Annotated in this window: 56 protein-coding genes (2 of these 56 only partly in view); 27 read left to right on the top strand and 29 right to left on the bottom strand. The window is 59.2% G+C overall.

Annotation, left to right across the window (positions count from 1 at the left end; translation table 11 throughout):
* The 9 genes from ACTWLJ_RS18415 to ACTWLJ_RS18455 all read left to right on the top strand — a co-directional run.
* Positions 1–1,039 carry the 3' portion of an oxidoreductase gene (locus tag ACTWLJ_RS18415; protein WP_445177884.1) on the top strand. Its footprint begins 137 nt before the window's first position, so the window shows 1,039 of its 1,176 coding nt (coding positions 138–1,176); its start codon lies off the left edge, out of view; its stop codon occupies positions 1,037–1,039.
* Complete coding sequence (locus tag ACTWLJ_RS18420) at positions 1,036–1,809, top strand: SDR family NAD(P)-dependent oxidoreductase (RefSeq protein WP_445177885.1); 774 nt, start codon at positions 1,036–1,038, stop codon at positions 1,807–1,809. Before ACTWLJ_RS18415 ends, ACTWLJ_RS18420 begins: the two co-directional genes overlap by 4 nt.
* Positions 1,809–2,630 (top strand): SDR family oxidoreductase, encoded by an 822-nt coding sequence (locus tag ACTWLJ_RS18425; protein ID WP_445177886.1) that lies wholly within the window; start codon positions 1,809–1,811, stop codon positions 2,628–2,630. Before ACTWLJ_RS18420 ends, ACTWLJ_RS18425 begins: the two co-directional genes overlap by 1 nt.
* Positions 2,631–2,670: 40 nt before the next feature.
* Positions 2,671–3,018 carry a hypothetical protein gene (locus tag ACTWLJ_RS18430; protein ID WP_445177887.1) on the top strand — a complete coding sequence of 116 codons (348 nt, stop codon included), beginning with the start codon at positions 2,671–2,673 and terminating at the stop codon, positions 3,016–3,018.
* Between the two features lie 47 nt (positions 3,019–3,065).
* Positions 3,066–4,424, top strand: a complete 1,359-nt coding sequence (locus ACTWLJ_RS18435) for a class I adenylate-forming enzyme family protein (protein WP_445177888.1) — start codon at positions 3,066–3,068, stop codon at positions 4,422–4,424.
* A gap of 37 nt (positions 4,425–4,461) precedes the next feature.
* On the top strand, positions 4,462–4,704 hold the full coding sequence (locus ACTWLJ_RS18440; protein WP_445177889.1) for an acyl carrier protein: 243 nt from the start codon (positions 4,462–4,464) through the stop codon (positions 4,702–4,704).
* Positions 4,701–5,771 (top strand): 3-oxoacyl-ACP synthase III family protein, encoded by a 1,071-nt coding sequence (locus ACTWLJ_RS18445; RefSeq protein WP_445177890.1) that lies wholly within the window; start codon positions 4,701–4,703, stop codon positions 5,769–5,771. Before ACTWLJ_RS18440 ends, ACTWLJ_RS18445 begins: the two co-directional genes overlap by 4 nt.
* Before the next feature lie 106 nt (positions 5,772–5,877).
* Complete coding sequence (locus ACTWLJ_RS18450; RefSeq protein WP_445177891.1) at positions 5,878–6,498, top strand: hypothetical protein; 621 nt, start codon at positions 5,878–5,880, stop codon at positions 6,496–6,498.
* Positions 6,499–6,574: 76 nt separating this feature from the next.
* The gene (locus tag ACTWLJ_RS18455) at positions 6,575–7,489 is read left to right on the top strand and encodes a LysR family transcriptional regulator (protein WP_445177892.1); all 915 of its coding nucleotides are present in this window, start codon (positions 6,575–6,577) and stop codon (positions 7,487–7,489) included.
* Here the strand turns inward: ACTWLJ_RS18455 and ACTWLJ_RS18460 are convergent.
* On the bottom strand, positions 7,479–8,246 hold the full coding sequence (locus tag ACTWLJ_RS18460) for a substrate-binding domain-containing protein (protein WP_445177893.1): 768 nt from the start codon (positions 8,244–8,246) through the stop codon (positions 7,479–7,481). The genes ACTWLJ_RS18455 and ACTWLJ_RS18460 overlap by 11 nt on opposite strands.
* 12 nt (positions 8,247–8,258) lie before the next feature.
* A complete protein-coding gene (locus tag ACTWLJ_RS18465; protein ID WP_445177894.1) occupies positions 8,259–9,551 on the bottom strand; it encodes an MFS transporter in 1,293 nt (430 codons plus the stop codon).
* 380 nt (positions 9,552–9,931) lie between these two features.
* On the opposite strand from ACTWLJ_RS18465, the gene ACTWLJ_RS18470 reads away from it, so the two are divergent.
* Both ACTWLJ_RS18470 and ACTWLJ_RS18475 read left to right on the top strand, forming a co-directional pair.
* A complete protein-coding gene (locus tag ACTWLJ_RS18470) occupies positions 9,932–10,240 on the top strand; it encodes an RcnB family protein (protein ID WP_445177895.1) in 309 nt (102 codons plus the stop codon).
* 102 nt (positions 10,241–10,342) lie between these two features.
* Positions 10,343–10,807 carry a hypothetical protein gene (locus ACTWLJ_RS18475; protein WP_401210368.1) on the top strand — a complete coding sequence of 155 codons (465 nt, stop codon included), beginning with the start codon at positions 10,343–10,345 and terminating at the stop codon, positions 10,805–10,807.
* Positions 10,808–10,809: 2 nt separating this feature from the next.
* On the opposite strand, the gene ACTWLJ_RS18480 is transcribed toward ACTWLJ_RS18475, so the two are convergent.
* On the bottom strand, positions 10,810–11,886 hold the full coding sequence (locus ACTWLJ_RS18480) for a diguanylate cyclase domain-containing protein (protein WP_445177896.1): 1,077 nt from the start codon (positions 11,884–11,886) through the stop codon (positions 10,810–10,812).
* Between the two features lie 178 nt (positions 11,887–12,064).
* Between ACTWLJ_RS18480 and ACTWLJ_RS18485 the strand changes: the two genes are divergently transcribed.
* Positions 12,065–12,403, top strand: a complete 339-nt coding sequence (locus tag ACTWLJ_RS18485; protein WP_445177897.1) for an FKBP-type peptidyl-prolyl cis-trans isomerase — start codon at positions 12,065–12,067, stop codon at positions 12,401–12,403.
* A 139-nt stretch (positions 12,404–12,542) separates the two neighbouring features.
* Complete coding sequence (locus tag ACTWLJ_RS18490; RefSeq protein WP_445177898.1) at positions 12,543–12,923, top strand: hypothetical protein; 381 nt, start codon at positions 12,543–12,545, stop codon at positions 12,921–12,923.
* 219 nt (positions 12,924–13,142) lie between these two features.
* Here the strand turns inward: ACTWLJ_RS18490 and ACTWLJ_RS18495 are convergent, their stop codons facing one another.
* Positions 13,143–13,523: a DUF6124 family protein gene (locus ACTWLJ_RS18495; protein ID WP_445177899.1), complete on the bottom strand. Its 381-nt coding sequence runs from the start codon at positions 13,521–13,523 to the stop codon at positions 13,143–13,145.
* 453 nt (positions 13,524–13,976) lie between these two features.
* Entirely contained in the window at positions 13,977–15,080 is a 1,104-nt protein-coding gene (locus tag ACTWLJ_RS18500; protein ID WP_445177900.1) for a cytochrome P450, read from the bottom strand.
* A gap of 79 nt (positions 15,081–15,159) precedes the next feature.
* On the opposite strand from ACTWLJ_RS18500, the gene ACTWLJ_RS18505 reads away from it, so the two are divergent.
* The 3 genes from ACTWLJ_RS18505 to ACTWLJ_RS18515 all read left to right on the top strand — a co-directional run bounded on the left by ACTWLJ_RS18505 (position 15,160) and on the right by ACTWLJ_RS18515 (position 18,117).
* On the top strand, positions 15,160–15,936 hold the full coding sequence (locus ACTWLJ_RS18505) for an ArsR/SmtB family transcription factor (protein ID WP_445177901.1): 777 nt from the start codon (positions 15,160–15,162) through the stop codon (positions 15,934–15,936).
* Between the two features lie 70 nt (positions 15,937–16,006).
* Positions 16,007–17,227 carry a putative DNA modification/repair radical SAM protein gene (locus ACTWLJ_RS18510; protein ID WP_445177902.1) on the top strand — a complete coding sequence of 407 codons (1,221 nt, stop codon included), beginning with the start codon at positions 16,007–16,009 and terminating at the stop codon, positions 17,225–17,227.
* A complete protein-coding gene (locus tag ACTWLJ_RS18515; protein WP_445177903.1) occupies positions 17,224–18,117 on the top strand; it encodes a TIGR03915 family putative DNA repair protein in 894 nt (297 codons plus the stop codon). Before ACTWLJ_RS18510 ends, ACTWLJ_RS18515 begins: the two co-directional genes overlap by 4 nt.
* On the opposite strand, the gene ACTWLJ_RS18520 is transcribed toward ACTWLJ_RS18515, so the two are convergent.
* Entirely contained in the window at positions 18,077–18,685 is a 609-nt protein-coding gene (locus tag ACTWLJ_RS18520) for a LysE family translocator (RefSeq protein WP_445177904.1), read from the bottom strand. The genes ACTWLJ_RS18515 and ACTWLJ_RS18520 overlap by 41 nt on opposite strands.
* A gap of 105 nt (positions 18,686–18,790) precedes the next feature.
* Between ACTWLJ_RS18520 and ACTWLJ_RS18525 the strand changes: the two genes are divergently transcribed.
* Complete coding sequence (locus ACTWLJ_RS18525) at positions 18,791–19,669, top strand: LysR substrate-binding domain-containing protein (RefSeq protein ID WP_445177905.1); 879 nt, start codon at positions 18,791–18,793, stop codon at positions 19,667–19,669.
* A 52-nt stretch (positions 19,670–19,721) separates the two neighbouring features.
* On the opposite strand, the gene ACTWLJ_RS18530 is transcribed toward ACTWLJ_RS18525, so the two are convergent.
* From ACTWLJ_RS18530 to ACTWLJ_RS18550, 5 genes are all read right to left on the bottom strand, one after another.
* Positions 19,722–20,741, bottom strand: coding sequence for a branched-chain amino acid aminotransferase (locus ACTWLJ_RS18530; protein WP_401210399.1), 1,020 nt, complete (start codon positions 20,739–20,741; stop codon positions 19,722–19,724).
* A gap of 233 nt (positions 20,742–20,974) precedes the next feature.
* On the bottom strand, positions 20,975–22,348 hold the full coding sequence (gene lpdA / locus ACTWLJ_RS18535) for a dihydrolipoyl dehydrogenase (RefSeq protein ID WP_445177906.1): 1,374 nt from the start codon (positions 22,346–22,348) through the stop codon (positions 20,975–20,977).
* A 4-nt stretch (positions 22,349–22,352) separates the two neighbouring features.
* Positions 22,353–23,621 carry a dihydrolipoamide acetyltransferase family protein gene (locus tag ACTWLJ_RS18540; protein ID WP_445177907.1) on the bottom strand — a complete coding sequence of 423 codons (1,269 nt, stop codon included), beginning with the start codon at positions 23,619–23,621 and terminating at the stop codon, positions 22,353–22,355.
* Positions 23,622–24,680 carry an alpha-ketoacid dehydrogenase subunit beta gene (locus ACTWLJ_RS18545; RefSeq protein ID WP_401210407.1) on the bottom strand — a complete coding sequence of 353 codons (1,059 nt, stop codon included), beginning with the start codon at positions 24,678–24,680 and terminating at the stop codon, positions 23,622–23,624.
* A 1-nt stretch (position 24,681) separates the two neighbouring features.
* Positions 24,682–25,917, bottom strand: a complete 1,236-nt coding sequence (locus ACTWLJ_RS18550; protein ID WP_445177908.1) for a 3-methyl-2-oxobutanoate dehydrogenase (2-methylpropanoyl-transferring) subunit alpha — start codon at positions 25,915–25,917, stop codon at positions 24,682–24,684.
* 185 nt (positions 25,918–26,102) lie between these two features.
* Here ACTWLJ_RS18550 and bkdR point away from each other — a divergent pair, with 185 nt between their 5' ends.
* On the top strand, positions 26,103–26,591 hold the full coding sequence (gene bkdR, locus ACTWLJ_RS18555; protein WP_016985245.1) for a Bkd operon transcriptional regulator BkdR: 489 nt from the start codon (positions 26,103–26,105) through the stop codon (positions 26,589–26,591).
* A 117-nt stretch (positions 26,592–26,708) separates the two neighbouring features.
* Here the strand turns inward: bkdR and ACTWLJ_RS18560 are convergent, their stop codons facing one another.
* The gene (locus ACTWLJ_RS18560; protein ID WP_401219184.1) at positions 26,709–27,572 is read right to left on the bottom strand and encodes an MBL fold metallo-hydrolase; all 864 of its coding nucleotides are present in this window, start codon (positions 27,570–27,572) and stop codon (positions 26,709–26,711) included.
* A 91-nt stretch (positions 27,573–27,663) separates the two neighbouring features.
* Here ACTWLJ_RS18560 and ACTWLJ_RS18565 point away from each other — a divergent pair, with 91 nt between their 5' ends.
* The 3 genes from ACTWLJ_RS18565 to ACTWLJ_RS18575 all read left to right on the top strand — a co-directional run bounded on the left by ACTWLJ_RS18565 (position 27,664) and on the right by ACTWLJ_RS18575 (position 30,229).
* On the top strand, positions 27,664–28,005 hold the full coding sequence (locus tag ACTWLJ_RS18565) for an ArsR/SmtB family transcription factor (protein WP_401219181.1): 342 nt from the start codon (positions 27,664–27,666) through the stop codon (positions 28,003–28,005).
* A 169-nt stretch (positions 28,006–28,174) separates the two neighbouring features.
* Complete coding sequence (locus ACTWLJ_RS18570) at positions 28,175–29,419, top strand: FAD-dependent oxidoreductase (protein WP_445177909.1); 1,245 nt, start codon at positions 28,175–28,177, stop codon at positions 29,417–29,419.
* A gap of 9 nt (positions 29,420–29,428) precedes the next feature.
* Entirely contained in the window at positions 29,429–30,229 is an 801-nt protein-coding gene (locus ACTWLJ_RS18575) for a sulfite exporter TauE/SafE family protein (RefSeq protein ID WP_445177910.1), read from the top strand.
* A 43-nt stretch (positions 30,230–30,272) separates the two neighbouring features.
* Here the strand turns inward: ACTWLJ_RS18575 and ACTWLJ_RS18580 are convergent, their stop codons facing one another.
* The 6 genes from ACTWLJ_RS18580 to ACTWLJ_RS18605 all read right to left on the bottom strand — a co-directional run bounded on the left by ACTWLJ_RS18580 (position 30,273) and on the right by ACTWLJ_RS18605 (position 36,411).
* Positions 30,273–31,553, bottom strand: coding sequence for a TRAP transporter large permease (locus tag ACTWLJ_RS18580; protein WP_401219173.1), 1,281 nt, complete (start codon positions 31,551–31,553; stop codon positions 30,273–30,275).
* The gene (locus ACTWLJ_RS18585) at positions 31,553–32,080 is read right to left on the bottom strand and encodes a TRAP transporter small permease (RefSeq protein WP_445177911.1); all 528 of its coding nucleotides are present in this window, start codon (positions 32,078–32,080) and stop codon (positions 31,553–31,555) included. The genes ACTWLJ_RS18580 and ACTWLJ_RS18585 overlap by 1 nt, the downstream gene beginning before the upstream one ends.
* A 66-nt stretch (positions 32,081–32,146) precedes the next feature.
* On the bottom strand, positions 32,147–33,118 hold the full coding sequence (locus ACTWLJ_RS18590; protein WP_445177912.1) for a TRAP transporter substrate-binding protein: 972 nt from the start codon (positions 33,116–33,118) through the stop codon (positions 32,147–32,149).
* Between the two features lie 55 nt (positions 33,119–33,173).
* Positions 33,174–34,067 carry an SMP-30/gluconolactonase/LRE family protein gene (locus ACTWLJ_RS18595; RefSeq protein WP_445177913.1) on the bottom strand — a complete coding sequence of 298 codons (894 nt, stop codon included), beginning with the start codon at positions 34,065–34,067 and terminating at the stop codon, positions 33,174–33,176.
* A 30-nt stretch (positions 34,068–34,097) separates the two neighbouring features.
* Positions 34,098–34,922: an NAD-dependent epimerase/dehydratase family protein gene (locus tag ACTWLJ_RS18600; RefSeq protein ID WP_401219163.1), complete on the bottom strand. Its 825-nt coding sequence runs from the start codon at positions 34,920–34,922 to the stop codon at positions 34,098–34,100.
* A gap of 205 nt (positions 34,923–35,127) precedes the next feature.
* The gene (locus tag ACTWLJ_RS18605) at positions 35,128–36,411 is read right to left on the bottom strand and encodes an OprD family porin (RefSeq protein ID WP_445177914.1); all 1,284 of its coding nucleotides are present in this window, start codon (positions 36,409–36,411) and stop codon (positions 35,128–35,130) included.
* Positions 36,412–36,616: 205 nt separating this feature from the next.
* On the opposite strand from ACTWLJ_RS18605, the gene ACTWLJ_RS18610 reads away from it, so the two are divergent.
* Together ACTWLJ_RS18610 and ACTWLJ_RS18615 are read left to right on the top strand one after the other, a co-directional pair.
* Complete coding sequence (locus tag ACTWLJ_RS18610; protein ID WP_445177915.1) at positions 36,617–38,272, top strand: MFS transporter; 1,656 nt, start codon at positions 36,617–36,619, stop codon at positions 38,270–38,272.
* A complete protein-coding gene (locus ACTWLJ_RS18615) occupies positions 38,269–39,411 on the top strand; it encodes an HlyD family secretion protein (RefSeq protein WP_445177916.1) in 1,143 nt (380 codons plus the stop codon). Before ACTWLJ_RS18610 ends, ACTWLJ_RS18615 begins: the two co-directional genes overlap by 4 nt.
* 118 nt (positions 39,412–39,529) lie before the next feature.
* Here ACTWLJ_RS18615 and copD read toward each other — a convergent pair whose 3' ends face one another.
* The 3 genes from copD to ACTWLJ_RS18630 are packed head-to-tail and all read right to left on the bottom strand — an operon-like array spanning position 39,530 to position 41,239.
* Entirely contained in the window at positions 39,530–40,387 is an 858-nt protein-coding gene (copD, locus tag ACTWLJ_RS18620) for a copper homeostasis membrane protein CopD (RefSeq protein WP_445177917.1), read from the bottom strand.
* Between the two features lie 3 nt (positions 40,388–40,390).
* Entirely contained in the window at positions 40,391–40,756 is a 366-nt protein-coding gene (copC, locus tag ACTWLJ_RS18625) for a copper homeostasis periplasmic binding protein CopC (protein ID WP_445177918.1), read from the bottom strand.
* Positions 40,757–40,804: 48 nt separating this feature from the next.
* Entirely contained in the window at positions 40,805–41,239 is a 435-nt protein-coding gene (locus ACTWLJ_RS18630) for a GNAT family N-acetyltransferase (protein ID WP_445177919.1), read from the bottom strand.
* A 146-nt stretch (positions 41,240–41,385) separates the two neighbouring features.
* Between ACTWLJ_RS18630 and ACTWLJ_RS18635 the strand changes: the two genes are divergently transcribed.
* Positions 41,386–42,006 (top strand): TetR/AcrR family transcriptional regulator, encoded by a 621-nt coding sequence (locus ACTWLJ_RS18635; RefSeq protein ID WP_339447173.1) that lies wholly within the window; start codon positions 41,386–41,388, stop codon positions 42,004–42,006.
* Positions 42,007–42,147: 141 nt separating this feature from the next.
* Here ACTWLJ_RS18635 and preA read toward each other — a convergent pair whose 3' ends face one another.
* The 3 genes from preA to hydA form a co-directional block, all read right to left on the bottom strand.
* The gene (gene preA / locus ACTWLJ_RS18640) at positions 42,148–43,422 is read right to left on the bottom strand and encodes an NAD-dependent dihydropyrimidine dehydrogenase subunit PreA (RefSeq protein ID WP_445177920.1); all 1,275 of its coding nucleotides are present in this window, start codon (positions 43,420–43,422) and stop codon (positions 42,148–42,150) included.
* The gene (locus ACTWLJ_RS18645; protein WP_445177921.1) at positions 43,423–44,790 is read right to left on the bottom strand and encodes an NAD(P)-dependent oxidoreductase; all 1,368 of its coding nucleotides are present in this window, start codon (positions 44,788–44,790) and stop codon (positions 43,423–43,425) included. It abuts the gene before it with no gap.
* A 182-nt stretch (positions 44,791–44,972) separates the two neighbouring features.
* Positions 44,973–46,412, bottom strand: coding sequence for a dihydropyrimidinase (gene hydA, locus ACTWLJ_RS18650; RefSeq protein ID WP_445177922.1), 1,440 nt, complete (start codon positions 46,410–46,412; stop codon positions 44,973–44,975).
* A 621-nt stretch (positions 46,413–47,033) separates the two neighbouring features.
* On the opposite strand from hydA, the gene ACTWLJ_RS18655 reads away from it, so the two are divergent.
* The 3 genes from ACTWLJ_RS18655 (at position 47,034) to ACTWLJ_RS18665 (ending at position 51,023) form a co-directional block, all read left to right on the top strand.
* Positions 47,034–48,518 (top strand): NCS1 family nucleobase:cation symporter-1, encoded by a 1,485-nt coding sequence (locus ACTWLJ_RS18655; protein WP_445177923.1) that lies wholly within the window; start codon positions 47,034–47,036, stop codon positions 48,516–48,518.
* 157 nt (positions 48,519–48,675) lie between these two features.
* Positions 48,676–49,959, top strand: a complete 1,284-nt coding sequence (locus ACTWLJ_RS18660) for a Zn-dependent hydrolase (protein WP_445177924.1) — start codon at positions 48,676–48,678, stop codon at positions 49,957–49,959.
* A 128-nt stretch (positions 49,960–50,087) separates the two neighbouring features.
* Positions 50,088–51,023, top strand: coding sequence for a DHH family phosphoesterase (locus ACTWLJ_RS18665; RefSeq protein ID WP_445177925.1), 936 nt, complete (start codon positions 50,088–50,090; stop codon positions 51,021–51,023).
* Here the strand turns inward: ACTWLJ_RS18665 and ACTWLJ_RS18670 are convergent.
* From ACTWLJ_RS18670 to ACTWLJ_RS18690, 5 genes are all read right to left on the bottom strand, one after another.
* Complete coding sequence (locus ACTWLJ_RS18670; protein WP_445177926.1) at positions 50,993–51,190, bottom strand: hypothetical protein; 198 nt, start codon at positions 51,188–51,190, stop codon at positions 50,993–50,995. The two genes, ACTWLJ_RS18665 and ACTWLJ_RS18670, sit on opposite strands and share 31 nt — an antisense overlap.
* Before the next feature lie 251 nt (positions 51,191–51,441).
* Positions 51,442–52,830: an amidohydrolase family protein gene (locus tag ACTWLJ_RS18675; protein ID WP_401219129.1), complete on the bottom strand. Its 1,389-nt coding sequence runs from the start codon at positions 52,828–52,830 to the stop codon at positions 51,442–51,444.
* A 12-nt stretch (positions 52,831–52,842) separates the two neighbouring features.
* Positions 52,843–54,198, bottom strand: a complete 1,356-nt coding sequence (locus ACTWLJ_RS18680; protein WP_445177927.1) for a nucleobase:cation symporter-2 family protein — start codon at positions 54,196–54,198, stop codon at positions 52,843–52,845.
* A 311-nt stretch (positions 54,199–54,509) separates the two neighbouring features.
* Positions 54,510–55,556, bottom strand: a complete 1,047-nt coding sequence (locus tag ACTWLJ_RS18685; RefSeq protein ID WP_445177928.1) for a CobW family GTP-binding protein — start codon at positions 55,554–55,556, stop codon at positions 54,510–54,512.
* Positions 55,557–55,627: 71 nt separating this feature from the next.
* Positions 55,628–55,785 carry the 3' portion of a UbiX family flavin prenyltransferase gene (locus ACTWLJ_RS18690; protein ID WP_445181370.1) on the bottom strand. 457 nt of this gene lie beyond the right edge of the window, so the window shows 158 of its 615 coding nt (coding positions 458–615); its start codon lies off the right edge, out of view; it ends in the stop codon at positions 55,628–55,630.

Consider the following 55,785-nt stretch of genomic DNA (forward strand, 5'->3'; position numbering starts at 1 on the left):
CACGGTTTATGAATCGTTGATGGACGGTGGTTGCGGCTTTGGTTTCCTTGGCAATGCCAGCGTGGATGCAGGCGCGCGTTATAACAGTCGCGGTCTGCGACTGACGTCTGCGGCCCACGCACAAGCCTTGCAGCCGTTGTTTGAGGCGGCCCGGAAGCGCGGTTTTCCATTGGGCGTGCAATTGCAGCACTACGGTCCGCAGGCCCTGCCTTCGGAGCAGGGCATTATTTTGAGCCCGAGCGCAATCGCGTCTTCCACGATCCTCAATGCATTTCCCCTGGCACGTGCGGTGGAGATGTCGAACGAGCAGATTCTGCGCTGCATCGATCAGTTCACGGATGCTGCTTGCCACGCGCAACAGGCCGGTGCCTCGTTGATCCAGATTCAGGCTTCCAATGGATATCTGGTCAGCAGTTTTCTGTCGCCAAAGACCAACCTTCGCGAGGATCAATGGGGCGGTAGTCCTCTCAAACGAGCCAGGTTGTTGCTCTCCATTGTCGAAAGCATTCGCAAAGCCACCGGTGACAATGTGGCGATCACTGTCCGTTTAGGCATGGACGATGGCTTGGGGGAGGAGGGGCAACACGCCGCGCTGTTGGGCGAGGTCATGGTTGCTTTGGAGGCTGGCGGAGTGTCAGCCATCACTTGCTCCGTCGGCATCAGCGAAACGTTTCGGTTTTTTTTCAAAAACAAGGAAAAGGCCCTGGCCATGTCTCGTGAGGGCTGCCGCTATCTGAAAAGTTTCGTACGAATACCGGTCGGTTTTACCGGCTCGGTCGAAGATGTGGCGCAAGCGAATGAAATCATCGGATGTGGCGATGCCGACTTCGTTGGGTTCGGCCGCGCCATGCTGGCTGACAACCACTTCATTGCCAAGGAACTGGCGGGCCGAAAAGATCTGGTCATGCGCTGCAAGGGCGATGCTTTTTGTTTTCGCGACAAAAAAGAGCCCATGGCCGAACGCGTGTATTGCTGCGTCAACCCTGACTACCGGCGGCCAGAAAAACTACAGCTGTACTATGAGGAGAACCTGAAATGAACTTCACCGCAAAAATCGCTCTTGTTGTCGGGGGCACACGTGGAATCGGTTTCGATGTCAGCCAACGGCTCGTCGAAACAGGCTGCATCTGCTACATCACCGGGCGCAACGAGGACGATGGTCTGACGGCGCAAAGTCGCCTCGGCAAAAACTGCACCTTCATCAGGAGCGACGTGACCGACGAAGCCTCGGTCATTGAGCTGTTCCGGATCATCAACGAAAAACACGGGCGGCTCGATCTGGCTGTCAACAATGCCGGCGTCACTTCAAAACATGCACTGATCCGGGACCTGGACTTCGCTGACTGGAAACGCGTGCTGGAGATCAACCTGTTGGGCCCTCTGCTGTTGATGAAGCACGAAACCAACCTGATGTCGAAACACGCTGGCGGTTCGATTGTGAACGTCTCCTCCTGCGCCGGTCTGCTTGGCGTCGCGAAACAAAGCGCCTATTCCACCAGCAAGGCGGCGCTGAATATGCTGACCCAGGTCTGCGCAATCGAATGCGCTGAAGACGCGTTGCCGGAGCGCCATTCGATTCGCGTCAACGCGGTGTGCCCTGGCCCGACACTGGGCGGCATGAATTCGGAAGAACGCCTGAAAGCCAATCCGGAATCGACCAAGCACAAACTTCAGGTCACGGCGATGAAACGGTTCGCCCAACCAGGTGAGATTTCTTCGGCGATCCTGTGGCTGCTGAGTGATTCATCATCGTTTGTCACAGGCACCGTGATGCCGGTAGACGGTGGTTTTTCGGCCGGGAAATTCTAGTGCACACGGTAAAACGCGACCTGCCGCCCGCAGGCTCTCGCGAGAACGTACCGGGTCGGGCATTTATTACCGGTGTGAGCAGCGGCATCGGCGAGGCGCTCGCGCAACTCTATCTGCAAAAAGGCTATCGCGTGTTTGGTACGTCCCGGCGAGAACCTTATCGGTTGATGAGTCATCCGAATTTCCATTTTCGGTCGTTCGATCTCTCCAGACCGAGCGCGATGGGCGAGCTGTTCAAAGACAATTTCGCCGATGTCCTGGAGCTGGGTGTCGATGTGTTTTTTCTCAATGCCGGGATCAGCGGAAATGTGCCGGCGCGTTCCGAGGAGTTCACGCTAGACGACATTCAGCAGGTGCTCAACGTTAACCTGCTGGCCAATAAAGCCATTCTCGATCTGATGCTCTCGTCCGCACATCGCCCCAAGGCATGCGTGCTGTCGGCCTCAATGGCGGGTGTGCGATTTCGTGCGGGTACGCTGCCGTACAGCCTGTCGAAAGCAGCGCTGGCCGCTCTGGGCGGAGTCTACGCGGAAGAAAATCCGCACATCTTCTTTGCCGTACTGGGCCTGTGCAATGTCGATACCGGTTTGTCCAGACAAGTGAGCTTCAGCCAGAGAACAGGCGACTTTCCGGATCTTCAGGCGCTGCAGCAAAGAGCCTTGACCCCCGGTTACATGGTTTCGCCCATGCAGCGCGCAACAGACATCCAGTCGGTGATTGATGCGCCCGCTGCCTATGGAGTGAAAAGTGGCGTTTTCGTCGACATGAGAACCGCTCTGGCTGATTACCGGAAATCCAAAGGCCCATTGTCACAAGCCTAGAGAACGCATGGATCTGCATCACCAATAAAGGAATGTTGGAATGTTGAATAAAGTTAAAACACTGACCGAGTCAGCCATTCGGCAACAGGACCTGTTGTTGAGCGAACCGATCGATTTGTCCCGTGGTGAAGACAGTCGCCTGTATGGCGTCGACGGCACCATCGACTCCTTGACCCTCGTTTCAATCATCGTTGACGTCGAGGAGATGATCCGCACTCAGCTCGGTGTCGAAGTGCACCTTGCCGATACCAGCGATCTATCGGAATCCGCCACGCCATTTGCCACGCTCGGCACGCTTGCCGCCTACGTCATGGACAGGCTGACGCTCGCGTTGAATACGGCGGGTACGGCCACAGCGCAATCTGCTCTGCAGGCTCAAGCGAACTGATTGAACAACCGCAGCGTCTTGGGCGGGATTTTTATCGAGGGGTGGATATGCAAGTTGACGATTTCTTGAGTTATCTGAAAAACGCTGCGAGCAAACCGGCGATTGTCAGCGATGAGGGAAGCTTTTCTTATGACGAGTTGCACAAGCAGATAACCGCGTATGGCGAGGACCTCGCGTCTCGCTCCATCAGCAACGCTTGTGTATTGCTGGTCGATAATTACAGCTTCAACAGTGTTTGCATGCTGTTTGCGTTGTGGATGAGTAACAACGTTGTGGCGCTTTCTGTGCCCAAAAGTGAGGAGCAACTCGCGCATCTGGCCAACGCCGCGGGAGCCAGCTTTTCTGTCGTGGGTGGGACGCCGCAGGGTTTCTCGGTCATCGATCATGAGAGCACTCAGGTGCCGCCGACGGTAGAGGGGCTGCTGTCGCAGCATCAGGCCGGGTTCATTGTGTTTTCTTCCGGTTCGACAGGCCCGGCCAAAGGGGTGGTGCATACCATCGCGCCGTTCTTCGACAGATACCTGAGTGCCGAGCGATGCGGCACCATTCTGGCATTTCTGTTGTTCGATCATATCGGTGGCCTGGTTACGGTTTTACAGGCACTGGCAACGCATGGAACGTTGATTTTGCCCAAGGAGCGTTCACCTCAAGAGGTCGGTCGTTGTATCGAGTCGTTCAAGGTAGAAACGTTGCACGTATCCCCGACTCTGTTGAATCTGGCAACGGTAACAGGGGTGTTTCAGAAGTGGGACGCGAGCAGTCTGCAGCGTATCTATTACGGCTCTGAGCCGAGTTCGGTTGAATCCATACGACGGATCGCGAGCATGCTGCCGCAAGTGAAATTGCGCCAGTTGTACGGGATGTCGGAAATCGGTGTGCTCCCGTGCTGCGGCAAAGACGGCGACAGCGCCTGGATGAAAATCGAGGATCCAGACTACAGCGTGCGGGTGGTTGACGGGATTTTGCAGGTTCGAGGAGCGACCAATATGGTGGGTTACCTTGCGAACGCGGGCGATCTGACGAGCGACGGGTATCTGATCACGCACGATCTGGCTGAAGAAAGCGCAGGGTTTTTCCGCGTCACGGGGCGGGCGGTCGATGTCATTAACGTCGGCGGCAAGAAGGTGTTTCCGTCACACGTGGAGAGCGTTCTCATGAGCATCGAAAACGTCTGCGACGTGGTCGTGTACGCGCAACCCAACCCGCTGCTCGGGCAGATAGTCGCGGCGCGTTTCACCCTGCTAGAGCCGGAAGCGCTGGATGCTTTCAAGGCCCGGATGTATCAGCACATTCGTGGTGTGTTGGCGCAGGAACAACTGCCACGGTTGATCTCCATTGCGGATACGCCGCTGTACACCAGCCGCTTCAAAAAAATGCGCCATCCGGGCGTCGTCATCGAGTCGTAAGACCGGTTTACTGATCCAGTTATAAGGAAATAACAAAATGGTTGATTTGAAAAAAATGCGCGCAAACATCGCTGAAATCCTGCTGATCCCTGTGGACCAGTTGCACGGTGAAACCCGACTTGAGAACAGTGATAACTGGGACTCGATGGCAAGGATCGGGATTGTGGCGCTGGTGTTCGAAACAACCGGGGTGACGGTGTCGGGAGAGGAGATCGAAAGCGTCGTCACTGTGCAGGATCTCTTCGATCTGATCGACCTGAAGATCAAGGACGCCGCATGAGTATGCTGACCATTGCCGGGGTCGCCATCCGGGCTGTTACGGCCGCGTTGCCCGAACGGTCTGTGACGCTGGACGACTTCGCAGAGCTGTTCGGCGCCAAAGAGGTGGCTCGTATTGCGAAAAGCACCGGCATCCAGTCGATCAGGGAAACCAGGTCCTTGCACACTTCCGATTTGATGATCGCAGCGTGCCGCAACCTGATTGATCAAGGGCATTGTTCCGCACAGGAGATTGATGGCCTGATCGTGGTCACTCAGACACCGGATTCCTGGGTGCCGGGTGTCGGTTTCATCGTTCAACAGGCGCTTGGCCTGCCGCAGCATTGCCTGGTCTTGAATGTGGCCGCCGGTTGTTCCGGTTATGTCAGCGCGCTGGTTCAAGCGGGCGCACTGATTTCATCTGGCGCCTGCAAAAAAGTCCTTCTGTGTACCGGGGATGTGACCACCAAAATCCTTGATGAGCGCGACCGCCACGTGAAGATGTTGTTTGGCGACGCCGCTTCAGCCACGTTGCTCGAGCCGGGTGAAGGGACGTTCGAATTCATATGTGGCGCCGATGGCAGCGGTGGTGACGCGCTGCAATCGGACATCACCTACGCCAAAGATGAGAGCAGTCACACCTGTGCGACTATCCAGCGCTTGCAGATGGATGGCACGGCGGTAATGAACTTTGCGCTGAACCGGGTACCACAGACCGTCAAGGCCTTGCTCCAGGCAACGGGGTTGACTCCCGCGTCGCTTGACCTGCTGGTGCTGCATCAAGCCAATGAGTTCATGCTCAATTATTTGCGCAGGATGATTGGTGTCGCCGTGGAGAAAATGCCTGTGGACATCGATGGTGTCGGCAACACTAGCTCCACTTCCATTCCCATCGTACTGTCGCGCCACCCCGCAATGGGTACGCCTCAGGCGGAACACGTTGTGCTGTGTGGATTCGGGGCGGGTCTGTCCTGGGGGGCGTTGAAGGTTGACCTTCGCTACACGCACGCCGTGCCGCCATGTGACGTGCCTGAAAAGACCCGAGACCACAGCAAGTCAGAGGGTGCCGGGGAATGCTTGCGAGCATAAACCGATAATCGCTACACGGTACCTTTGAGGCAATGTCGGTATGAATTCTCAAGGGTGCCGACTTGCCCTTGATTCATATCGTCTGATCACACGAGAACGCTATTTCATGAAGCAAAATTTTTGGAAGGCGCTTGGAATCATCAGAAGCACAGCAAATTTGCAGTGGGCGTCTCCATCGCCTTTTCTTCCGCGGTTCAATTTTTATGAGATTCACGAGTCGGGCGCCATCCGTGCGCGTCCGGAGGACATTATCGCAGCGGTTTACGCGCTGGATATACGCGATGACCGCGTCGTTAATGCGCTGTTATCGATTCGGGAACTGCCATCGAAAATCCTGAGTAAATTCGGTACACGGTCGCAGCAACAACAGACCAGACCGTTTGGCTTTGATTCCTTCACTTTGCTTCAGCGCACTCCCCATGAACTTTCCATGGGGCTGGCGGGACGCTTCTGGCGTCCGGATTTGAGCACTTTGCACATTCCCGGTGCCGAGGAGTTTGGGGTACTGGATCTCTCGCGCATTGCCAAACTGGTGCTGCGCTTTCAGGTCATCGAGCAAGCCCGTGGCGTCTATACACTGCGCACTGAAACCTTCGTGTATTGCGCCAATACGCGGACCAAACTGTTGTTTACGCCTTACTGGCTGGTTATTCGCTTTGCCAGCGGCTGGATACGACGCAGGAACCTGGCATCCATCCAGCGGCAATTCTCGACGGTCGCCCGCTAAGAGGCATGGCGCTGTAACAAGCTGCATCAATTGGTTACATTGATAGTCTCAATGAATCAATCCACCGAGTTCCGCCATGGCCATCAACTTCGACCTCAACGACCTGCAAGCCTTTCGGGCCGTGGTCGAGCAGGGCAGTTTTCGCAAGGCCGCCGACACTGTGCGCCTGTCGCAACCGGCGTTGAGCCGGCGCATAGAGAAGCTCGAAGACGCCCTCGGCGTGAAGTTGTTCGAACGCACCACGCGCAAAGTCAGCCTGACTCAGGCCGGGCGCGGCTTCATGCCCAGCGTCGAGCGACTGCTGGACGATCTCGACGTCGCCTTGCTGGGCATCAGTGAAGTGGCCTCGACCCGGCTCGGCCATGTCACGGTCGCTTGCGTGCCGTCCGCTGCGTACTACTTCATGCCGCGCGTGGTCGCCCGCTATCACCAGCAATTCCCGCGGATCAAGGTCAAGGTTCTCGATTCCAGCGCCCACGATGTGTTGAGCGCTGTAGTCAATGGCGAGGCGGATTTCGGTTTGAGTTTCTTGGGTACGCAGGATGCCAAAGTTGATTTTGAATCGCTTGTGCAGGAGTGCTATGTCGTTGCCTGTCGCCGCGATCATCCGCTGGCCGGGCGCAGCAGTGTGAGCTGGGACGAGTTTTATCAGCAGGATTACATCTCGCTGGACAAGACTTCAGGCAATCGCTTTCTGCTCGATCAGGCCTTGAGCAGCGTGGTGCCGCAACGCCAGAGCATCTGCGAAACCCGGCATGTGACGACAATGATTGGTCTGGTGGAGGCGGGACTGGGCGTGGCGGCGGTGCCGTTGATGGCGATGCCCGGGCCGGATCATCCGATCCTGACGCGGGTGCCGCTGACCGATCCGCAAGTGATGCGCAGCGTCGGCATCATCAAGCGCCGGGGTCGCACGTTGACCCCGGCAGCGTTGGAACTGGAGCGGCTGGTGGTGGAAATGAAGGTACAGACGCCAATCGTCAGCGCTTGACCGAATCCAGCCCGGTGGCTTGCACATCAGCCTGCGCGGCGGGTGCGGCAAGGTAAGCGAGCAGGGCTTTGGCTTCAGCCGGGTGTTGCGCGCCGACCGGAATTCCCGCAGCGAAACGCGTCACCGACTGCACCGATTCCGGAATCTTGCCGACAAAACTCACCCCTGGCACCGGCAGCAATTCACTGACCTGCTGAAAGCCCAACTGATAATCACCGGTCGCAACCACCGAGCCGACCGGGATTTTCGGGATCATTTTCGCCTTAGGTTTCAGTTGATCTTCAACGCCCAGTGTCTTGAACAGTTGCTGCTCGATGTACACGCCGCTGGCGCTGTCGGAGTAGGCCAGCGATTGCGCGTCGAGCAGGGTTTTCTTCAACGCCTCGACGTTGCTGATGTCCGGTTTCGGCGCGCCTTCACGCACCACCAGACCGATTCGCGAATCTGCCAGTTCAACGCGTGAGGCCGGGTCAACCTTGCCTTGCTTGATCAGATCATCAAGAGCGTAGCCGACCATGATCACCACATCAGCGTGCTCACCACGGGCGAGTCGATTGGGAATCGCCTCCGGCGCCTTGCCCATCGACGGGCCGAGGGTGGTGTCGAGAGTATTGCCGGTGGCCGCCGCGAATTTCGGGCCGAGGATTTTATAGGCGGCAGTGAAGCCGCCCGAGGTCATCACCCGTACCTCTTCTGCTTGGGCCAAAGCGCTGAAAGCGAGAAGGGCGAGGGCGCTCAGCTTGATCAGTTTTTTCATGGTGAGCGCTCCTTATGCCGCAACCGGTTGCAGACGACCGCCCGTACGACGATAGAGATACAGCGTCGCGCACAATGCGCAGAGCGCGCCGACACTCATCCAGTACCCCGGCGCGGCTTTGTCGCCGGTGTACTGAATCAGAAAGGTCGACATCGCCGGCGTGAACCCGCCGAAGATTGCCGTCGCCAGGCTGTAAGCGAGGGAGAAACCGGCAACCCGCACCTCGACCGGCATGATCTCGGTCAACGCCGGAATCATCGCGCCGTTGTACATGCCGTAGATAAACGACAGCCACAACAGCGACAGCAGCATGTGACTGAAACTCGGAGCCTGCACCAGATACGATAGCGCCGGATAAGTCGTGGCCAGGGCCAGCAACGACATGGTGATCAACAGCGGACGACGACCGATACGGTCGGACAACATGCCGCCAATCGGCAGCCAGAAGAAGTTCGAAACCCCGACCAGCAATGTCACCAGCAACGCATCGGAAGTGCTCAGGTGCAGCACGGTTTTGCCGAAGGTCGGCGCGTACACGGTGATCAGGTAAAACGCGGTAGTGGTCAGCGCGACCATCAACATCCCGCCCAGCACCACCACCCAGTTCTGGCCAAGAGTGCGGAACACTTCGCCCATGCTTGGACGGTGTTTACGGGCGGCGAACTCTTCGGTTTCCGCCAGATTGCGTCGCAGCAAGAAGATGAATGGCACGATCATGCAACCGACGAAAAACGGAACCCGCCAGCCCCACGCGGCAATCATGTCCGGCGCCATCCAGGCGTTCAGCGCATAACCCAGCGCGGCGGCAACGATGATCGCCACTTGCTGACTGGCCGACTGCCAGGCAGTGAAAAAGCCTTTGCGGCCCGGAGTAGCAATCTCGGACAGATAAACCGAAACACCGCCCAACTCAGCACCAGCGGAGAAGCCTTGCAGCAACCGCCCGAGCAGCACCAGCGCCGGAGCAAACAGACCGATGGTTTCGTATCCGGGCACCAACACAATCAGGATCGTGCCGCTGGCCATGATCGACAACGTTACGATCAAACCTTTGCGACGACCGACGTCATCAATGTACGCGCCGAGCACAATCGCCCCCAACGGACGCATCAAAAAGCCTGCGCCGAACACCGCGAAAGTCATCATCAGGGAGGCGAATTCACTGCTCGCCGGAAAGAACACCGCCGCGATCTGCGTAGCATAGAAGCCGAACAGGAAGAAGTCGAACTGTTCGAGGAAGTTACCCGAGGTCACCCGGAAAATGGCGCCGGCCCGCGAGCCGCCGTGTGGGATTGAGGCTGTCATAGAAAAGAACTCCACCGCTTTTATGACGTGCGCGACGGGGAGGCGGCGCACGGTTTTTATTGAGGCGGATGGTGGCGCAGGTGTAACAGGATGTTAATTGCATTGTTGGCATGGATTGATGTGCAAAGCGGATCAATGGTTTGTCAGCGATTGAACATGTCGTATTTGCGGGCCCCATCGCTGGCAAGCCAGCTCCCACAGTTTTTTGTGGTGAACACACTGATTCTGCAGCCGCCCCCGAACCCTGTGGGAGCTGGCCTGCCAGCGATGGCGGCCTGACAGCCGACTACAATCCCTCAGCCAGTCCAGGCAAAAACAAGGAATGATTCCAACCCCGCGCAGTCGGAGTTCAGGTATCACACATCTCAGGAGGTTCACCGATGAACAGCAAGACCCTAATCGCCAGCCTGGCCCTCGTCGCCGGCATCGCCGGGATCAGCCCACTCGTTCAAGCGGCACAAACCTCACCCGACACCGTCGAACATTCGCCCACCGGCGACCGCGAACTGAAAGTCGGCGACCGCGCCCCGGACGTCTACCAACGCAACGAAAAAGCCCTGAACAACTGGAAGCAGAAAGGCCTCAAGCAGCCGGATGCACAGTCGCAGTGGGTGCAGATGAATGACAAGTACGTGCTGGTGAAGATTACCAACGGGACGATTGTGGATATCAAACCGGTGGAGCGTTAGGCCGTCCGGTAACAATTGACCACGGACGGTCGATTGAAAACGAGCGCCGTTCTGGTAAAACCCGTGGGGCGTTTCGTGTGACTGGATGTCAGGAGCAACAAGTTGGAAAAGAAACCGCTTTATCGCAAGGAAAACACTACCGCCCACAACGTCTGGCGCAACAACCCGGGTGGGCACTATCGGTATGAACGCAACACCAAGGCTGAAAGCAACAGCAAGGCGTTGCGCGGTTCGATGCACGGAATCAAGCATCACGGCTACGATTACACGCCGTTGTTTCGTTTCCTGTTATCTCGTGTCGGAGGCAATTGGGATGAGATTTTCAGTGAGGCAGTTTCTCGCCTTGATCGGCCGGAACCGGTGTTCTGGATGGTTGCACAGCATGAACATGAGCGACGGGAGGTCTTCGGCGTGGGTGAGTCGAGTTGCTTCAGCGGCTTGTACATCGATGAACAAAAACGTCTGCGAATCGTCAATCCCGAGTTGAAGGCCGAGGACATGACGCCGACCTGTACATGCTGCACGCATACCTTTAACGGTGTTGTGATTGGCAAACCTCAGGTTTGATTTCACTCCACCCGGCTATGGCTCAACGTCTGCCCGCCACCCAACCGATACTGATTATTCCCACTCCTTTTCGCCTCATACATCGCCAGATCGGCAATATGGATCAAGCGATCCATGCTCGGCGCATGATCCGGGAACACCGCGACCCCAAGGCTGGTGCCGATGTGGCGCTGGTCGTTGCCGATGCTGATCGGTGGCGACAACTCGATAAAGATTTTCTGACAAATGCTGCGGGCTTCATCCTGCAAGTTGATGCCCGGAGCCAGGCCTTGCAGGATGACCACGAATTCGTCGCCGCCGATGCGTGCGACAGTGTCGGTGGTGCGCAGAATCCGTTTCAGTCGCGTGGCGGTGGTGATCAGCACGCGGTCACCAGCGGCGTGGCCGTAATGATCGTTGATGGCTTTGAACCCGTTGAGATCGACAAACACCAGCGCCACACGGGTGCTGTTCTGTCGTGCCAATTCCAGGGCTTCGGACAGGCGTTCTTCGAGCACCAGTCGATTGGGCAAACCGGTCAGCGGGTCGAAGTGTGCGAGGTGCTTGAGGTAACTGGCCGAGGCTTTTTCCTCAGTGATGTCGCGCACCACGCCCATCATTTTGGTCACCGCATCGTGGTCGTTGCGCACCACATTGCCGGTTTCCCGTAACCAACGAATAGTGCCGTCAGGCCAGACCACGCGGTATTCCTCGTCGTGGTTTTCGCCGGTTTGCAGGCAGCGCAATTCACCGTCGCGCACCCTGGCGCGGTCGTCCGGATGCACGCATGAGCAGAACAGCGCGTAGGAGGGCGTGATCTCACCGATCTTGAAACCGAACATGCCGTAGATCGCGTCCGACCAGTACAGCCGATCTGTATCAACCTCCCAATCCCAGGTGCCGATTCGCGCAAAATACTGACTGCGCTTGAAGCGCTCGGCATCGCCGTCCTGATGGATGTTCTGGCCATCGACGGCGCGAGTGAGTAATTCGCGGTATTCGGTCAGTTGATTTTGCAGCCCACGCACCCGCCAGATCAGCCAAATGATCACGGCAAGCATCCCGGCGCCGATGGCAACGCTGATCCACAGTTGAGTCATTTGGAAACTGCGCGCATGGCAAATCGATCCGTGAGCTGATGGCGGTTGGCTATCTTAATTCTTCACAAGCGTGTTCGGATACAGCGCCGATCTTCGCTTTTTTGTTGCCAATCCCCGGCAATTCTGGGAAAACGGCGGCCATCGAGCCTTCGGGCCACTGAACAATAGAGTGAATGTCATGAATGATGAACTGCAGGTAATCGAACTTCAGGTGGGTGACGGCAAAGCCGCCGTCAAAGGCGCGCTGATCACCGCTCAATACACCGGATGGCTGGAGGACGGCAGCGAGTTCGATTCTTCCTGGAGTCGGGGCAAACCCTTTCAATGCGTGATCGGCACGGGGCGTGTGATCAAGGGTTGGGATCAGGGCCTGATGGGCATGCAGGTGGGCGGCAAACGCAAACTGTTGGTGCCGGCGCACCTGGGGTATGGCGAACGGACGATGGGCAAGATTCCGCCGAATTCGAATCTGGTGTTTGAGATTGAGTTGTTGGAAGTTTTGACTCGGGAGGATTGATGAACGAAATCCTTATAGCTATTAAATCGTTTGCATGAAACCAGTAAGAATAAAGAACTGTAAAAACTGACAGTAGTCACCCATGAAAACCTCTTCCAGACTACGAAAGTGTATTTCGATAGTTTTGAGAGGAATAGCCATGAGTTTGAATCTTACGGATACCCTGTATATTTCGATCGACGGATCAATGTGGGGTCGAATGGAAGCCGTTACCAATTGGTTTGTTATAGGACTGACAGATTTTGCGCTCGGGGAAGTAGGTGACATTAAATATCTGAACTATGCGGCGGAATTCAAACCGGGTATGCAATTGCGCGAGGGTGATGTCGCTTTCGAGTTGGAATCGGTCAAGAGTTCAATCGAGTTTCAAGCAAAAGTCAGCGGTACTGTCAAAGACGTCAATATAGCCTACACAGATCACCCAGAACTGATGGGACAACACGCAGAAAATAATCGTTGGATGTTCAAAGTGGAAGTTTTGAATTCAAAGCTTTCTAGTCAGTGGGTTGGATCAAAATAACACCCTTCATTCTGCCTGATTTGATTCGAACGGATCTATTCGCCAAGTGTTTACCTCAATTTATGCACTTTCCCCTGTGGCGAGGGAGCTTGCTCCCGCTGGGTTGCGTAGCGACCCCAAAACCATTCACCCGGTTGTGTCAGGCAAACCGGCATCGGTCGGGGTTGCGACTGCTTCGCAGCCGAGCGGGAGCAAGCTCCCTCGCCACAGGGATACGGGTCAGTTTCTGGTTGGCGGTTCGAGGTTATCGAGGGCGCGGTTTACGGCGAGTTCGCCGAGCATGACGACTTGCTGGATGCCGAGCAGGGTGTGGCGGTAGGGCGTGTCGAGCAGGGCGGCGAAGTCGCTGAGCATGATGCTGGCCGAGGCCATGGATTCGCAGGCGTGGGCGAGCAGGGATTCGTTGTCTATTTGCGGGGCGACGACGAACATGCCGCTGGGTTTGCGCGGTGGCTGTGGGGTGGTCGGTTTGAGGTAGTGGTCGAGGGCGCGTTCGGCGGCGTCGTTGAGTTTTGTGGGGTCGAGGGTGGAGTAGGGCGACGTGGGATCGGAATCGGTTGGTGCGTCTGTTTCGGGTGGATTCGGTGTAATTTTGAACATTTTTGAGACCTTATATTAAGGCTGCCAACCAATCGCGACTAAACGGTGGGAGGCAGCTATGCGCAGGTTAGTCGACCGGTGGTCCCACAATATCCGGCGCGCCCGAAAGCGCCCTGCGCACAGCCACCATTCAGTGCAGGAATGTGAATTACCTGACTAGATGGACGCTTTACGATTTGTAAGACCACCGAGCGACTAAACCCGATCACTGAACATTCAGTGACCCGAACCAAGTTACCGGCACCCCCCAAACCGCACAAGCCGGCGGATTCTGGCTTGTTTGTAGGCAAAAGCACAAGGCGCTGTAGCCTCTTGGGTGGAGGCAAAATGATGCTGCGTTTTTCCGGGCCTCATCGCGGGCAAGCCACGCTCCCACAGGTTTTTATGTCGATCGCAAAAGGTGCGGGCACTCCAGAACTTGTGGGAGCGTGGCTTGCCCGCGATGGCTGACTATCAGTCACTAATGAAGCTGAACAGTGGAATACGCCCATTCAGAGAAGGCCGATAACGCCAGGCCAGCCGCTCCAGATTCACACCATGATCGAGGATTTCTCCGACAGTGGTGCTCGCAATCCCCATCGCCAACACTTGCCCCGGACACTGATGCCGCCCGCCACCAAAACTGAAACTGCGCCGACTCGGTCGATCCAGCAGAAACCGCTCAGGCGCCTCATTCAGCGCCGGATCACGATTGGCCGAAGCCAACAGCACCAGAATCACCGCGCCAGCCTCGACCCGCACACCATCGATATCACAACTCTGCGCGACAAAACGCCGAGTGTTCTGCACCGACGGATCAAACCGCTGCACCTCGGCCAACAACGATTCAATCGATTCACCGCGCAACTCTGGCTGAGCCCGTAACGCCAACAATGCATTGCCGATCAACCCTGCAGTGGCTTCATAGGTCTGTGAGCAAAGACCAATCAGGTTGGCGATCAGCGTTTCCTGATCGCCTTCAAATCGCTGCTTGATGCCTGAAAGCAAACCGCTCTTCGATTCCGCCAGCAACTCGATGAAATATCCACGCAACTGTTCCGCCGCCGTGTGCGCCGCAGCCAGTTGCAAGTCATTGCTCAACGGCGACAGGCACGCGACGAAATCCGCCGTCAGCTCACTGATCGCTCGAGCCTGCGCCGGGTTGAAGCCGAGTAGCGCTGCAACCACGCAGACCGGGCCGCGAAACATTGCCTTATATAAGCCGTCAGCATCTGCCGTGATCAGCCGCGCCGCCACCCGTGCGCGGACTTCATCCAGATCAACCATCGCAAGCGACGGCTCAATCGCCGAACGCGGGCAGCGTTGACGTTCGCCGTCATTCATCCGCATCAACTGGCCAAACACTTCGCCGGCCATGCCTGAAGCAATCGCTTTGGGCACCGGTTCCTGCGCCGGCCGCACTCGGCAATCAGCATGCGCCAACACTGCGCAGACAGACCGGGCGCTGCTGGCGACCCACATTTTCAGCTCTGGATGAAAAACCAATCCACCCTGAGCCCGCAGTTCAGCGTAATAAGGATAAGGATCGGTGTGAGTCGCAGCGATGATCGGGTCCATGGTCGGCAGCCTTGTCGATGGGGAAAGTGTTGCTACTATCTCCAGTCCGTAGCGGCGACGATTCGTCCGGGAGCGAAATATGCACGCAGAACATCAAGACATCGGCGTTTCGCAGGTGGCCGCCGCTATCGCCGAACCGGCGCGCACCAAAATCCTCTGCTCGCTGATGGACGGCCACGCTCGCACCAGTACCGAGCTGGCGGTTATCGCCGAAGTCAGCGCTTCCACCGCCAGCGCGCACTTGGCCAAACTCAAGGATCTGGCCTTGGTGCGCCTGCATGTGCAGGGCCGCCATCGTTACTACAGCCTCGCCGACCAGCGTGTCGCGCAAGCGCTGGAGGCGTTGATGGTGATCGGCCAGAACGCTGCGCCGACCTTCAAACCGCACACGCCGGATCGTCTGCAATTTGCCCGTACTTGCTACGACCACATGGCCGGCACGTTGGCGGTTCTGCTGCACGACCGCTTGATCGAGGCGGGGTGGCTGATCGAGACCGATGAGCAGGCCTATCGCTTGAGCGACAGCGGCGAGGCCTTGTTCGCCGGGTTGGGCATCGAGGTGCAGGACTTGAATACGTTGCGCCGCAAGTTTGCCTGCCCGTGCCTGGACTGGAGCATGCGTCGGCCACATCTGGGCGGTTCGCTGGGGGCGGCGTTGTTGCAGACGGCGTTGAAGCGCAAGTGGGTGACGCAGGATCTGGACAGCCGAGCGTTGGCGTTGACAGTGCTGGGGCGCAAGGAATTCGGGAAGCGGTTTGGGGTGGAGTTGCCGATTGAAGATAAGGTCAAAAGATCGCAGCGTACCGCAGCTCCCACAGGAGATCGCGTACCCGTTTTAAACGCTGCGATATCTTGATCACGCTTTGCACCTTGTGCCAATCCCATAGACTCGATACTGTACGCATAACCAGTATCGAGCCGCCGCCATGCAAATCATCGACAAGCTCAGCATCCTCGCCGACGCCGCAAAGTACGACGCCTCCTGCGCCAGCAGCGGGGCGCCCAAACGCAGCTCCGAAGGCAAGAGCGGGCTGGGCTCGACCAATGGCATGGGCATTTGTCACAGCTACACGCCGGACGGGCGTTGCGTTTCTTTACTGAAGATTCTGCTGACCAATTTCTGCCTCTACGATTGCCAGTACTGCGTCAACCGTCGCTCAAGCGACGTCCCGCGTGCGCGCTTCACGCCTGAAGAAGTTGTAGCGCTGACCATGGATTTCTACCGGCGCAACTGCGTCAGCGGGCTGTTTCTCAGCTCGGGGATCATCCGTTCGGCGGATTACACCATGGAGCAACTGGTGCGCGTGGCGAAGCTGCTGCGCGAAGAGCACGAATTTCGCGGCTACATCCACCTCAAGACCATTCCCGAAGCTGATCCGGCATTGATTGCAGAGGCCGGGCGCTATGCCGACCGCTTGAGCGTCAATATCGAACTTCCGACCGATGCCAGTTTGCAGATCCTCGCACCCGAGAAACAGATCGGCTCGATCAAACAGGCCATGCAAACCATCTATACCGGCGAGCAAACCGTGCTCAACGAGCCTCGGGCGCCTAAGTTCGCGCCGGCCGGACAGAGTACCCAAATGATTGTCGGCGCCGATGACACCGACGACAGCACAATCCTGCATGGCGCTCAGGCCTTGTACGGCAATTTCCGCCTGCGCCGGGTCTATTACTCGGCGTTCAGTCCGATCCCCGACAGCCCGAAAAGTGTACCGCTGGCCGCGCCGCCGCTGATGCGCGAGCATCGCTTGTATCAGGCCGATTTTCTCTTGCGCAGCTACGGCTACAGCGCTGGGGAGTTGCTCAAGGGGCCGGGTAATCTGGCGCTGGATATCGATCCGAAACTGGCGTGGGCGTTGCAGAATCGCGAGGTGTTCCCACTCGATCTGAACCGCGCCGAAGCCTCATTGATTGCCCGTATTCCCGGCATCGGCCTGCGCACCACCGAGCGCTTGGTAGAGCTGCGCCGGCAACGGCGAATTCGTTACGAAGACCTGGCGCGCATGCGCTGCGTGCTGGCCAAGGCCAAGCCCTTTTTCATCACCAGCGACTACCACCCGCAGCAGGCGGAAGTCACCAGCCATTCGCTGTATCAGCAATTGCGCGACCGACCCGCGCCGCAACAGATGGGGCTGTGGGGATGATCAACCTCGATTGTGATGATCTGTTCGAGACCTGGCGACAGCAGGCGCGCTGGCTGCTCAGTCATGAAATTGATCCGAGTCTGGTGAGTTGGGCGTCGGAAGGTGTCGGTGATCTGTTCGCCAGTGACGTGGCTGTGCCTGAGGGGCAAGGGCCGTTTATGGCACGCATCCCGCGCGCGCTGATCGATACGCTGGAACAAGCCGCACGTTATCGCGGCGATCAACGCTGGAGTCTGCTCTACGAAGTGTTATGGCGAGTCAGTCACGGTGATCGCACCGCAATGATGGCGGGCGACAAACTCGGCAGTGAGTTGCAGCGACGAATCAAGCAAGTGCAGCGCGAAGCTCATCACTTGCACGCGTTCGTGCGTTTCATCGAACGGCCGCAGGATCTGCCGGGCCCTCAATACGTCGCGTGGCACGAACCGGCCCACGACATCCTGCACAGTGCCAGCGAGCACTTCATCGGACGCATGGGCCGCCACCGCTGGTTGATCGCCACGCCGCGTGACGGGGTTTATTACGATGGCGAACAGTTGATTCATCAGCGCCAGTGCCCGGTGGAATGGCAGCAACTGGCGCAGAACGTTGACGACCCGCATGGCGACCTGTGGCTGACCTATTACAGCCACATCTTCAACCCCGCGCGGTTGAATCCGAAAGTCATGCAAGGGCATTTTCCGGTGCGCTTCTGGAAGAACCTGCCGGAGGGCGAGTTGATTCCCGGACTGATTACTCAGGCACGCACCGGCAAGCAACAGAACGGTCAGGCCAGCGGTATTGGCGGGCGGGTGGGCAAGCGAATCACCCTGAAACAGGTCGATGGCGGACAGCGAGAAGTCCGCCCGCTCAACGACTGGCCGATGCCATCAGCAGACCAAAACCGGTGAAGGTCACGCCCGAGATTTTCGCCACCAGCCAGGCGCCTTTCGGGCTCGACAACCAGCCTTTGGCAGCATTGGCCAGCAGCGCATAGCTGCCGTGCACCAGAATCACCAACAGCGCATAAGAAGCCACTAGTTTGAAAAACTGCGGATAAAACGACTGCGAGGTGTCGATGAACTGCGGGAACACCGCCAGAAAAAAGAAGATGGCCTTGGGGTTGAGAAACTGCAGTGACGCGCCCTCCAGAAAACGGTAACCCGGGCGTGAAGGGCGAACTTTTTGCAGGGCACTCGAACGATCCGAGCGCCAGCTCTTGAAGCCCAGATACAACAGATAAGCCGCTCCGGCATATTTCAGTACGGTAAAGGCTGTCGCCGAGGCGCTGAGGATCAGGCCGACACTGGTAGCACTGAGGGCAGCAACCACCAAGGCGCCTGATGCGATCCCGAAAATTCCCGGCAACGCTCCGGTCCAGCCCAGGCGCACGGCGTTGGATAGCGTCAGCGCTACTCCCGGGCCGGGGCTCAGAATTGTCAGGGCGGCGAACAGTACAAAGAGTCCGTAGCTGTGCATGGTGTTGCTCCGTCGAATCGCATGTCTGTGTGGAGGCAGATTGGCGTGACGACAAAGGCGTGACAAACGCTTTAAATGCAACGCATAGGTGACTAAATTAGACGCATGAAAAATCCATTGCCTCCGCTCAATGCTGTTCGTGCCTTCGCCGTGGCTGCTCGTCATCAGAGCTTTAGTCTGGCGGCCGAAGAGCTGCATGTCAGTCACAGTGCCGTCAGCCGCCACGTCAAACTGCTGGAAGAGCACTTGGGTGTTCTGTTATTCGAACGACGAATCCGCCAGTCCTTGCTGACCCCGGCCGGCCAGCGCTTTTACCAGCAGGTCAGCGCCGGTTTGGCGCAGATCGCCGACGCTGCTGCCGAAGCCAAGCAGCAGGCTGCGCGGCCAACGCTGAAAATCAATGTCCGACCGTCCTTCGCCTTGTTGTGGCTGACGCCAAGGCTCGCGGACTTCTCGGCGCAGCATCCGCAGATCGACACGCAGGTGATTACCCAGACCCAATCGCCAGATCCGGCCAGAGATGACTTCGATATCGTCATCCGTCGCGGGCGTGACGACTGGGCACCGGCGCTTGAGGCGCACGCGCTGTTCGAAGACGAGTTGGTGTTGGTCGCGGCACCGACGTTGATCGAGCGCGTACCGTTGGCCGATCTTGCGGGCCTGAGCGCTCATACACTGCTGACCGTCAGGGCTCGTCGCGAAGACTGGCACCATTGGGCCAGGCACTTTGGACAGAACCAGAGCACCACGCAGGTTATCCGGCAGTTTGATTACATGCACCGGGTGCTTGAGGCCACCGTGGCGGGCGAGGGCATCGCGTTGTGTCCGACCACGTTGCTCGGCACGCATTTGTCGAGTGGTCGGCTGATCTGCCCGTTGCCGGATTTACGTATGCCGTTGCCACGTTATTACTACGGCGTTGCGCCGCAGGCGTCGGAGCACACAAACGTATTTGTGGAGTGGCTACAGAAACTGCAGCCATGAAAAAGCCCCCAGCGATTGCTCGATGGGGGCTTTTTTACGTCTGGCCGTCAGATCAAACCTTGACGATCCAGCCCGCTGGCGCTTCAACGTCGCCGGTCTGCACGCCAGTCAGCTCTTTGTAGAGCTTCTGAGTAACAGGACCTACTTCGGTTTCGCTATGGAACACATGCAGATGGTCGTTGTAGCTGATACCACCAATCGGTGTGATCACCGCAGCGGTACCGCAAGCGCCGGCTTCTTTGAAGTCCGACAGCTTGTCGATCAGCACGTCGCCTTCAACCACTTCCAGGCCCAGACGCGATTTCGCCAGTTCGATCAGCGACAGGCGGGTGATGCCTGGCAGAACCGATGGCGAGCTCGGGGTCACGAACTTGTTGTCGTGGGTGATCCCGAAGAAGTTGGCCGAACCGACTTCTTCGATCTTGGTGTGGGTCATCGGGTCCAGGTAGATTGCGTCGGCGAAGTTGGCTTTCTTCGCTTTCGAACCCGGCATCAGGCTGGCTGCGTAGTTGCCGCCGACCTTGGCTGCGCCGGTGCCTTGTGGGGCTGCGCGGTCGTAGCTGGAGATCTGGAAGTTGTGCGGGGTCAGGCCACCTTTGAAGTAAGCGCCGACCGGGATGCAGAAGATCGAGAAGATGAACTCCGGCGCAGTACGCACGCCGATGTTGTCACCCACGCCGATCACGAACGGACGCAGGTACAGCGCGCCGCCGGTGCCGTACGGCGGGATGAAGCGTTCGTTGGCACGAACCACTTCTTTACAGGCTTCGATGAACTGCTCGGTGTCGACTGTCGGCATCAGCAGACGCGCGCAGCTGCGTTGCATACGCAGGGCGTTCTGGTCCGGGCGGAACAGGTTGATCGAGCCGTCCTTGCAACGATAGGCCTTCATGCCTTCGAAGCACTGCTGACCATAGTGAAGGGCAGTCGAGCCTTCGCTGATGTGCAGCACGTTGTCTTCGGTCAGGGTGCCTTTGTCCCACTCGCCATCGCGAAAGTACGACAGATAGCGTTTATCGGTCTTGATGTAATCAAAACCCAGCTTGTCCCAATTGATGCTCTCGTTACCCATGACACCCTCTATCACTGAACAACCGTCGAAACGGTTCAAGGCTTCTGACGTTTTTTGGATGGGCACAACAATACTTCATTCTTGAGCGGTTTCGCAGCCCGGACTATCGGGTGACAGACAGATAAATCGTGGTGACCTCTAGAATTCGCGAGCAAGCTCGCTCCCACAGGGATAGTGCATTTCAAATGTGGGAGCGAGCTTGCTCGCGAAGGGGCCTTCACTGCCACCCTCAATCAGAGGTGCAACGCATGCCCCAAGGCACGCAACGCCGCCTCCTGCACCGCTTCACCCAAGGTCGGATGCGCGTGGATGGTGCCGCCGATGTCTTCTAGCCGCGCACCCATTTCCAGGCTTTGCGCAAACGCGGTCGACAACTCGGAAACCCCGACCCCCACAGCCTGCCAACCGACAATCAGATGATTGTCCCGACGAGCGACCACCCGCACGAAGCCGGTTTTCGACTCCAGGGTCATCGCCCGGCCATTGGCCGCAAACGGGAAGCTCGACACGATGCAATCCAGACCAGCAGTCTTGGCTTCGTCCGGCGTCTTGCCGACCACCACCAGTTCCGGGTCGGTGAAGCACACGGCGGCAATGGCCGTCGGATTGAACTCGCGGGATTTGCCGCTGATCAGCTCGGCGACCATCTCGCCCTGAGCCATGGCCCGGTGAGCCAGCATCGGTTCGCCGCTCAAGTCGCCGATGGCGTAGACGTTGCGCATGCTGGTCTGGCAGCGGCTGTCGATCTTGATCGCCGAACCGTTCATCTCCAGATTCAACGCTTCGAGGTTCCAGCCCTGAGTGTTCGGCTTGCGACCGACGGCGACCAGCACCTGATCGGTCTCCAGATTCAAGGTGTCGCCATTCGGATCACGCACCTGCAAGCTGCCGTCGAAGCCCAGCACGCTGTGCTTCAAATACAGCTTCACGCCCAATTGCTTCAGCGCGTCATGCACCGGTTGCGTCAGTTCGGCGTCGTAGGCGGGCAGAATGCGATCCTGCGCCTCGACCACGCTGACCTCGGCGCCGAGCTTGCGGTAAGCAATGCCCAGTTCCAGACCGATGTAACCGCCACCGACCACGATCAGACGCTTCGGCACGGATTTTGGCGTCAGCGCTTCGGTGGAGGAGATGATCGGCCCGCCAATCGGCAAGATCGGCAAATTGACGCTTTTCGAACCAGTGGCCAGCACCAGGTGCTCGCACTGGATGCGCGTGTCGCCAACGTCGACAGTCTTGCCATCGATGACCTTGGCCCAGCCTTGAATGACTTGGACTTTGTTCTTTTTCAGCAGCGCGGCAACGCCGGTAGTCAGGCGATCAACGATGCCGTCCTTCCACTCGACGCTTTTGCTGATGTCGAGGGTGGGCGCCGCAACGCTGATGCCCAGCGCCGAATGCTGACTGTGGTGTTGCGTCTGATGAAACTGCTCGGCGACGTGGATCAGTGCTTTCGACGGAATGCAGCCGATGTTCAGGCACGTACCGCCGAGGGATTCGCCCTCGACCAGAATCGTCGAAATACCCAGTTGCCCGGCACGGATCGCCGTTATGTAGCCACCGGGGCCGCCGCCAATGATCAGCAGCGTGGTGTTCAAAGTTTGCATGCCATCACTCCACAAACAGGGTGGCGGGTTGTTCGAGCAAGCCGCGAATGGCCTGGATGAAGAGCGCTGCGTCCATGCCATCGACCACGCGGTGATCGAAGGAACTGGAGAGGTTCATCATCTTGCGAATCACCACCTGGCCTTTGACGACCATCGGCCGTTCGACGATTTTGTTCACGCCGACGATCGCTACTTCCGGCAGGTTCAGCACTGGAGTGCTGACGATGCCGCCGAGGGCGCCGAGGCTGGTCAGGGTGATAGTCGAGCCGGACAATTCATCGCGGCTGGCCTTGCCATTCCGCGCGGCGTTGGCCAAGCGCGAGATTTCGCTGGCGCTGTCCCACAGGCTGCGCGCTTCGGCGTGGCGCACCACCGGCACCATCAGGCCGACGTCGCTTTGTGTGGCGACGCCGACATGCACCGCGCCGAGGCGAGTGATGACCTGGGCTTCGTCGTCGTAACGAGCGTTTATCTGCGGGAAGTCGCGCAGGGCGACGACCAGTGCACGCACGAGAAATGGCAACAAGGTCAACTTGCCACGGCTGGCACCGTGTTTTTCATTCAGGTGAGCGCGCAGTTCTTCGATTGCAGTGACGTCGATTTCTTCGACATAACTGAAATGCGCGGCACGCTGAGTGGCGTCCTGCATGCGCTGGGCGATCTTGCGGCGCATGCCGATCACTTGAATCTGTTCTTCATCGTTACGCTGGGCGTAAGCCGCCGCGACCGGAGCCGAGGCGTTCGACTGACCTTGCGCCAGATAGGCGTCGAGGTCTTCATGCAGCACGCGACCGGCCGGGCCGGAACCGCGTACCAGACGCAATTGAATACCCAGATCCAGTGCATGTTTACGCACGGCCGGGGAAGCCAGCGGACGCTCATCGGCCTCGCGGGCAACCATCGGGCCTTGGCAAACAGCCGCCGGACGCGGCGCTGCGGCAGCGGGTTTGTTCTCCACGACAGTTTCGACTTTCGCCGCAACAGGCTCTTTCACGGAAGCAGGCGCAGCCGACTCTTTCAGATTGCCCGCACCTTCGACTTCAATGCTGATCAGCACACTGCCGACCGCCATCACTTCACCCGGCTGACCGCCGAGCGCAATCACCTTGCCGTGTACTGGCGACGGAATATCGACCATCGCCTTGTCGGTCATCACGTCTGCCAGCACCTGATCTTCAACGACCAGGTCGCCGACCTTGACGTGCCACTGCGACAGTTCTACTTCTGCGATGCCTTCGCCGATGTCCGGCATCTTGATAACGTGCGTGCCCATTCAGACCTCCATGACCCGTTTCAGCGCCGCGCCCACTCGGGACGGCCCAGGGAAATACGCCCACTCTTGCGCGTGCGGGTAGGGGGTGTCCCAACCAGTGACGCGTTCGATCGGCGCTTCCAGGTGATGGAAGCAATGCTCTTGCACCAGCGACACCAGTTCGGCGCCGAAACCGCAGGTGCGGGTGGCTTCGTGGACAACTACGCAGCGACCGGTTTTCTTCACCGACTTGACGATGGTTTCCAGATCCAGCGGCCACAGGCTGCGCAGGTCGATGACTTCGGCGTCAACACCGGATTCTTCGGCGGCAACTTGCGAGACATACACGGTGGTGCCGTAAGTCAGCACGGTCACGTCCTTGCCCGGACGAGTGATCGCGGCGACGTCCAGCGGCACGGTGTAATAACCGTCCGGCACTTGTGCGGCGGGATGTTTCGACCACGGGGTTACCGGGCGGTCGTGGTGGCCGTCGAACGGTCCGTTGTACAGGCGCTTTGGCTCAAGGAAGATCACCGGGTCATCGTTCTCGATGGAGGCGATCAGCAGGCCTTTGGCGTCGTACGGGTTGGACGGCATGACGGTGCGCAGACCGCAGACCTGAGTGAACATCGCCTCGATACTCTGGCTGTGGGTCTGGCCGCCGTAGATGCCGCCGCCGCAAGGCATGCGCAGGGTCATCGGTGCGGTGAACTCGCCAGCCGAGCGATAACGCAGACGCGCCGCTTCGGAGATGATCTGGTCGGACGCCGGGTAGACGTAGTCGGCGAACTGAATCTCGGCCACCGGACGCAGGCCATAAGCGCCCATGCCCACGGCGGCGCCGACGATGCCGCTCTCGGAGATCGGCGCGTCGAACACCCGCGAGGTGCCGTACTTGTTCTGCAAGCCTTCGGTGCAACGGAACACACCGCCGAAGTAGCCGACGTCCTGGCCGAACACGACCACGTTGTCATCGCGTTCAAGCATCACGTCCATGGCCGAGCGCAGGGCCTGGATCATGGTCATGGTGGTCGTGGTCATGGCGGTTTCCAGCTGGATTTGGTTGTTGTGATCGTTCATGTCAGATCCCCAACTGCTGACGCTGGCGCTTCAAGTGCTCCGGCATCTCTTTGTAGACGTCTTCGAACATGGTCGCAGCGCTTGGAATCTGGCCGCCGGCGAGGGTGCCGTACTGTTCGGCTTCTTTTTGCGCGGCGATCACTTGGGCTTCGAGTTCGGCGCTGACAGCGGCGTGCTCTTCTTCAGACCAGTGGCCGACCTTGATCAGGTGCTGTTTCAGACGGGCAATCGGGTCGCCGAGCGGGAAGTGGCTCCAGTCATCGGCAGGACGGTATTTCGACGGATCATCAGAGGTTGAGTGCGGGCCGGCGCGGTAGGTGACCCATTCGATCATGGTCGGGCCAAGGTTGCGGCGCGCACGTTCGGCGGCCCAGGCAGATGCAGCGTAGACCGCGTAGAAATCGTTGCCATCAACCCGCAGCGAGGCGATGCCGCAACCCACACCGCGTCCGGCGAAGGTGGTGGCTTCACCACCGGCAATTGCCTGGAAGGTCGAGATTGCCCACTGGTTGTTGACCACGTTGAGGATCACCGGCGCGCGGTAAACGTGGGCGAAGGTGAGGGCGGTGTGGAAGTCCGATTCGGCGGTGGCGCCGTCACCGATCCACGCCGAAGCGATTTTGGTGTCGCCCTTGATCGCCGAAGCCATCGCCCAGCCAACGGCCTGGATGAACTGAGTGGCGAGGTTGCCGGAAATGGTGAAGAAACCGGCGTCCTTGACCGAGTACATGATCGGCAACTGACGGCCCTTGAGCGGATCGCGCTCGTTGGACAACAGTTGGCAGATCAGGTCGACCAATGGCACGTCGCGGGCCATCAGGATGCTTTGCTGGCGGTAGGTCGGAAAGCACATGTCGTCGATGTTCAAGGCCAGAGCCTGTGCACTGCCGATGGCTTCTTCGCCAAGGCTTTGCATGTAGAACGACATTTTCTTCTGACGCTGGGCGACGACCATGCGGTTGTCGTAGATCCGCGTCTTGAGCATGGCGCGCATGCCCTTGCGGAGGATCTCGACCGAAACGTTTTCAGCCCACGGGCCGAGGGCGTTGCCCTGGTCGTCGAGCACACGGATCAGGCCGCGGGCGAGGTCGGCGGTCTCGGCGGGTTCTACGTCGATTGGAGGTTTGCGCACCGTGCCGGCATCGGTCAGATGCAGGTAGGAGAAGTCGGTTTTGCAGCCGGGACGGCCCGAGGGTTCAGGGACGTGCAGGCGCAGCGGTTCATACGCTTGGGTCATGGCTTCTACGCTCGATCTTGTGAATTTCTTGTAGTGAGCTGGCAGTCATTCTTCGGTAGAAGAAATCTTGTCCTACAACAATCATAGGCCCGGGCAAGAAGAATATTTATCTGTGTTTCGTTGCGCTGGAGACCATTTGCAGATAGAAATTCTGCATAAACATAAAAAACAGGTGGTTTTGTCTCATGCGCAAACTGGACCGTACCGATATCGGCATTCTCAACAGCCTTCAGGAGAACGCGCGCATCACCAACGCTGACCTCGCGCGCTCGGTGAACCTGTCGCCGACGCCGTGCTTCAACCGGGTCAAGGCAATGGAAGAATTAGGCCTTATTCGTGAGCAGGTGACCCTGCTGGACGCGGATCTGCTAGGCCTGCACGTCAATGTGTTCATCCACGTCAGCCTGGAGAAGCAGGTGGAGGAGGCGTTGCAGCATTTCGAAGAGGCGATTTCCGATCGGCCCGAGGTGATGGAGTGCTACCTGATGGCCGGCGACCCGGATTATCTGATCCGGGTATTGGTGCCAACGATTCAGTCGCTGGAGCGCTTCATGATGGACTTTCTGACCAAGGTGCCGGGGGTGGCGAATATTCGGTCGAGTTTTGCGTTGAAGCAGGTTCGGTACAAGACCGCGCTGCCGTTGCCGGCGAATGGCTTGACGCTTGGAAGTTGAAGATCAAAAGATCGCAGCGTGCCGCAGCTCCTACGGGATCGCATTCCAATTGCGTCCCGCAGTTTCGACAGGATCGCGATCTCCTGTAGGAGCTGCGGAACGCTGCGATCTTTTGCTTTAAAGCTTGTTAATCGGCACTTTCAGGTACACCACGCCATTATCTTCAGCCGCCGGAAAATTCCCCGCCCGCACATTCACCTGAATCGCCGGCAGCAACAGCGTCGGCATTCCCAACCCGGCATCCCGCGTGGTGCGCATCTCGACGAACGCCGCCGCATCGATCCCGTCATGCACATGGATATTGCTTTTGCGCTGTTCGCCGACGGTGGTCTGGCACTGCGACTCGCGGCCCTCGGGCGGATAGTCGTGGCACACGTAAAGCTTCACGCTGGCAGGGAAGGCCAGCAGTTTCTGAATCGAGGCAAACAATTGATGCGCGTTGCCGCCGGGGAAGTCGCAACGCGCCGTGCCGACATCAGGCATGAACAGCGTGTCGCCGACCAGAATCTGCTCGCCGTCGATCAAGTAAGCCATGTCCGCCGGGGTGTGGCCGGGGACGTGCAGGGCGGTGGCCTTGAGGTTGCCGATCTTGAATGACTCGTTCGCCGCGAACAGATGATCGAACTGCGAGCCGTCAACGCAGAATTCCGGCTCCAGATTGAACAGCGCCTTGAACACGTTCTGCACTTTGCTGATCGATTCGCCAATCGCAATCTTGCCGCCCAGTTCCCGGCGCAGATACGGCGCGGCGGACAGGTGATCGGCGTGGGCGTGGGTTTCCAGCAGCCACTGCACCTGCAAACCATGAGCGCGGACGAAGGCGATGATCTTGTCGGCCTGTGCGGTGCAGGTACGTCCGGCGGCACCGTCGTAATCGAGCACCGGATCGACGATTGCACACTGCCCGCCATCGGTCTCGTAGACCACGTAACTGTAGGTCGAGGAGGCGGGGTCGAGGAAAGCTTCAATCAGCGCGGGCATGGACACGAACCTGAACAGGGGAAATGGGTTGCAACACTTTATCTAAAAACATAATGTTCGCAGCTTAAGTGACCTTGAAGGCATCCTGCAAATGCAATCCAGTCTGACCGAATGTGAAGTCGCCCAACTACGCGCCTCGGCCTCCAAGGCCTGCTCGTTGCTCAAGGCGTTGGCCAACGAAGATCGATTGCTGATCCTCTGCCAGTTGACCCAGGGCGAGCGCAATGTCGGCGAGCTGGAGACAATGACCGGCGTGCGTCAGCCGACGCTGTCCCAGCAATTGGGGATTTTGCGCGATGAAGGCCTGGTCGCGACCCGCCGTGAAGGCAAGTACATCTTTTACGGGCTCGCCAGTCACGAAGTGATTCAGGTGATGAAAACCCTGTCCGGACTCTACTGCGGAGCCGTGCTCAAAAGCTGGGAACAGCAATAAATGCCAGCCACTACACAACTCTGAAACTGTGGGAGCTAGCCTGCTAGCGATGGCGGGGGTTCAGTCAACACTAATATTGGCGCTCCGGCCTCATCGCTAGCAGGCTAGCTCCCACAGGGTCTGTTGTGAACCTGGTATCAATCCTTGCGTGCAGCAAAAGGAACAAGCAATGAACGATCAACACTGGGGCCCATCCATCAGTGCAGACATCGTGGTCATCGGCGGCGGCACTGCCGGCATCGGTTTTGTCGCGAGCCTGCTCAAACGCGATCCGCACTTGAAAATCGCCGTGATCGAACCGAGTGCGCAGCACTATTACCAACCGGCGTGGACGCTGGTCGGCGGCGGTGCCTATAACGTCAAAGACACCGTCCGGCCGATGTCCTCGGTCATGCCGCGTCAGGTCAACTGGGTGCAAGCGGCGGTGACCGGCATCGATCCCGAGCAGCGCCAACTCACGCTGAACGACCAACGCACCGTCAGCTATCAGAACCTGATCGTCTGCCCGGGCCTGCGCCTCGCCTGGGAGAAGATCGAAGGTCTACAGGAAAGTCTTGGCCAACACGGCGTGACCTCCAACTACAGCTATCAGCACGCGCAATACACTTGGGATCAGGTGCAAAAGCTGCGCGGCGGCAAGGCGCTGTTCACCCAGCCGCCGATCCCGATCAAGTGCGCGGGCGCGCCGCAGAAGGCGATGTATCTGTCTTGTGATCACTGGCTGAAAAGCGGTGTGCTGAACAAGGTCGAGGTCGAGTTCAATCTGGCCGGTGCCGCGCTGTTTGGGGTGCCGACGTTCGTACCGCCGCTGATGAAGTACATCGAGAAATACAACGCCCGGCTGGTGTTCAATTCCAATCTGGTCAAGGTCGACGGCCCGGCGAAAACCGCGTGGTTTGAGGTCAAGGACGCTGACGGCAACGTCACCACGCAGGCGAAGACTTTCGATCTGTTGCACGTAGTTCCGCCACAGGTGTCGCCGGATTTCATCGCGCAAAGTCCGCTGGCCGACGCCGCTGGCTGGTGTGAAGTCAATCCGCACAGCCTGCAGCATCCGCGCTATCCCGAGGTGTTTGCGCTGGGCGATATCTGCGGCACGACCAACGCGAAAACCGCTGCTGCCGTGCGCAAACAAATCGTCGTGGTCGCGCAAAACCTGCTGGCCCAGCGCAAGCAACAACCGCTGCCGCTGAAGTACGACGGTTACGGCTCGTGCCCGCTGACGGTGGAGAAGGGCAAAGTGATCCTTGCCGAGTTCGGTTACGCCGGCAAATTGCTGCCGACATTCCCCCTCGACCCGACGGTGCCGCGCCGCTCGGCGTGGTGGCTGAAGGCGACGTTGCTGCCGTGGTTCTACTGGAACGGCATGCTCAAGGGTCGCGAGTGGCTGACAAGCCTGTCCAAGGTCGACTGAGAAATCACTATGTTGCTGGCAAGTCTGTTTGGCGTGGTGATGGGATTGGTGCTTGGGCTGACCGGTGCCGGCGGCGGGATTCTCGCGGTGCCGGCGCTGGTGCTCGGTTTGGGCTGGACGATGACGCAGGCAGCGCCAGTGGCGCTTTTCGCGGTCGGCAGTGCGGCGGCGGTCGGTGCCATCGATGGTTTGCGGCACGGTCTGGTGCGTTATCGCGCAGCGCTGCTGATTGCGGCGCTCGGCGCGGTGTTTTCGCCGGTAGGGATTTATTTCGCCCATCAGTTACCTGAGAAGATTCTGATGATTCTGTTCAGTCTGCTGATGGTGATGGTTGCCTGGCGCATGCTGCGGCGTGAACGCCAGGAAGAGGGCCCGAGCGATCATGGTCACGCCAGTTGGGGCCAGAAAAACTGCATGCTCAATGAAGAAACCGGACGCTTCGACTGGACCGCCAAATGCACCGCGACCCTCGCGGCATTGGGCGCGGTCACTGGCGTGGTGTCGGGATTGCTCGGGGTTGGCGGTGGTTTTCTGATTGTGCCGGCGTTCAAGCAACTGACCGATGTGCAGATGCGCGGCATCGTCGCCACGTCGCTGATGGTGATCAGCCTGATTTCGGCGATTGGTGTGATCGGCTCGTTTCACGCTGGCGTACGGATTGACGGGCAGGGCGCGGCGTTCATCGTGGCCAGCGTTGTCGGCATGATCATTGGCCGCAAGCTGTGCGCGCGGGTGCCGGCGCGGGCGTTGCAGGTGGGGTTTGCCAGTGTCTGTCTGGTGGTGGCGGGGTACATGTTGTTGCAAGCGTAAAGCAAAAATCGCAGCCCGCTGGGAGCTGCGATCTTTTATCGGCTTACAACACCAGATGCGGCAACCACAGCGAAATCGCCGGAACGTAGGTCACCAGCATCAACACCAGGAACAACACTGCGTAGAACGGCATCAGCGCTTTCACCGTGCTTTCGATGCTGACCTTGCCCACCGCTGAGCCGACGAACAGTACCGCGCCCACGGGTGGCGTTATGAGCCCGATCCCCAGGTTGACCAGCATGATCATGCCGAACTGCACCGGGTCGACGCCGATGCCGAGGATCACTGGCATCAGAATCGGCGTAAGGATCAGAATCAGCGGGGCCATGTCCATCACCGTGCCGAGCAACAACAGCATGACGTTGATGCACATCAGGATCACGTAGCGGTTATCCGACAGGGTCAGGAACAGCGTGGTGATCTTCGCCGGAATCTGCATCAGGGTCATGATGTAGCCGAAGCTGGCGGCGAAACCGATCAGGATCATCACGATCGAAATGGTGCGTACCGTGCGATGCATCAGTTTCGGCAGTTCGCTCCATTTGTAGTCGCGGTAGATGAACATGGTGACGAAAAACGCCCACAGTACCGCGATGGCCGCCGACTCGGTGGCAGTGAAAATCCCCGAGAGAATGCCGCCGAGGATGATCACCATCGCCATCATGCCCCACAGCGCTTCGCCGCAGATCTTCAGGGCCTGACGCAGCGGGATGACTTCGCCTTTCGGGTAGTTGCGCTTACGGGCGAAGATCAGGCAGAGCACCATCAGGCACGCGCTCATCAGCAAGCCCGGTACGATACCGGCCATGAACAGTGATGCGATCGATACGGTGCCGCCGGCCGCCAGCGAATAGAGCACCGAGTTATGGCTGGGCGGTGTCAGCAGCGCTTGCACCGAACCGCTCACGGTCACCGCCGTGGAAAATTCACGCGGATAGCCTTTGCGTTCCATTTCCGGAATCAGTACCGAGCCGACCGAGGCGGTGTCTGCCACCGACGAGCCGGAGATCGCGCCGAAAAACGTCGAGGCCATGATGTTGACCAGCGACAGACCGCCGCGCACAAAACCGACCAGCACCCCGGCAAACGCCACCAGCCGCCGCGACATGCCGCCCTCGGCCATGATCGCCCCGGCCAGCACGAAGAACGGAATTGCCAGCAGCGAAAACTTGTTCACGCCCCCGGCGACTTGAATCATCAGCGCCTGAAAAGGGATGTCGATCCACCAAGCACCAATCAGCGCCGAAAGCCCCAAAGCGTAAGCGACCGGCATGCCGATCAAGATCAAAGCGATAAAACTGCCCAGCAATACCAGCGCGTCCATCAGGCAGCCCCTTCACTTTCTTCAACCAGATCGAAACGCACGACCCGCCGGTTGCTCTGGTCACCGAGCAAGAGTTTTTCCAGTACGAAAATCAGCGTCAGTGCGCCGCCAATCGGGATTGGCATGTAGGTGATGCCCACGCGTAGCGTCGGCAATGCGCTCATGAACTGGTTCCAGGTTGCCAGGCACAGTTTGGTGCCCCAGATCGCCATGAACAGGCAAATGGTCGCCATCAACAATTGCGAGACGATGCTCATGGCTTTGCGCAGGTTGGGAGGCATACGGTCGGTGAGCATGGCGACGGCCATGTGCGCCCCGGCGCGGTAGCTGGCGGCGGCGCCGATGAAGGTGAAAACCATCATCAGCAAAATGGCGGTGGGCTCTGGCCAACTGGAGCCGGTGCCGAGGACGTAACGGGCGAAGACGCCCCAGGGGATGATCAGGGCAATGGCCAACACCGACAAACCGGCGACCCAGATGCAGGCCATGTACAGCGTGTCGTTGATGCGCAGCAGTGAATTCTTCATCGGGTTCCACCGTAACCCGGTACTGCGATGCGCGCAGTACCGGGCCTTCAAAAGGAGCTGGGAGGGTTACTGAACGGCTTCGATACGCTTGATCAGATCGGCGTAAGGCGCGCCGTATTTTTCGCGAATCGAGGCAGTGGCCTCGTAAAACGGTTTCTTGTCGACGGTGATGAACTCAACGCCGGCGGCCTTGAGTTTTTCTTCACTGCTGGCGGATTTCGCGTCCCACAGCACGCGCTCTTCAAGCTGCGCAGCCTTGGCGGCCTTCTTCACCAACGTCTGCTGCTCGGGGGTGAGTTTTTCCCAAGTGATCTTCGACATCACGATGGGCTCAGGCAGGATCAGATGCCCGGTCAGGCTGTAGAACTTGGCGTTCTGGAAGTGGTTGTGTTCAAGCATGGTTGGCGGGTTGTTTTCCGCGCCGTCGATCACGCCGGTTTGCAGTGCGCTGAAGATTTCACCGGTGTCCATGGCGATGCCGTTGCCGCCCATGGCGTTGATGGTTTCGATGAACATCGGGTTGCCTTGCACGCGGATTTTCATGCCCTTGAGATCTTCGAGTTTGCGCACCGGTTTCTTGGTGTAGAGGTTGCGCGTGCCGCCGTCCATCCACGCCAGGGCGACCAGGCCGAATTCGGAGTTAGTGATCTTGTCGAGAATTGCATCGCCAACCTCGCCATCGATGACCGCGCGCATGTGCGCCTGGTCGCGGAAAATGAACGGCATGTTGAACACGTTCACATCCGGCACCACCGGCCCGACGATGCCCAGGCTGACGCGGGTCATCTGGATCGCGCCGACCTGCGCTTGCTCAATGACTTCTTTTTCCGAACCAAGCACACCGCCCGGGAAGTATTTGAAGGTGAGGTCGCCGTTGGTTTCCTTGGTCAGGGCTTTGCCCATGCTTTCTTCAGCGACCACGGTGGGATAACCGGCGGGGTGAATATCGGCGAACTTGATTTCCAGGGCCTGGGCGGCATTGGCGAGGGAGAAGGCGAGCGGTAAAGCGACGGCGAGCAAGGTGCGTTTGAAGTACATGGGGGTGAGTCTCCAGTCTTGTTATTTTTGTGTTCAAGGCGCAGCGGTGCAGGTGTTACAGAGAATCGTCAAACAGGGGTTCGTGAAGTCCTTTGACGCCGGGGTTGAGGGCGAACACGCCGCCGGCCAGGGATTGCGGGTCGTGGTCATCGCCCGGGCGAATCGAGGTCACGAACAAGGTGTCCATCCGGCTGCCACCGAAAGCGCACATGGTCGGTTTTTTCACCGGGACTTCGAGCGAAAAATCGAGTCGGCCATCGGGCGCGAAACGGTGGATGAGGCCGGCGTCATTGGCGCAGATCCAGTAGCAACCTTCAGCATCCACAGCAGCGCCATCGGGGCGACCGGGGAGGTGGTTCATGTCGGCGAAGACGCGCCGGTTCGACGGCGTGCCGGTCTCCGTGTCGTAATCGAACGCCCAGATCAATTGCACGTCGGGATGGGAGTCGGACAGATACAGGGTTTTGCCATCGGGGCTGAAGGCGAGGCCATTGGGCACGATGAAACCGTCGAGTTGCGCTTCAATCACCCCAGACGCTCCGGCGTTGTAGCGATAGAGTCGGCCTTCGGGCGCGTTCAGGCCCATGTTCAACACCATGCTGCCGGCCCAGAAGCGACCCAGCCGATCACAGCGACCGTCGTTGAGGCGCATGTCTTCGCGGCTGTGTCCGACGCTGGCGAGCAGCGCGCTGTCGAGGCTGCCGTCGGTGTGCGGCTGCAGATGAAAGAAGCCGCTTTCCATGCCTGCGATCCAGCCTCCACGGCTGTGGCGCGCGATGCAGGCGAGCATCTCCGGGGCTTTCCAGGCATGTACATGTCCGGTGTCAGCGCTCCAGCGTTGCAGGCTGCCGTTGGGAATATCGACCCAGTACAACGCATTTTCCTGCGTCACCCAGACCGGGCTTTCACCCACGGCGTTGCGGGCGTCGACGATCAATTCGGTTTGCATCCTCAATCCCTTGTGTTGTTGTCAGAGTGATCAGTCGCCAAACGGACCGGCCGCGACGAAGGCGCCACCCTGATAGATCCGCGCCGGATCGTCAGCCGCCGGCATCGGTTGCGCTTCGACCTTGTCGCGGAACACTTCGGAGCTGTCGCGGGCGGTAAAACCCAAGTGGCTGGCGAAGCGGTTATCCCACCAGACATCCTTGTTGTCGGACATGCCGTAGACCACGGTGTGGCCGACATTCGGCGTATACAGCGCACGTTCGAGCAGTTGAGTGAGATCGTCGAAACTCAGCCAGGTGTGCATCATTCGACGGTTCTGCGGCTCGGGGAAGGAGGAGCCAATGCGGATGCTTACCGTCTCGATGCCATAGCGGTCGAAATAAAAGCTCGCCATGTCCTCACCGTAGGATTTCGACAGGCCGTAATAGCCATCCGGACGCCGTGCGGAACCGGCATCAAGGTGTTCATCCTGCTTATAGAAGCCGATAACGTGGTTGGAGCTGGCGAAGATCACCCGCTTAACGCCGTGTCGGCGCGCCGCTTCATAGATGTGGAACACGCCGCAGATGTTGGCGCCAAGAATTTCTTCGAAGGGGCGTTCCACCGACACACCGCCGAAGTGCAGGATCGCGTCCACGCCTTCTACCAGTTGATGCACGGCATGTTTGTCGGCGAGGTCGCAAGGCACGACTTCTTCGTGCTCATCGACAGCCGGGGCGAGGGCGGCGATGTCTGACAGGCGCAACACGTTGGCGTAAGGACGCAGACGCTCGCGCAAGACTTTGCCCAGACCGCCGGCGGCGCCGGTCAGCAGCAGGCGATTGAAGGGTGCTGGGGTTGTTGAGGTAAACGTCATGGCAATCCCTGGACAATATTTGTTTTTGGAGTTGTTGTAGGTTGTCGTATGACTTGGGTCGAAGTATCGGTACGGTTTCCGGGTCTTGTCAACGCGACTTTGGTTGAAAACGACGGAGGGTTATCGATCTGCCCGGAACCCAAGACCCGCAGCTGGATGCACTACTGGGCTGCAGGCGATGTGTTCGTCGACTCCCGGATACGGGCTACAACAGCGAAATCGGGTAACTGATGAAAATCCGGTTTTCATCGAATTCATTGGTACTGAAGTCGCGCCGAATCGTCGCGTTGCGCCATTTGACGTTGAGGTCTTTCAGCGGCCCGCTCTGTACGGTGTAGGCCAGTTCCGATTCGCGACCCCATTCCTTGCCGTCGGTGGTCGTGCCGGTGTGCACGTTATCGCCGCTGATGTAGCGGTTCATCATCGTCAGGCCAGGCACGCCGAGGGCGACGAAGTTGTAGTCATGACGGAGCTGCCACGAACGTTCCTTGGCGTTGTCATAACTCGCGTTGTAACTGTCGTTGGCCAGGGTGCCGCCGCTGGTGCCGTTGACCCGCATCCAGGCATCGTCGCCGCCGAGTTTCTGCAGGCCGACGTAGAAGGTGTTACCGCCATATTTGGCGGAAAGCATGGCAAATGAAGTCTTGTTATCGAGGTCGCCGGCCTTGGCGCTGCCGTCTTCCTTGCCGGTGAAGAAACCGAGATTGGCACCCAGCGTCCAGTCACCGAACGGCTGGCTGTGGCTGACGTTGAAGTACTGTTGCTGATAGATGTCGGTGAGTTCGGCGTACCAGATGCCGACCAGCGTGCGCTTGTCATTGAAGGTGTATTCGCCACCGCCAAAATTGAAACGGTCTGAGGTGAATGCGCCCCGGCCATTCATCGACATGTCTTCCATGCTCGCATCGTTGCGCGGGCTGTTGCCACGAAACTGGCCGCCGTACATCGTCAGACCATTGATTTCGGTAGAGGTGATCTGACCACCGCGGAAGGTTTGCGGGAGGGAGCGGCCATCATCAGAGCGCAGGATCGGCAGCACCGGCATCCATTCGCCAACTTTCAATTCTGTCTTCGAAACCTTGGCTTTCAGCGCGACGCCGAGTCGACCGAAATTATCCGCCGGACGCCCGTCATCATGAATTGGCAACAGCTGCGTGCCACCGCTGCCTTTGCCGCCATCGAGCTTTTGCGAGTACGTGCCGAGAATATCCAGACCGAAACCGACGGTGCCTTGGGTGAAACCGGATTTCGCATCGAGGATGAAGTTCTGCGTCCACTCTTCAGCCTTGCCCTGCGCATTGTTCGGGTTGGTGAAGTTGCGGTTGAAGTAGGCGTTGCGCAGGTTCAGCGTCGCTTTGCTGTCTTCGAGAAACCCTTCGGCATTGGCGGTCACGGGCAAGGCGAGGGCGAGGCTGCTGCAGCCGATCAGACTCAGGGGGGAATAAGGGCGAACGAGGGTGGAACGGGAATTGCGGACGGATGTGCTCATTGTGGCGCTCCATGCTGCTTGTTGTTTTTATTATTTGTCATACGTCGTCGTACAACATGGTTGCGGATATTTCCTACGTTTTGCGGGAATGTCAACTGGAAGTTATACGATGACTTGCGGGTTCAGCAGAGAACCTTGGTGGGAGCGGGTGTGTCAGTGATGCTTTTACGGCAAACTGACGGCACTTCACGTACAAGGTTGTTCAATGGACCGATACGCCCCGCACGACTGGCAGCCTCACGAGAAGCCCAGCCTGCCCGGTTCCCCCTCGACGCCGCTGCACTCCAGTGCCAAGCGTCTGGCCTATGCGCTGGTCGGGCTGCTGGTGGCGTTGACCGGTGGCCTGGGGAATTCGCTGGTGGTCGCCAATCTGCCTTATCTGCAAGGTGCGCTGGGCGCGACCACGGCGGAAATGGCCTGGTTGCCGGCGGCGTACGTGATGACCAACGTGTCGATGAACCTGCTGCTGGTGAAGTTTCGTCAGCAGTTCGGTTTGCGCGCGTTTACCGAGGTGTTTCTGGTGCTGTACGCACTGGTGACCTTCGGCCATTTGTTCGTCAATGACCTGAATTCGGCAGTCGCGGTGCGTGCGGCCCACGGCATGGTCGGCGCGGCGCTGAGTTCGCTGGGCCTGTATTACATGATTCAGGCGTTCCCGGCGAAATGGCGGATGAAGGCGCTGGTGCTGGGGCTCGGTACTTCGCAATTGGCATTGCCGCTGGCGCGACTGTTCTCCGAAGACTTGCTGCAAATCGCCGAATGGCGCGGTTTGTATCTGTTCGAATTGGGCATGGCGTTGCTGTCGCTCGGTTGCGTATTCATGCTCAAGTTGCCGCCCGGTGACCGTTTCAAAACCTTTGAACCGCTGGATTTCCTTACCTTCGCTATCCTCGCCACTGGCGTTGCGCTGTTGTGCGCGGTGCTGTCCCTCGGGCGGATTGACTGGTGGCTGGAAGCCGACTGGATCGGCATCGCCCTGGCTGGCTCGATTGCGCTGATTTTCACGGGACTGGCCATCGAGCATAACCGCAGCAACCCGATGCTGATGACCCGTTGGCTCGGCAGCGGGGTGATGATCCGTCTGGCGCTGGCGGTGATCCTGATTCGTATGGTCACCTCGGAGCAATCCACCGGCGCGGTCGGCTTCATGCAGAACCTCAACATGAGCAGTCAGCAACTGCACAGTCTCTACGTGGTGATGCTGATCGGCAGCGTCGCCGGGCTGGCGACCAGTGCGCTGACCATCAACCCGAAGCACTTGCTCATGCCGTTGATTATCTCGCTGGCGTTAATGGCGACCGGCTCAGTGATGGACAGCTTTTCGAACAACCTGACGCGCCCCTCGAACATGTATTTCAGCCAGTTCCTGCTGGCGTTCGGCAGTACGTTTTTTCTTGGCCCGACCATGGTCCTCGGCACGCGCAATGTGCTGACCAATCCGCGTAATCTGGTGAGTTTTTCGGTGCTGTTCGGGATCTGCAATAACCTCGGCGGGTTGATCGGGTCGGCGTTGCTCAGCACCTTTCAGATCGCCCGGGAAAAATTCCATTCCAGCCACATCGTCGAGCAACTGACGATGACCGATCCGCTGGTGGCGGCGCGGGTGCAAAGCGGCGGCTCGGCTTACGGTTCACTGCTGGCCGATCCGAGCCTGCGGAATCTGGCCGGCATTCGCAGCCTGTCGAACGCCGCCACTCGCGAAGCCAACGTTCTCGCCTATAACGATGTGTTCATGCTGATCGCGGTAATCGCGGTGCTGACCATGATCTGGATTTCCATTCGTGCGCTGTGGCTGATGAGCACCACCCGGGCCATCACTGCCACGCCTCCCGCAGCTGCCAACGGTGCCAATTCTCAATGACTGAACCGACCACCACGACCACCAACGCCATTGCCGCCACCCCCGAAGGCGTGGCGCCGCCGGCATCAGCCAATACCGAGCCGCGCTCGTTGCGAGTGCGGATAATTTCCTCGATGGGCTTTGCCGCGATTGCCATCGTCGGCGTGATGATCGTGCTGTACGCCTGGCAACTGCCGCCGTTCAGCAGCGCGGTGGAAACCACCGAGAACGCCTTGATTCGGGGCCAGGTAACGATCATCGGCCCGCAGCTCGCCGGTTATGTCTATGAAGTGCCGGTGCAGGATTTCCAGTATGTGAAGGCCGGCGATCTGCTGGTACGACTGGATGACCGCATCTATCAACAGCGTCTCGACCAGTCGCTGGCGCAACTGGCGGTGCAGAAAGCTTCACTGGCCAACGTGGTGCAGCAGCGCAACAGTGCCGAGGCGACGATCAAGCTGCGTCAGGCGGCGGTGGCTGACAGTGAGGCGCAGTTGCGCAAGAGCGAGGCGGACTTGCGGCGCAACAAGGAACTGGTGAGTGACGGTTCGGTGTCAAAACGCGAGATGGACGTGACGCTCGCCGCCAATGCCCAGGGCATCGCCGCTGTGGCGCAGGCCAAGGCCAATCTGGAAATCGCCCGGCAGGATCTGCAAACGGTGATCGTCAATCGCGGCTCGCTGGAAGCGGCAGTGGCCAGCGCTGAGGCGGCGGTGCAACTGGCGCGGATCGACCTGTCGAACACGCGGATTGTCGCGCCGCGCGACGGTCAACTCGGGCAGATTGGTGTGCGCCTCGGCGCCTACGTCAACTCCGGCGCGCAGTTGATGGCGCTGGTGCCGAACCAGAAATGGGTGATCGCCAACATGAAGGAAACCCAGATGGATAACGTGCGGGTCGGGCAGCCCGTGCGCTTCACCGTCGATGCGTTGAACCACCGTAAATTCACCGGGCATGTGCAGCATATTTCGCCGGGCACCGGTTCCGAGTTCGCGCTGCTGCAGGCCGATAACGCCACCGGCAACTTCGTCAAGATCGCCCAGCGCGTGCCGGTGCGGATCACTATCGATGAGGGACAGCAGGAGGAAGAACGACTGCGCCCGGGGATGTCGGTGGTGGTGAGTATTGATACGGCGGCGGGTGATACCCAAAAACATTGATCCACACAGATCAAAACTGTGGGAGCTAGCCTGCTGGCGATTGCGGACTCGTATTCAGCACTGTTGCCGACTGACACTCCGCTATCGCCAGCAGGCTGGCTCCCACAGGGATAGGCGCTCAGGCAGCAATCATCGGGGGCAGGGTGCCCAGTAGCGAGACCGCCGCCACCGCGCCAATCCCCAGCAACCATTCCAGCATCACGCTGCGCTTGAGCGCTTCGGTCCGCTGTTCACAGTCCTTGATCCGCAAGCGATTCAACAGCGCCAGCCCAAGCATCCCAAGCACCAGAAAAGCCTTGATCAGCAGAATCAGGGCAAACCCCGAGAACAACGGCGTCGGCCACCATTGCCCGGTCAGCACTCGCACGTTGATCAAGCCAGTCAGCAACAACCCCGCCACCAACACATATCCAATTCCGCTGAAACGCTGCAGAACAGTGCGCAGCGGCGCATTCGGCTGGCGCAAAATCATCACCAGCATCAACAACCCGCCAAGCCACGCACCGACGCAGGTCAGATGAATGACCTGATTGAGGATCAGCATCTGCCCGCTGAAACCATCAAGCATCGCTCCGTGACCAACGGGTGCCAGCGTCGCCAGCAGCAACGCACTCAAGCCCAATCGCAACGGTGTGCTTGAGCGCCACGGCGTGAACAGCAGCGCCAGCAACAGCCCGTTGATCAGCAAGTGCCAACGCCAGACCTGACCAAAAAACGTATTGCCCAGCACCACGCCAATCGTGTCCGGGTCAAACGCGGCCGCAGCCGAACCGGCCATGCTCGCGGTGATCAGCAAGGCCCAGACGACGCCGCTGACCAGCGCAATAGCCGTCAGCCAGCGCGCCAGTTGGGCGAGGTGCCGATCCAGTTCTGGTGTTTCACCCTTGAGCAGCCAAGGCCTGAACAGCCAGGCCCCGAACAGCATCAACACCACGGTGAAATGCAGAAAGCGACACAGCACCAACGCTTCGGTCATGAATTACTGGCCAACCTTGAACTGATAGGCGCCTTCGCTTTTGTGCGTATCGACCGACACCGCGTGCCATTCGACTTTGTACTCGCCGGCGCTGAGTGGCGCGGCGGGGGTGACGATCAGGGTTTTCTTGTCGCTGCCTTCGGTGGCCAGGGCTTTCACTGCTACCGGGGCGCCATCCTTGGTCAGAGTGACTTTGGTGAAGCTGGCTTCCACGCCTTCGGAAAAGGTCAGACGCAAATCCGCAGGCGCGGCGACGGTGCTGTCGGCGGCCGGGGTCTGGCTTTTCAGGTGGGCGTGGGCGAAAGCGGAAGTGGCAATGACCATCGAAGCGAGCAGGGCGCTGGCGGTCAGCAGTTTTTTCACGAACATGGGCAGTTCCTTATCAAAGAAGTCGCGGGGCAGAGTATAGAGCGTGCTTCACAACGCTTTCAGGCGCATATGAATAACCGGAAACGGCCGGCCCTGGCCATCGGTTTCCGAGCGTCCGATATTTTCGAAACCATAGTGCAGGTAAAAACCGTGAGCCTGTGGATTCTGTTCGTTGACGTCGACTTTCAGCAGCGGCCGGGTGACGTGATCGAGCAAGCGCCGACCGACACCCTGACCGCGAAAATCCGGGTCGATAAACAGCATCTGCACGGTGTCGGTATCGGTGGCGATGAAACCTGCCGGCGTCTGATCGGGGTTTTCCAGAACCCAGACATCGAGCGCCGGCAGATAGGTATCGCGCACCAGATAAAACAGCAAATCAATGTCGTCTTCGCCGAGGAAATCATGGGTGGCGCGTACCGAGCGCTCCCACAGCGCAGCCAGTGCCGGATCGTCGGCCAGGATGCGTTTTCGAATGTTCATGGCCATGATCCTTCGAGTGGTTGCCAGGAAAGGAGGGCGATCCTAAACCAGAAAAAAGCCCAGGTGTGTGAAGAATCGTTCTCGCCTGTCGCCCCCGTGCCTGAGCGGATGCTAGTCTTGGGCAACGCTGTTGTCAGGGAGCCCACATGGGCAATCACAAGATCGAAATTCGCCGCAGCAATGTCGAGAAAATCCTTCTGGCGGCGGAAAAGGTGTTTGCCGAAAAAGGCTTCGGCAGCACCGCCATGGCGGACATCGCCGCCGAAGTGCAACTGCCGCGCTCCAATCTGCATTACTACTTCAGCACCAAGAGTGAGCTGTACAGCGCGGTGCTGTTCGACCTGCTGGAAGTGTGGAAACAGGATGCGTTGTGCTTCGAGATGTTCGATGACCCACGGGTGGTGCTCAGCAGCTACATCCGCGCCAAGATGAACCACTCGCGCAGCCGCCCGTATGGCTCGAAAGTCTGGGCCAACGAGATCATCCACGGCGCGCCGACGTTGGGCGAGGCGCTGGACGTCAGTCTTTATGATTGGGCGAAGATGAAGGAAGCGAAGATTCGGCAGTGGGTCGAGGACAAGCGGATTTTGCCGGTGGAACCGTCGGGCCTGCTGTACATGATCTGGGCCTCGACCCAGCATTACGCCGACTTCGATCATCAGGTGAATATTCTCAATGATCATCAGCCGCTGTCGGACATGCAGTTCGAACGGGCGGTGCAGACGGTGACCAGTGTGATCCTGCGCGGGATCGGGCTGGAGCCCTGAGATGTGTGTTATGGCTACAGGCCTCATCGCGGGCAAGCCCGCTCCCACAGGTTTTTGGGTTGTCCTCAAGTGCTGTGTACACCAGAAAACCCTGTGGGAGCGGGCTTGCCCGCGAAGGCGTCAGTTCAGACGCTGCCTGCCTCAAGGTGAGACATGGTAGGGATTCCTAGGATCATGATTCCAGTCCAGAAACGGCTTGCCCGTGTCCATCGGCACCATCTCGATGCAGTCCGCCACCGGGCAGGTGATCTGGCACAAATTGCAGCCCACACACTCATCATCGATCACTTCATATTTATGCGTCCCGTCCTCCTGCTTGAGGCTGCTGATCGCCTGATGTGACGTGTCCTCGCACGCAATATGGCAGCGTCCGCAACCGATGCAGGCGTCCTGATCAATCTTGGCGATCACCTGATAGTTGATGTCCAGGTACTTCCAGTCTGTGGTGTTGCCCACCGCCCGCCCGGAAAACTCGGTGAGGCTGGCGTAACCCTGACTGTCCATCCAGCGTGACAAACCGTCCTTCATCTCTTCGACAATCCGAAAGCCATGCAGCATCGCCGCCGTGCACACCTGCACCGCGCCGCTGCCCAGCGCAATGAATTCTGCCGCGTCACGCCAACTGCCGATGCCGCCAATCCCGCAAATTGGCAGGCCCTGGGTCTGCGGATCACGAGCGATTTCCGCGACCATGTTCAGCGCAATCGGTTTGACCGCCGAGCCACAGTAGCCGCCGTGAGTGCTTTTGCTGCCGACGACGGGCAGGGCGACCATGTGTTCCAGATCGACGCTGGTGATCGAGTTGATGGTGTTGATCAGCGACACCGCATCAGCGCCGCCCCGATACGCGGCACGAGCGGCGACGCGAATGTCGGTGATGTTCGGCGTGAGTTTGACGATCACTGGCAACGAGCAATAGGTCTTGCACCAGCGCGTGACCTGCTCGACATACTCCGGCACCTGACCGACCGCCGCGCCCATGCCGCGTTCGGGCATGCCGTGCGGACAACCGAAGTTGAGTTCGATGCCATCGGCGCCAGTGGCTTCGACCAGCGGAAGGATGTGTTTCCACGATTCCTCGACGCAGGGCACCATCAGCGAAACGATCAACGCACGGTCCGGCCAGTCCTTTTTCACCTGGGTGATTTCGCGCAGATTGATCTCCAGCGAGCGGTCGGTGATCAGCTCGATGTTGTTGATCCCCAGCACTTCGCGGTTGGCGCCGTAGTGCGCCGAATAACGCGACGAGACGTTGACCGCTGCCGGGTCCTCGCCAAGGGTTTTCCAGACCACGCCACCCCAGCCGGCCTCGAAGGCACGCACCACGTTGTAGGCTTTGTCGGTCGGTGGCGCGGAGGCCAGCCAGAACGGATTGGGGGCTTTGATGCCGGCGAAGACAATCGAAAGATCGGCCATTTACGCAGCCTCCACGTTAAGCATCAGTTGAACGTTGATCGCCTCGGCGGCCAGTTTGCCGTGTTGCACCGCTTGCACGGTCAGGTCCTGATCGAGACTGGCGCAGTCGCCACCGGCATAGACCCCGGGAATGCTGGTGCGCAGGTTTTCATCGACTTGAATCCGTTCGCCCTGACGCTTCAATTCCCGCGCCATCGGGTCAACGAGGGCGCCGCCGTCGAAAGACTGGCCGATGGCTTTGAAGATCGCATCAGCCGCCAACTCGAAGGTTTCGCCAGTGGTTTGCAGGCGACCGTCGACCAGATGAGTACGGGCGAAACGCATGCCGCGCACATGGCCCTGAGCGTCGAGCAACACTTCCTCCGGTTGCGCCCAGGTCAGCAGGCGAACCTGATTGGCCTTGGCGATGTCCTGTTCGTGGCCGGTAGCGCCCATGTCCGCCGCACCACGGCGATACACCAGATTCACATCGCGAGCACCGAGGCGGGCCATTTGCACGGCCATGTCGATGGCGGTGTTACCAGCGCCGAGGACGATGCAATGTTCGGCCAGCGGCAGTTGCGTGAGGTCATCGGACTGGCGCAGTTCACGGATGTAATCGGTGGCGGCGAGCACGCCGGGGGCATCTTCGTGGGGCAGGCCGAGTTGTTTGCTGGCATTCAGACCGATGCCGAGGAACACCGCGTCGAACTGTTGATGCAGTTCGCTGAGGCTCAGATTTTCGCCAAGTTTTTGCCCGTGGCGGATTTCGATGCCGCCAATTTGCAGAAGGAAATCCAGCTCTTTTTGCGCGTAATCATCGACCAGTTTGTACTTGGCGATCCCGTATTCGTTGAGGCCGCCAGCCTTCTCCCGCGCTTCGAAAATCACCACGTCATGCCCGTGCATGGCGCTGCGATGGCCGCAGGACAATCCCGCAGGCCCGGCGCCGACCACGGCGATGCGTTTGCCAGTGCTGGCAGCGCGCTGGAACGGGTGTTCGGTGAAGTGTGCGTTGTCCACGGCGTAGCGTTGCAGCAGGCCGATCAGCACTGGCGCGCACTCTTGGGCGTTGTTGCGCACGCAGGCTTGCTGGCAAAGAATTTCGGTCGGGCAGACTCGTGCGCAACTGCCGCCGAGGATATTCGCCGAGAGGATTTTCTGCGCAGCGCCGGGCACGTTGTCCTGATGGATATTGCGGATGAACGAGGGAATGTCGATCTCGCTCGGGCACGCATTCACGCACGGTGCATCGTAGCAATACAGACAGCGCGAGGCTTCCAGATGCGCCTGCCGGGCGTTGAGCGGCGGCGCCAGATCGGTGAAATGGCCGGCGAGGGCGGCGGCGCTCTCATGCGGGTGCGGAAGATGGTTGAGGGTCTCGATCACGGTTTTTTGCCTCACGGTTATTGAGGTTCTCTGCCTCTGATGGGCAGTGGTTTTTTGTGTTGTCTGTGGGGGCCTCATCGCTGGCAAGCCAGCTCCCACAGGGATTGAAGTCGGACACAAATATTGTGTTCACCAAAAAAACTGTGGGAGCTGGCTTGCCAGCGATAGGCCGCAGGCCGGTTTCAGCGTTTCACTGCAACCGGTTTATGCAACTCAGCCCGCTTGCTCAGCAAATCAAACACCGCCGGATACGCCGGACGTTCGATATAGCGCCCGGCCCCGCGCTCGGCGCGCAGGTCGCCGTCGGCCCAGACCACGCGGCCCTGGCTGACGGTATGGCTTGGCACACCGCGCACGGTCTTGCCTTCGAAGATGTTGAAGTCCACCTGCTGATGGTGGGTCTTGGCGGAAATGGTGCGGGTGCCTTGCGGGTCCCACAGCACCAGATCGGCATCGGCGCCGACGCGAATCGCACCCTTGCGCGGATAAAGGTTGAAGATTTTCGCGGTGTTGGTGGAGGTCAGGGCAACGAAATCCTGCATCGAAAAACGCCCGGTATTCACCCCTTCATCCCACAACAGCGCCATGCGGTCTTCGATGCCGGCCGTGCCGTTGGGGATCTTGCTGAAGTCATCGCGCCCGGCCGCTTTTTGCTCGGCGCAGAAACAGCAGTGATCGGTGGCGGTGGTGTGCAGATTGCCGTTTTGCAAACCGTGCCACAGCGCTTCCTGATGCCCGCGTGGACGGAACGGCGGGCTCATCACGTAACCGGCAGCAGTTTGCCAGTCCGGGTGTTGATAGACGCTGTCGTCGAGCAGCAAATGCCCGGCCAGTACTTCGCCGTACACCGGTTGGCCCTTGCTGCGTGCATAGGTGATTTCGTCGAGGGCTTCCTTGGTCGAAACGTGCACCAGATACAGCGGCGTGCCAATGGTTTCGGCAATGCGAATCGCCCGGCTCGCGGCTTCGCCTTCGACTTGCGATGGCCGCGACAACGGATGCGCTTCCGGCCCGGTGATGCCCTGGGCCATCAGCTTGCGTTGCAGGTGATAAACCAGTTCGCCGTTTTCCGCGTGCACGGTCGGCACCGCGCCGAGTTCCAGGCAGCGCTCGAAACTCGCCACCAGCGTGTCGTCGGCGGCCATGATCGCGTTCTTGTAGGCCATGAAATGCTTGAAGCTGTTGATCCCGTGATGGCTGACCAGTTCGGCCATTTCTTCGCGAACCTGTTCGCTCCACCAGGTGATCGCGACATGGAAGCCATAGTCGGACGCGGATTTTTCCGCCCAGCCGCGCCACTGATGAAACGCTTCCATCAATGACTGCTGCGGATTGGGAATCACGAAATCGATGATTGAGGTGGTGCCGCCCGCCAGACCGGCCGCCGTGCCGCTGTAAAAGTCTTCGCTGGCCACGGTGCCCATGAACGGTAGTTGCATGTGCGTATGCGGATCGATGCCGCCAGGCATCAGGTACTGGCCGCTGCCGTCGAGCACTTCGGCGCCTGCGGGAACATCAAGGTTTTCACCAATGGCTTTGATCACGCCGTCTGCGCAATACACATCGGCGCGATAACTTTCATCATGGGTAACAACGGTGGCGCCACGGATCAACAGAGACATTCCGAGTTCCTCGCAGGCATGACCGACTTGTGCCGGTTCTAGATGTTTTATTAATGCAACGCAGATCGATGTATTCCTGTCAGCGCTGTCAGGATTAAAAGCTAGTCGCAGAATTAAGAATGAGCAAGATAAATTTTTATAAGCTTATTCATGTTTTAACTAGTTGATAAATAACGATAAAAATACAAAATCACCAAAATGGTGAGGCTGCTCACCATTTTGACGCACTTGACAGGATGCAAATATGGTCAACATTTCCTATGTGAAATCAGCCGCTTGAAGTTGAGCTGCGGTTGATCGCTCACGATGAAAAAAAGTGCAGTGCACCAGAATGAGTCCTGACACTTCGAACAACTTGCCCGACGTTTAGCCTGAGCGCCTGGACAAGTTTTCGCGGACTCCCCAGGTTAATAATTAAAACTGATAAACATCAGTAAGTTGCAAAGCGTTTGAAACACGGCCCGATGCGCAAGCGGGGCACCCGGCACGTTTATTGATGCCGCCGCTGACACCATGGCCGGTACACGAAAGTTGTCAGTTCCTCCGGCCATCGTCCGGCTCGCGCCTCCGTGCGTCAGCCCCCTGATGAGCAAAAATAATCAAAAGAACAGTGGAGCGGCCATGCAACAGATCAGATCGCAAGTGACCGAGCGCGACGGCTTGTTCGAGCTCGAAGCCGGCAGCGACGTCCTCGACAGTCCCCGTTACAACCACGACATGGCACCGACCAAGGTGCGCGAACGAACCTGGAACAAATGGCACATCACCGCGCTGTGGGTCGGCATGTCGATCTGCGTGCCGACCTACACCCTCGGCGGCGTGCTCACGGCGTACTTTGGCCTGAGCGTCGGCGAGGCGTTGGTGGCGATTTTGTTTGCCAATATCATCGTCCTTATCCCTTTGACGCTTAACGCCTTTCCCGGCACCAAATACGGGATTCCGTTTCCGGTGTTGCTGCGCTCCTCGTTCGGCATCCTCGGCTCCAACGTGCCGTGTCTGATCCGGGCGCTGGTGGCGTGTGGCTGGTTCGGCATTCAGACGATGTTCGGCGGGCTGGCGATTCACCTGTTTCTCGGCTCGGTGTTCGACGGCTGGAAATCCCTCGGCGGAACCGGCGAGGTGATCGGTTTCATGATCTTCTGGGCGTTGAACCTGTGGGTGGTGATTCGCGGCGCGGAGTCGATCAAATGGCTGGAAACCCTGTCTGCACCGTTGCTGGTGGCGGTCGGCATCGGCCTGTTGGTCTGGGCCATGCCTAATGTGTCGATGACGGAATTGATGGCGATCCCGGCCAAGCGTCCGGAAGGCGCCAGCGTGGTCAGTTACTTCGCCGCAGGGCTGACGGCGATGGTCGGATTCTGGGCGACGTTGTCGCTGAACATTCCCGACTTCAGCCGCTACGCCAAGAGCCAGAAGGACCAGATCGTCGGCCAGATCATCGGGCTGCCGCTGACCATGTTCCTGTTCGCCGCCCTCGGTGTGGTGATGACCGCCGCTTCAGTAAAACTGGTGGGCGTTACCGTCTCTGATCCGGTGACCCTGATCGGCCACATCCAGAGCCCGGTCTGGGTCGCGATTGCCATGGCGCTGATCATCATCGCCACGCTCTCGACCAACACCGCCGCCAATATCGTCTCGCCAACCAACGACTTCCAGAACATCGCACCGAAGGTGATCAACCGCACCAAAGCGGTGTTGCTGACCGGTGTGGTGGGGCTGGCGTTGATGGGACATGAACTGCTGAAAAAACTCGGCTGGATCGTTTCCGATGTCAGTCTGGAAAGCGTCTATTCCAACTGGTTGCTCGGCTATTCGAGCCTGCTCGGACCGATTGCCGGGATCATGGTTGTGGACTATTTCCTGATCAAGAAACAGCAATTGGACCTGGCCGGGCTGTATCGCGATGACGTGTATCCGGCGTGGAATCTGGCCGGGTTTATCGCGTTCGGCGTGCCGGTGGTGCTGACGTTGCTGTCGCTGGGCAGCGATGCGTTCAGTTGGTTCTACAGCTATGGCTGGTTTACCGGCTCGGCGCTGGGAGGCTTGATTTATTACGGGTTGTGCGTGATGCGGGCGCAGCCTTCTGTCGTGAAATCGGCGGTGTAGCGGCTGGCCTTATCGCTAGCAGGCTAGCTCCCACAATGGTGTGTGTTCCAGGTTTGAAATCTGCAATGCATTCTCCCTGTGGGAGCCAGCCTGCTGGCGATGAGGATCTGCCAGACACCACAGCAATATCCATAAGAAACTGCCTGAGGAGATCACCATGAACGCAGCCGTAGACGTTCTGCAATCCACCCATCAGCACATCAACCGCGACCGCCTCTGGGCCTCGCTCATGGAACTGGCCAAGCTCGGCGCCACGGTCAAGGGCGGCGTCTGTCGCCTGGCCCTGACCGACCTCGACCGCCAGGCCCGCGACCTGTTCGTGCAGTGGTGCAAGGAGGCCGGTTGCAGCGTCAGCATCGACGAAGTGGGCAACATCTTCGCCCGCCGTCCGGGCCGCAATCCGAACCTGCCCCCCGTGATGACCGGCAGCCACATCGATACCCAACCCACCGGCGGCAAATTCGACGGCTGCTTCGGCGTGCTCGCCGGAGTCGAAGTGTTGCGCACCCTCAATGACCTCGGCGTCGAGACCGAAGCACCGCTGGAAGTGGTGGTCTGGACCAACGAAGAAGGCTCACGCTTCGCCCCGTGCATGATGGGCTCCGGCGTGTTCGCCGAGAAATTCACCCTCGCCGAAACCCTGGCCAAGGTCGATGCCGACGGCGTCACCGTCGGCGAAGCCCTGAATGCCATCGGCTATGCCGGGCCACGCAAGGTCAGCGGGCATAAGGTCGGCGCCTATTTCGAGGCGCACATCGAACAAGGGCCGATCCTCGAAGACGAACAGAAAACCATCGGCGTGGTGCTCGGCGCACTGGGGCAGAAGTGGTTCGACCTGAAACTGCGCGGCGTTGAAGCCCACGCCGGTCCAACCCCGATGCACCTGCGCAAGGACGCTCTGGTCGGTGCCTCGGTGATCGTCGGCGCAGTCAACCGCGCCGCCCTCGGCCATCAACCCCACGCCTGCGGCACCGTTGGTTGCCTGCAAGCCTATCCCGGCTCGCGCAACGTCATCCCCGGCGAAGTAAGGATGACCCTCGACTTCCGGCACCTGGAACCGGCGCGGCTGGACTCGATGATCGCCGAAGTGAAACAAGTCATCGAAGCCACCTGCGAAGAACACGGCCTGACTTACGAGCTGACCCCGACCGCGGATTTCCCACCGCTGTACTTCGAAAAAGGCTGCGTCGAAGCCGTGCGCGGCGCCGCAAAAGGTCTGGGCCTGTCGAACATGGACATCGTCAGCGGCGCCGGCCACGACGCGATCTTCCTCGCCGAACTGGGCCCGGCCGGGATGATTTTCGTGCCGTGCGAAGGCGGTATCAGCCACAACGAAATCGAGAACGCCGCGCCGGATGATCTGGCGGCGGGTTGCGCGGTGTTGTTGCGAGCGATGCTGGCGGCTTCGGCGATGGTCGCGGCGGGGCAGCGCGTAGCCTGAAAATCAAAAGATCGCAGCCTTCGGCAGCTCCTAGATGGGATTTGTGTTCGTATCTGTAGGAGCTGCCGAAGGCTGCGATCTTTTTGTTGTCACCCAGATGTCATGAAAATATGCGACGTTGCCGCCCTATGAAAATCATCACTTCAGGCTCGGCCTATCTGGATATCGACGCCTATGCCTGCTGCATCGCCTATGCCGAATTGTTGAATCTGCAAGGCATTCCTGCCCGCGCCGTCAGTAGCGCAAAACCCAATGCCAGCGTTTCGAAAAGCGTGCTTGGCTGGCCGTCCCGGCTTGAGGATTACATTCCCGCTGCACACGATGAATTCGTCCTGGTGGACGTTTCCGACTACCAGCATTTCGACCCGTTGGTGGTGCTCGACCGGGTCGTCGAAGTCATCGACCATCATCCTGGGTTTGAAAATTACTGGACGCAGAGACTCGGCTTTGCGGCCGACATTCGGCCAATAGGCGCAGCGGCAACCCAGGTTTTCCAACGCTGGGAGGCAGCCGGTTTGTTGCCTCGCATCAGCCAGCCCAGCGCCGCATTGCTGGCCACAGCGATTCTCGACAACACGCTGAATTTCAGTGGACAGATGACCACTGAGCTGGATATCCGCGCCTACGAAGTGCTTGCCCGTCAGGCAAAACTGCCCGTGGATTGGCCCGCGCAGCATTTCCGCGAATGCCAAGCAAGCATCGAAAGCAACTTGATTGAAGCCTTGGCAGCGGATTTGAAGCGGATGAAACCCGAGAGCCAATTGCCCGAAGTCTTCGCGCAAATGACCGTGTGGGATGCTGACGTACTGATGCAAAAGCAGCGTCCGACAATCAGTCGCTGGATGGTGGAGCAGGGCGCAGACTGGCTGCTGAACGTGATCAGCATCAGTGAAGGCAAAAGCTATCTGCTAGCCGATCCGCTGGTCAGCCAACAGAAGCTGAACCGTTTGCTGCCTCTTGAGTGGCAGGCAGGAATGGCGGTTCTCAAACCCTCGATGCTGCGTAAAGAATTACTGAAACTAGGCCTGTCAAATCAACCTGAAGATTTGTTGTTATTGCCCTGACGGCGCTCGACGCCATCGGGAGCACCTACGTCCAGCAGCCTTCTTTCCACCAGCACATTCTCAAGCGCCTGACGTTCTTTCGGGGCCATCTGGTGGTCGCGTTTTTTCAACTCCAGCAGAATCGGGCTGGACCATGTGCGGTAGAGCTTTTCGATGTGACGGGTCATCAGTCTCTCCTTGACCAAGAGCCCGGTGTTTCTGGCAGGGGCTCATATCGATGAGCTACTAACGGTAGTCAACAAAGCCCGGAAACGCGAATGCCACAGGTTCTGGATCTGTCACCACATGTGTGGCCAACACAAAACACTGTGGGAGCTGGCTTGCCAGCGATGGCGATGGTTCAGTCGATATTTGCATCGGCTGATAGTCCGCTATCGCTGGCAAGCCAGCTCCCACAGGTTTTTTCAATGTCAGTGAATCAGTCGTCCACCTTCATCATTTCCTGCACACCTTCCCACGCTTCCGCGCGCATGCGTTCGATATCCAGACCCGGGATCACGCCGTCGTCCACAACCACGCGGCCGCCGACCAGGCTGTATTTCACGCTGATCGGTTCGCCCGCGACCACCGGGGCGACGGCGTTGTCGTGGAAGCCGAAGAAGCGCGGATGGTCGAGGCTGTAGATCGCCAGATCTGCCGCCTGGCCGACTTCCAGGGTGCCGACGGCGCCTAGTCCCAATACCTGCGCGCCGCCCGCCGTGCCCCAATGAATCACGTCTTCAGCGGTGGTTGCCGAGGCGCCTTGTTCGGCGCGGTGGATCAGCCATGCGGTGTTGGCTTCGCCGACCATGCTCCCGGATTCGTTGGACGCCACGCCATCGACGCCGAGGGAAATCGGCACGCCGGCCTCGTACATTTGCGGCACCGGGGCGACGCCGCTGCCCAGGCGTGCGTTGCTCACCGGGCAGTGCGAGATGCCGGTGCCGGTCTGGGCGAGCATGCGGATTTCGCCCGGTTGCAAGTGTACGGCGTGGGCGAACCACACGTCCGGGCCGAGCCATTCGTGTTCGGCGACGAATTCCACCGGCAAGCAGTTGTATTTCTCGCGGCAGAAGTTCACGTAGTTCTGGGTTTCCGAAAGATGCGTGTGCAGGCGCAAACCCATGCCGCGAGCGGTGTGCGCCAGTTCGCGCAACAAGGTCGGCGGCAGCGAGAAGGTCGGCGTGGTTGGCGCGACCACCACGCGACGCATCGCGTCGGGAGTGTCCTGGTGGTAGCGCGACTTGAGCCGTTCGATGTCGCCGACCATCTGATCGAGCGACTCCGGTTGCAGCGCGGTTTTCGAGAAGCCCGGATGCGCGCTCGCCGACTCCAGCGCACCGCCACGGCAGAGCACGAAGCGCAGGCCGAATTCATCGGCCATGTCGAACAGCAGGTCGCCGGTCTCGGTGCTGCCGTGAGCGTGGTAGAGGTAGTGGTGATCGGCGCAAGTGGTCACGCCGGACAGCAGCAACTCGACCATGCCCAGGCGTGCGGCGATCCGCGCCAGTTGCGGGGTAAACCGGTTCAGGCGCGGGTAGGGCACGCTGGCGAGCCAGCCTTGCAGATCCTGATTCAGGCCTTCGGGCACGGCTTTGAGCAGGTTCTGGAACAGGTGATGGTGGGTGTTGATCCAGCCCGGATAGACCACGCAATTGCGTGCGTCGATCACCCGCTCGCCGGGTTGCGCCTCAAGGTTGGCGGCCATTTCGGCGATGCGCCCGTTGACCACGCGGATGTCCACGGCACCGGCCCGGGCACGCGGACCGCGCAGTCCGGTCATCACCGCGACCGGGTTCTTGATCAAAATGCTTTGCAGTTGAGTCATGGCAGGCTCCAGTCAAAGGATGTGTGAAGCGGATTTGCCGGGTGTGGTTTCTGGCACGCTGACGCCGTTGAGCGCCGCGTTGAGCAGCACCGACACCAGGCAAGCGATGACCACGCTGCTGTGCAGGAACGGCTGTGACCACTCGGGCATTTGTTTGAACAGGGTCGGTGCGAGGACCGGCACCAGCGCGGCGGCGATGGTGAAACCGACGATCAGCACGTTGTAGCGATTGCGTTCGTAATCGACCTTGGCCAGGGTTTGAATCCCGGCTGCCGCGACCACGCCGAACATCGCGATACCGGCGCCGCCGAGGGCTGCGGTCGGCATTGAGGCGATGATCGCCCCGGCCTTCGGCACCAGCGCAATCGAGCACATCAGCAAGCCGCTGACCGCGACTACCCAACGGCTGCGCACGCCGGTCAGGATCACCAGGCCGACGTTTTCCATGAAGGCAATGAACGGAAACGCGGCGAACATCCCGGCGATGGTGCTGGCCAGTCCGTTGGCGCGCAGGCCGTTGATCACCTGTTTGTCTTCCACCGGTTTGTCGACGATGTCGCCGATGGCCACGAACAGGCCCATCGACTCGACCATCTGCACGATCATCACCACCACCATCGTTGCGATGGGCACCAGACTGAATGTCGGCAAACCGAAGTAGAACGGGTAGGGCACGGTCAGCCACGGTGCATCTTCGACGCTGTGAAAGTTACCCATGCCCAGGCCATACGCCAGACCGGCTCCGACCAGCATCCCCACCAGCACCGCCATGTTGCGCAGCAGCGGGCTGCCATAGCGGTTGACCAGCAGAATCGTCAGCAACACCACCACCGCAACGGCAAGAAACGCCGGGGCACCGAAGTTAGTCGCATTGCGTCCGCCACCGACCCATTCATAGGCAATCGGGAACAGCTGCAAGCCGATCACGGTGACGATGCAACCGGTCACCACCGGCGGGAAAAATCGCCGCAATCGACCGACGAAGGGCGCCATCAACATGGTAAAGATCCCGGCGCCGATCACCGCTCCGCAGACCCCGGCAAAGCCAACGTCGGGGTTGCTGCCGATGGCGATCACCGGGCCGACACTGCTGAACGCCACGCCTTGCAGAATCGGCAGACGCACGCCGAATTTCCAGAATCCGACGGTTTGCAGGAGTGTGGCGATGCCGGAACAGAACAACGTGGTGCTGATCAGCACGACGGTATCGGCGTGGGACATTTTCAAGGCACTGGCGACAATCAACGGCACGGCGATGGCGCCGATGTACGAGACGGCCATGTGTTGCAGGCCGAGGGTGAGCATCTGTCGCACCGGCAGAACGCGGTCGACGGGATGGACGGTGGTGGAAGGAGTGGCTGACGACATGGGGAAACACCTCTGGCTGTTTTTATGCGGTAGAGAGGGGTATTCGTTCTGATGCCTGCGAACCAGGGAGCTTCGACGATCCTTTGCACGAGTGAGCCTTTGTGGCGAGGGGATTTATCCCCGTTCGGCTGCGTAGCAGTCGCAAACCCTATGATTTCGGCGTGTCTGACACTCCGCGATTTCAGGTTTTGGGGGTGCTGCGCAACCCAACGGGGATAAATCCCCTCGCCACAAAAATTCACTCCTGCAGGTTGTTTGGCATCAGTCATTCGTGCTGCGAAGCCGCCATCCACCGGCTCCGATGCCTTGTTTCAGCCTGCGAGGCAGGCGGCAAAGCCTTGATTCAGCGCCGCACGATCCAGGTCGCGGCCGATGAACACGATTTTGCTGGAACGTGCTTCCGTGCCCCATGCGGTCGAAGCCCGGAATTCCACCAGACTGTGCACGCCTTGCAGCACGTAGCGTTGGTCTTCGTTGGCCACCGCCAGCACGCCTTTCATGCGGTACAGGTTGTCCGCCTGCGCCACGCGCAACTCGCTGATCCAGCGATGGAACGCCATCAGGTCCACCGCACCGTCCACGGCGATGCCCACCGACGACACGCTCGGGTCGTGTGCGTGGTCGGGTTCGTCATGTTCATGATGATGTTCGTCGGCGTGATGGTCGTGTTCGGCGCCGATTTCCATCAGCTTCTGCGTGGCTTCGAAGGCGCCGATGCCGAGGATCTTGGTCAGGTCGATTTGCGCGTGAGTCGAAGTCACCAGATCCGCCGTGGCGTTCAATCCACGGATCTTGCCGCGCAGGGTTTCCACTTCTTCAGGGCTGACCAGATCGACCTTGTTGATGACGATGCGGTCGGCACAGACGATCTGATCCACGGCCTGGTTATCGACGCCATCGAGTTGCAGATCCTCCAGATGCTGGGCGATGTGCTTGGCATCGACCATGGTCACGATGGCGTCGAGTTCGACTTCGTCGGCAATCGGATCATTGATGAAAAAGCTCTGCGCGACGGGGTATGGGTCAGCCAGACCGCTGGTCTCGATCAGGATGTGATCGAGTCGCACCGGGCGCGCCACCAGTTCACGGACGATGCGCACCAGATCTTCGCGAACCTCGGCGGTGCAGCACACGCAGCCGTTGACCATCTCGTAGATTTCTTCGGTTTCGGAGCTGAGGACGAGGTCGCCGTCGATGCCGACCTCGCCGAACTCGTTTTCGATCACGGCGATCTTGCGCCCGTGGTTCTCCTTGAGGATGTAGTTGAGCAGCGTGGTTTTACCGGCACCGAGGAACCCGGTGAGGATGGTGACCGGGATTTTGGTGTTCCGGGTTGGGGCATTGAATGGGGTGTTCATCTGGAGCTCCTTACCTGTTTTGTCGGAGTGCGATCAACTGTGGGAGCTAGCCTGCTAGCGATGACGGTGTGTCATTCAGCGGTGATGCCGATTGAACGGCCGCTTTCGCGAGCAGGCTCGCTCCCACAGGGTTCTGGGTGTTCTCTCCATCGGCGCGCGGTGCCGGCATCGAGGCCGAACAGGTCGAGGACGCGGCCGAGGCTGTGGTCGACCATTTGACCGAGGTTTT

Source organism: Pseudomonas sp. McL0111, from assembly GCF_052567255.1.

Bases quoted from the DNA above. Each gene is read 5' to 3' on its own strand.
- ACTWLJ_RS18540 (WP_445177907.1), bottom strand. From the start codon at position 23,621: ATGGGCACGCACGTTATCAAGATGCCGGACATCGGCGAAGGCATCGCA.
- ACTWLJ_RS18440 (WP_445177889.1), top strand. From the start codon at position 4,462: ATGGTTGATTTGAAAAAAATGCGCGCAAACATCGCTGAAATCCTGCTG.
- lpdA (WP_445177906.1), bottom strand. From the start codon at position 22,348: ATGCAAACTTTGAACACCACGCTGCTGATCATTGGCGGCGGCCCCGGT.
- ACTWLJ_RS18570 (WP_445177909.1), top strand. From the start codon at position 28,175: ATGAACGATCAACACTGGGGCCCATCCATCAGTGCAGACATCGTGGTC.
- preA (WP_445177920.1), bottom strand. From the start codon at position 43,422: ATGGCCGATCTTTCGATTGTCTTCGCCGGCATCAAAGCCCCCAATCCG.
- ACTWLJ_RS18460 (WP_445177893.1), bottom strand. From the start codon at position 8,246: ATGAAAAAACTGATCAAGCTGAGCGCCCTCGCCCTTCTCGCTTTCAGC.
- ACTWLJ_RS18500 (WP_445177900.1), bottom strand. From the start codon at position 15,080: ATGGACCCGATCATCGCTGCGACTCACACCGATCCTTATCCTTATTAC.
- ACTWLJ_RS18485 (WP_445177897.1), top strand. From the start codon at position 12,065: ATGAATGATGAACTGCAGGTAATCGAACTTCAGGTGGGTGACGGCAAA.
- ACTWLJ_RS18520 (WP_445177904.1), bottom strand. From the start codon at position 18,685: ATGCACAGCTACGGACTCTTTGTACTGTTCGCCGCCCTGACAATTCTG.
- ACTWLJ_RS18585 (WP_445177911.1), bottom strand. From the start codon at position 32,080: ATGAAGAATTCACTGCTGCGCATCAACGACACGCTGTACATGGCCTGC.
- ACTWLJ_RS18420 (WP_445177885.1), top strand. From the start codon at position 1,036: ATGAACTTCACCGCAAAAATCGCTCTTGTTGTCGGGGGCACACGTGGA.
- ACTWLJ_RS18465 (WP_445177894.1), bottom strand. From the start codon at position 9,551: ATGACAGCCTCAATCCCACACGGCGGCTCGCGGGCCGGCGCCATTTTC.
- ACTWLJ_RS18595 (WP_445177913.1), bottom strand. From the start codon at position 34,067: ATGCAAACCGAATTGATCGTCGACGCCCGCAACGCCGTGGGTGAAAGC.
- ACTWLJ_RS18655 (WP_445177923.1), top strand. From the start codon at position 47,034: ATGCAACAGATCAGATCGCAAGTGACCGAGCGCGACGGCTTGTTCGAG.
- ACTWLJ_RS18560 (WP_401219184.1), bottom strand. From the start codon at position 27,572: ATGCCCGCGCTGATTGAAGCTTTCCTCGACCCCGCCTCCTCGACCTAC.
- ACTWLJ_RS18630 (WP_445177919.1), bottom strand. From the start codon at position 41,239: ATGAACATTCGAAAACGCATCCTGGCCGACGATCCGGCACTGGCTGCG.
- ACTWLJ_RS18525 (WP_445177905.1), top strand. From the start codon at position 18,791: ATGAAAAATCCATTGCCTCCGCTCAATGCTGTTCGTGCCTTCGCCGTG.
- bkdR (WP_016985245.1), top strand. From the start codon at position 26,103: ATGCGCAAACTGGACCGTACCGATATCGGCATTCTCAACAGCCTTCAG.
- ACTWLJ_RS18605 (WP_445177914.1), bottom strand. From the start codon at position 36,411: ATGAGCACATCCGTCCGCAATTCCCGTTCCACCCTCGTTCGCCCTTAT.
- hydA (WP_445177922.1), bottom strand. From the start codon at position 46,412: ATGTCTCTGTTGATCCGTGGCGCCACCGTTGTTACCCATGATGAAAGT.
- ACTWLJ_RS18635 (WP_339447173.1), top strand. From the start codon at position 41,386: ATGGGCAATCACAAGATCGAAATTCGCCGCAGCAATGTCGAGAAAATC.
- ACTWLJ_RS18545 (WP_401210407.1), bottom strand. From the start codon at position 24,680: ATGAACGATCACAACAACCAAATCCAGCTGGAAACCGCCATGACCACG.
- ACTWLJ_RS18470 (WP_445177895.1), top strand. From the start codon at position 9,932: ATGAACAGCAAGACCCTAATCGCCAGCCTGGCCCTCGTCGCCGGCATC.
- ACTWLJ_RS18670 (WP_445177926.1), bottom strand. From the start codon at position 51,190: ATGACCCGTCACATCGAAAAGCTCTACCGCACATGGTCCAGCCCGATT.
- ACTWLJ_RS18600 (WP_401219163.1), bottom strand. From the start codon at position 34,922: ATGACGTTTACCTCAACAACCCCAGCACCCTTCAATCGCCTGCTGCTG.
- ACTWLJ_RS18590 (WP_445177912.1), bottom strand. From the start codon at position 33,118: ATGTACTTCAAACGCACCTTGCTCGCCGTCGCTTTACCGCTCGCCTTC.
- ACTWLJ_RS18455 (WP_445177892.1), top strand. From the start codon at position 6,575: ATGGCCATCAACTTCGACCTCAACGACCTGCAAGCCTTTCGGGCCGTG.
- ACTWLJ_RS18575 (WP_445177910.1), top strand. From the start codon at position 29,429: ATGTTGCTGGCAAGTCTGTTTGGCGTGGTGATGGGATTGGTGCTTGGG.
- ACTWLJ_RS18675 (WP_401219129.1), bottom strand. From the start codon at position 52,830: ATGACTCAACTGCAAAGCATTTTGATCAAGAACCCGGTCGCGGTGATG.
- ACTWLJ_RS18580 (WP_401219173.1), bottom strand. From the start codon at position 31,553: ATGGACGCGCTGGTATTGCTGGGCAGTTTTATCGCTTTGATCTTGATC.
- ACTWLJ_RS18685 (WP_445177928.1), bottom strand. From the start codon at position 55,556: ATGAACACCCCATTCAATGCCCCAACCCGGAACACCAAAATCCCGGTC.
- ACTWLJ_RS18510 (WP_445177902.1), top strand. From the start codon at position 16,007: ATGCAAATCATCGACAAGCTCAGCATCCTCGCCGACGCCGCAAAGTAC.
- ACTWLJ_RS18445 (WP_445177890.1), top strand. From the start codon at position 4,701: ATGAGTATGCTGACCATTGCCGGGGTCGCCATCCGGGCTGTTACGGCC.
- ACTWLJ_RS18530 (WP_401210399.1), bottom strand. From the start codon at position 20,741: ATGGGTAACGAGAGCATCAATTGGGACAAGCTGGGTTTTGATTACATC.
- ACTWLJ_RS18495 (WP_445177899.1), bottom strand. From the start codon at position 13,523: ATGTTCAAAATTACACCGAATCCACCCGAAACAGACGCACCAACCGAT.
- copC (WP_445177918.1), bottom strand. From the start codon at position 40,756: ATGTTCGTGAAAAAACTGCTGACCGCCAGCGCCCTGCTCGCTTCGATG.
- ACTWLJ_RS18515 (WP_445177903.1), top strand. From the start codon at position 17,224: ATGATCAACCTCGATTGTGATGATCTGTTCGAGACCTGGCGACAGCAG.
- ACTWLJ_RS18430 (WP_445177887.1), top strand. From the start codon at position 2,671: ATGTTGAATAAAGTTAAAACACTGACCGAGTCAGCCATTCGGCAACAG.
- ACTWLJ_RS18550 (WP_445177908.1), bottom strand. From the start codon at position 25,917: ATGACCCAAGCGTATGAACCGCTGCGCCTGCACGTCCCTGAACCCTCG.
- ACTWLJ_RS18480 (WP_445177896.1), bottom strand. From the start codon at position 11,886: ATGACTCAACTGTGGATCAGCGTTGCCATCGGCGCCGGGATGCTTGCC.
- ACTWLJ_RS18450 (WP_445177891.1), top strand. From the start codon at position 5,878: ATGAAGCAAAATTTTTGGAAGGCGCTTGGAATCATCAGAAGCACAGCA.
- copD (WP_445177917.1), bottom strand. From the start codon at position 40,387: ATGACCGAAGCGTTGGTGCTGTGTCGCTTTCTGCATTTCACCGTGGTG.
- ACTWLJ_RS18665 (WP_445177925.1), top strand. From the start codon at position 50,088: ATGAAAATCATCACTTCAGGCTCGGCCTATCTGGATATCGACGCCTAT.
- ACTWLJ_RS18505 (WP_445177901.1), top strand. From the start codon at position 15,160: ATGCACGCAGAACATCAAGACATCGGCGTTTCGCAGGTGGCCGCCGCT.
- ACTWLJ_RS18490 (WP_445177898.1), top strand. From the start codon at position 12,543: ATGAGTTTGAATCTTACGGATACCCTGTATATTTCGATCGACGGATCA.
- ACTWLJ_RS18610 (WP_445177915.1), top strand. From the start codon at position 36,617: ATGGACCGATACGCCCCGCACGACTGGCAGCCTCACGAGAAGCCCAGC.
- ACTWLJ_RS18435 (WP_445177888.1), top strand. From the start codon at position 3,066: ATGCAAGTTGACGATTTCTTGAGTTATCTGAAAAACGCTGCGAGCAAA.
- ACTWLJ_RS18660 (WP_445177924.1), top strand. From the start codon at position 48,676: ATGAACGCAGCCGTAGACGTTCTGCAATCCACCCATCAGCACATCAAC.
- ACTWLJ_RS18680 (WP_445177927.1), bottom strand. From the start codon at position 54,198: ATGTCGTCAGCCACTCCTTCCACCACCGTCCATCCCGTCGACCGCGTT.
- ACTWLJ_RS18615 (WP_445177916.1), top strand. From the start codon at position 38,269: ATGACTGAACCGACCACCACGACCACCAACGCCATTGCCGCCACCCCC.
- ACTWLJ_RS18565 (WP_401219181.1), top strand. From the start codon at position 27,664: ATGCAATCCAGTCTGACCGAATGTGAAGTCGCCCAACTACGCGCCTCG.